Origin of the sequence: Skermanella aerolata KACC 11604 (assembly GCF_000936425.1) — a bacterium.
Taxonomy (GTDB): domain Bacteria; phylum Pseudomonadota; class Alphaproteobacteria; order Azospirillales; family Azospirillaceae; genus Skermanella; species Skermanella aerolata.
The window spans coordinates 1-54,690 of record NZ_AVFK01000002.1 but is presented as its reverse complement, the minus strand read 5'-3'; the positions used below and the strand labels follow the sequence as shown (position 1 = coordinate 54,690).

Below are 54,690 nucleotides of genomic sequence, written 5' to 3'. Positions count from 1 at the left end.
ACCGAGGATCCGCCCGCAGATGGCGGCAGACCTCGAACCCGTCCAGTCCCGGCATGACGATGTCCAGGATGACGAGGTCGGGCAACTCGTCGCCGATCTTCCGAAGCGCGTCGATACCGTCCACCGCATGCTGTATCCGCCGGAACCCGGCCTGCCGAAGCATCGCGGTGATGAGGGTGCGGTTGAAGTCGGTATCGTCCACGACCAGGATCAGGCAATCGTAGATGCCGATCTGGCGGGTTTCCGCTGAAGCCGGAGCACCGGTCATCGATCGAACCTCAGCCGGATGCGGCGTCCGTCATCCAGCAGTTCCCAACCCGACACGAGCGTCTCGATCAGCGAAATGCCGCGCCCGCTCGCAACGCTCGACTTGCGCGTCCCCGGTACGAATCCGGGTCCCTGGTCGATCACGTCGATCGCGATCCCGCCATCTCCCAGCAGGGCCGCCACCTTCAGCCGCTGGCAGGCAAGCTCCGGATCGGCGAGCCGGCCCTCGACTTCGTTGGAAAACCGCTCCAGGGCGGTAAGCGACGGGTTTTCAAGACTGTGAACGGAGAGGTTGCCATGAATGACGGCATTGCTGATCGCTTCCTGCAATGCCAGCTCCATGTCGTAGCACCGCTCCTCCCCCACCGGCTGCCGTCGGTCGAGGGCCTGGACGATGCGGTGGGCAAGCTGGAACCGATAGGCCGAAACCGTCGTCAGGGACACGAAGATCGAGCTGGTCCGGGCGAGACGCAGCGACTCCGCGACGTCCGCTACTGCCAGTCCGCCGATTTCGATGCATGTGCGGGCGCCACGGCTGAGAATTTCACCAAAACTCTCGTCATCGAGGTTTGCCGCCAGCACGGCGGCGCCGTCAAGCTCCCAGTCGGCGGGCAAGCCGGTTGCGGCCCGACCGCATCCGATGGCGGATGCCGAGGCAAACTCCTCAAGACGCTCGGCGGATAGGCCGACGCCGTACAGTGTGTTCGCCTGCATTCTTGATCACCGATCCCTGACGTCAGTCTTCGATGTCGATGACTTTGCCGAGTTGAGCGACGGTCAAGACGCGCTTGACCTGTCCCTGAGCCCCTCGCAGAGTCAGGTTCTTGTTTAGCTGACTGACTTCTTCACGGGCGACGAGGATCATGCCGAGCCCTGAGCTGTCGACGAATTCCAGGCCGCTGATCACGAGGATCTGCCGGTTGGCGCTGCTCTGGACCATCTCCTGGATCATGGCCCGTACCTTGCCGTGATCGTTGAAGGTCAGTCGGCCGGACAGGGAGATCTTGAGTTCGGCGCCATTCTGTTCAATTCGATAATCCATAAATCACCCTACCCCTTCACTACCGGCATACTCACCGGCGATTGTAATACTATGTATCATTTAAAACAATTCGATATTATCGTCATTGTCGCCACCGCCATAGGGCGCCTCCACTTCCGGATATGCCGCATCGAGATCGAGCGCGCCGTTGGCATCGAGCGCCGTCCCGTCCATCAGCATGCGCCGCACGAAACGCTGACGCAGTTCGCTCAGCGTCATCCCGGAGAGCAGGCGGTCCAGCCATTCCTGGGGGAACGAAGCCTCGGTCCCGACAGGCAGCGCGGAACGGGTCCTTCCTCCCAGATCGTCGAGCCCGGCGGCGATCACGGTCATGCCGTCGATCACATGATCCAGGCGCTGCTTCGCCAGATCCTGGAACTGCATGCGGGTGATGACCTGGTTGATGTGGGCGGAAATTTCCGTCGAAACCCGCGCCGCATCCTGGAGGACGCTCTGGAAATGATGGCTCTGCGAGACGAGGCTCATCATCGTCATGTCGATGCGGTCCTTGGCGAGCATCTGCGGCGACAGGTCGGTATTGGCGATGTCGCGCAGGATCTCGTGCCCTCTCCGCACGCCGATCACGACAGCGCCGACCTTGTCGCGCATCCGCCCGGCCAGATCGCCGGTCGCCTTGGAAAGCTGGCGCACCTCGTTCGCCACGACGGCGAAGGTCCGTCCTGCCTCCCCCGCACGGCTGGCCTCGATCGTGGCGTTGAGCGCCAGGAAGTTGGTCTGGCGGTTGATCTCGTCGATGTCGGCGATGCTCTTCTCGACCTCGCCGACATCGCGGACGACATCGTCCAGCACATAGACCATCGTCATCGCCTGCTTCGACAGGTTGACGATGTTGTTGACCATCTCGACCAGGATCTCCTGCATGGTCGCGACTACATGGTCCAGCGCTATCGGCTCCCCGTCTATCGTGACGGAGTTGGCGACCGAGATGATGTCCTCGACCCTCTGCGTCTGCTCCTTCGCGGAGGCCGCGAGGTCGCGGAAGCGGGAGCTGATCTCGATCGTGCTGGTTTCGACCAGCTCACTGGTCCGCCGCACCTCGTTGGCCAAGGCGTCCAGGCACTGGTGCTGCATGTCGGAGAAGCCAAGCCAGCGGGCCAGCAATTCGTCATAGCCGGCAAGGGACGTATCGGCGCCGGAGCCGGCTCCCCCGTCCTGAGGGCGCAGGTCGGCAGGCAGGGCCACGCCGGGCGCCGCGGCCTTGCCACCGGTGATCTTCAACAATCCGAATGCCATCGGTCACCCCCTCCAGCGCATCATCGCAAGCCGCGTCATTTCAGGCGGTCGCCGGGAGCGGCGGCGGCACGCAGCATTTCGGCCGGGATCTGGTTCAGCGGCATCTCGACGGCGATGCCGCCGGCCAGCTTGGCCATCCTGGGCATGCCGTAGACGACGCAGCTCTGTTCGTTTTCGCCGATGGTCCAGGCGCCTGCGGCCCGCATCGCGGCCATGCCGGAAGCTCCGTCGCGTCCCATGCCGGAGAGGATGACGCCGACGGCGCCGGCTCCCGCCACTTCGGCGACCGAATTGAACAGGACATCGACGGACGCCCGGTGACCGCTGACCGGCGGTCCGTCGGAGATCTCGCAGCTATAGCCGAATGCGTCCTTCCGCAACGCCAAGTGCCGATCGCCCGGCGCTATCAGCACCTCGCCGACGTTCACCCGCGCACCATGCTCCGCCACCCTGACGGTCAGCGCCGACTGGCGATCCAGACGGGCGGCGAAGCTGGGAACGTAGAAAGCGCCCATGTGCTGGACGATCAGGATCGGCGGCGATCCTTCCGGCAAAGCTTCCAGGATGTCCCTGATACGCTCAACCCCGCCGGTCGATGCTCCCAGCGCTATCAGCCGGCTGCCGCCGACGCGTCCCGCCACCTTGGCGCGGACCGGCTTGGGACGCGGCGCACCCAGGCGGGCACTGGCGGCGATCTTAAGCTTGCCGATCAACTCGTCGCGAAAATCGGCGAAGCGCTCGCCCTCCGCGCCGTTCGGCTTGCCGATGCAGTCGATCGCACCAAGCTCGAGAGCCTTGACGGTGGCGTCGGCGCCTTCCCGCGTCAGCGTCGAGACCATGACGACCGGCATCGGACGCAGCGTCATGATCTTGTCGAGAAAGGTCAACCCATCCATCTTTGGCATTTCGACGTCCAGCGTCAGGACATCCGGATTGGTCGCCTTGATCATTTCCCTGGCTTCGAAGGGATCGGCCGCGTGGCCGACCACCTCGAACCCCGGCTCCGCCGACAGCGCCTCGGTCAGCATCCGCCGCATCAGCGCGCTGTCGTCGACGATCGCAACACGGATCGGCTTGGCCATCATCAATCCCCGAACAACTCGATATCGCCTTCGACCGGCTTGGTCTTCAGATCGGACATGAAACGCATTTCGCTCTGGATCATGTCCGGAACCGCTTCCTTCCGAAGCAGCCGCCGCATCACCCGTCCGGTATTGGGGAAGTAGTGGACCCGGCGGGCCAGCATGCCGCCCAGGTCCTGTCCCACCAGCGTCAATCCTTCCGCCCTGATGAACTCGAGAACGAACTCCGCATTGTGCTTGCCGATCGGATTGCTGCAGGCGATCACCTTGGCCCCGCCGAAGACCTTCACTTCCAGCCGGTCGCGCCGGCCGCCGCGCCGCAGGATCTCGTTGATCAGCCTTTCCATCGCGACACCGCCATACCGGGCCGCCGCGGCGGCGCCCTCGTCGTGGCCGCGCGGCGCCTGCGGCAGCAGGAAATGGTTCATCCCTCCGAGTTGCAGGATGGGATCGCGGATGCAGGCGGCTATGCACGATCCGAGCGTCGTCACCAGCATCTCGTCCGGCCGCTGGGAGATCTTGTGCTCTCCGAGCAGGACCTTGACGGCATGTGCGCTGAAGCCGGGATGATAATAGCCTTCGCTCCGCTCTTCCTGATGGTTGTGCGCTCCGCGATGGCCATGATGGTTGGCGGCCGGCTTCATGATATCGCCTGATAGCTGGTCGGCCCGACCTGCTCGAACTGGTCGGAGACGCCATAGAGGCTTTCCGAATGTCCAAGGTAGAGGTGACCGCCGGCAGCCAGGAGCTGATGGAATTTCCCGATCACTTGGCTCCTGCCGTGACGATCGAAATAAATCAGGACGTTACGACAGAAGATCGCATCGAAGGGACCGCGCATCGGCCAGTCCTCCAGCAGGTTCAGCGGCTTGAATGTGATCAGCCGGCGCAGTCCGTCGCTCATCGCGAGCATCGTGCGCGATCCCTGCTGCTGAACCGAGGTATGGCGGTCTCGGATGGCGGCCGGTATGGCGGTCGCATTGTCGGCGGCATAAATGCCGCGCCGCGCCGTTTCGACCATGTGGGTATCGATGTCGGTCGCCAGAATCCTGGCATCCCATCGGTTTATTTCCGGCAGCGTCGACAGGACCGTCATCGCGATGGTGTACGGCTCCTCGCCCGACGAGCATCCCGCCGACCAGATGCGCAGGCGCGGCTTGGTCGTGACCTTGGCCTGACACTCCCTGACATGGGGAAGGACGACTTTGGCTAGATGCTCGAAGTGGTGAGGTTCGCGGTAGAACCGGGTCAGGTTGGTGGTCAGGGCATTGACGAGCAGGCCGATCTCGTTCTCACCCTGCTGGCTGGATAGGAAGGCGCAGTAGGCGTCGAAATCCGGCAGGTTCAGGTCGCGCAGACGGCGGGCCAGCCGTGAATAGACCATTTCGACCTTGTGCGAGGCCAGCGTTATGCCGGTAAGCTGCTGGAGGAGCGCCGCGATCTGATCGAAGTGGCCGCGGGTGAAATGGAATTCCCGCTCGCCGCTGGATCGCGGCAACGTGCCTTCACGCTGCCGCCCCCCGCTCGCCGACCCGTTCGCTCCTGCCGATCTGTCCGTCACGTCGTTTTTCCGATTCCGTTTCCATCCGGGGACTGCGCCCCTGGGATGCCGACACCCCGGTCCTGACCGCAAATGTCATCAAAAGGCCGCAAGTACGGTTTTCCGACCGCTGGTCAGAACTCCTTCCAGTCGGGATCGTCGGCGGTTTCGACGCGGCGCAGCGTGGACGCATGGGCAGCCGGCCGCTTGACGTCGGGCGCACGGGGCGGTGCCCCGACGCGCGCCGGGGCACCACGCCCCTGAACGACACCCTTGCGGACGGTCAGCGGCGCCGGACGGGACGACCCGCCGTGACCGCCATGTCCCGCCTGCGCGAATCCTGCATCCTGCTGGGCAAGCCCGCCGGCCACGCTGAAGAAGGAAATCAGCGACCCGAGGTCGTGCGCCTGCCCTTCCATCGAACGGGCCGCCGCCGAGCTTTCCTCGACCAGCGCCGCGTTCTTCTGGGTCATTTCGTCCATCTGGGCGACGGCGCCATTGATCTCGTCCAGGCCGTTCGCCTGTTCGGCGGTGGCGCGTGCGATCTCCGCGACCAGATCGGCGACGCGGCTGACGCCCGCGACGATATCCGACAAAGCTCCCCCGGCGGCACCGACCAGTTCGACACCGTCCCTGACCTGGGTATTGCTGTCGATGATCAGCGCCTTGATCTCCTTCGAAGCCTGGGCCGAGCGCTGCGCCAGCGTCCGGACTTCCTGGGCGACCACGGCGAAGCCGCGACCGGCATCGCCGGCACGCGCCGCCTCGACCGCCGCGTTGAGCGCCAGGAGGTTGGTCTGGAAGGCGATCTCGTCGATCACCCCGATGATGTCGCTGATCTTCTGGCTGGAAGCGTCGATCCGGCGCATGGCGTCGACGGCGTCGCCGGCGACCTTGCTGCCACGGTCGGCTGCGGTCCGGGCCGTCGAGGCGACCTCGTTGACCTGCTTGGCATTGTCGGCGTTGCTGCGCACCGTCGCCGCCAGCTCTTCCATGCTGGCCGCGGTTTCCTCGAGGCTGGAGGCCTGCTGTTCGGTCCGTTCCGAAAGGTCCAGGCTACCGGCCGAGACTTCGCGGGCGGCTTCCGAGATTGCGGCGGTGGACTGGCTGATCCGGCTGACGATGTCGGAGAGCTTCTCGGCGGTGGAGTTGAAGTCGCTCTTGAGGCGCTGGAACACGCCCTCGTAGTCTTTTTCGATCCTGCATGTCAGATCGCCGTGCGACAGCGACTGGAGCACGACCGCCAGATCCTCGGCCACGGCAGAAACGTTGGCAGCCAGCTTGTTGATGCCCTCGCTGACCGTCAGGAAGAACCCTGACTTGCCGGCAAGGTCCACGCGGCTGGAGAAATCGCCGCGAACCGCGCCGGCGACGATACTGCTGATCTCGTCCTCGATCTGAATCTCGTCGGTCAGGTCGCGCCACTCGATGATTGTGCCGAGGCGCTCGCCGCGTTGGCCGAAGACCGGATGGGCATTGACTTGGAACGTATGCCCGCCAGCCTTGGCGATGCCCTTGTGGCTCGTCGTCAAGCCGCCCAGCAGGCGGCGCTGGTGCGACGGGTCCTTGTGGAATACGTCGATATTGGTGCCGATAAGCGACTTGACGTCGAAATTCGGCAGGCTCTTCCGCAAGTCGGTCTCGCAGGTCGAGAACATCGCCAGGATGGCCTTGTTCATATAGACGATTATGCCCTGCGAATCGGCCATCATGATGTTGGCGCTGACGTTGTCGAGGCCGATCCGGGTGCGCACCGCCGCCACCGAAACCGTCTTGAGAGCATCCACGGCACGGGCCATGTCGCCGAGTTCGTCGGCGTTGCCGATATAGGGAACGGTAACCGCCAGATCGCCTTCGGTCAGGTCCGCCATGACCTTGCGGAGGGAGCCGATGGGGTTCGTGATGCTTCTGGCAACAACCTGCGCCGCGATGACACCGATCATTATGGAGGCGGCGCAGAGAATCAGGGTGATGATGATGGCGGTCTTGACGGCCTTGACCGTAGCCGCTTCGAGAGCCAGTTCGCTTTGCTGCGCGGAGACGGCGATCTCGGTCGTCTTGCGGCCAATCTGTTCCGCCAGCGCCACCAGGATGTCGTCGCGCAGCCGGACAGCTTCCTGGGTGAAGGCCAGCACCTCCTGGAAATCGGTGAAATAGGCCCGGATATCCTCGCTCAAGGCGGTCATCGACCTGCGGAGCTGTGGGTCCTTCAGGACACCGTCCAGCTCTTCCAGGTGGGTCCGCAACTCCGCCACGTTGGCATCGACCTGCGCCCTTGCGGCGCCGTCTCCACTGGTGATGAAGCGGGAAACGATCAGCCGCGCCAGCAACCAGTGCTCTTGCGCCTCGCTGGCCGTGAACGATGCGGAAGCGACGCCATCGGCCGCCGACTGGTCCTTGATCTCCGTGAAGTGACTGGATATCCGCTGCGCCTGCGGTTCCATCCGGTCGCGCAGCAGATTGTCCTGCCGTGTCCGCAGGTCGACGATCTTGTCCAGGTTCGTGAAGTAGGTGGCGACGAGTCCGTCGATATCCGCCACCATGCGCTGGCGGACGGGATCGGCGATCCCGGTCCGGGCGACGGCGATGCGGTCGTTCAGTTCACGCCTGCGCTCCTGAAGCAGCGGCAGGACCTTGGGATCCCCGGTGAAGACGTAGTGCCGCGAATAGACCCGGAAATTGAATATCGCGCCTTCGACCTCCTTCGCCAGCCGGGTATCGTTCGCGATGACGGCGAGATCGGCGACATTGGCTTCCGTCGAGAGGAGACTGTATCCCCCGAAGCCGAATCCTGCGACGAGCAGCACGACCAGCAGGCCGAAGGCCAACCATAGGCGCTTGATGATGCTGAGCCGGGCCAGAAAGGAATTGCTGTTGGTCGCGGACATGTCGGGAATTTCCTCGCGGCGCACTGATCAGGCCTGGGCCTGATGCGGGATCTGGATAGAAGAGGATGAGAGTTCTTCGCCGGCCTCGCCGGCAAACAATCGGGTCACGTCGAGCAGGGTCACCATCCGGTTTTCGGCGGTCACTAGTCCGCTCAGGTATTGCTGGTCGATCAATCCGCTGTCGACGTCAGGCGGCGGCTTCACGTCGTCTCGGGCAACCGTAAGGATGTCGGAGATCGCATCGACAAGGATGCCTCGCGTGCGGTCGCCGACCTGAAGCACGACCACCACGTGACGCCGCGTCACCTCGGTCGAACCGCCGCCGAAGCGGGCGCGCAGATCGAATATCGGGATGATGATGCCGCGCAGGTTGACCACCCCCCGGACGAAGTCGGGCATGTTGGGCAGCTTGGTTTCCGGCGTCCATCCCCGGATCTCGCGGACCGACAGGATGTTGACGCCATACTCTTCCGTGCCGACCGTGAAGGTGACGTACTGTTCCTGGGCGGCGATCGGCCCGCTGGCGATTGAACCGATCTGGCCCCGCGTGGCGTTCGGCAGGGCGACTGAAGTGCCTGTTTCCATGGTCTCGAGTTCCCTAGCAGGCAAGCGCCGCGGCGGGCGGCGGCGGGCGGCGGGCACCGCGGTTTATGGTCTGCCGGCTCATTGTCTGGAGCCCGGCGACATCCAGGATCAGCGCCACCCGTCCATCGCCCAGGATGGTTGCCGCCGACACGCCGTCCAGACGCTGAAAGTTGCTCTCCAGGCTCTTGATGACGACCTGCTGCTGGCCGAGAACCTCGTCCACGACCAACCCCAGGCGACCGCCCTCCTCCGTCTCCACCAGCACGACCAGTCCGCGCGTCGGATCGCCGATGGCCTTGTCGATCCTGAAGAGGCGGTCGACGTAGACGAGGCGCACATACTCGCCGCGTGCCATGATGACGTCGTACTGGTTGGCGACGCTCTGAAGGTCGGCGCTCTTGGGACGCAGGCTTTCGATGATGTTGGTCAGAGGCAGCACGAAGCGCTGCTCGCCGACCGAGATGACCATGCCGTCGAGCACCGCGAGGGTGAGCGGCAGCGACAGGACGAACCTCGTCCCCTCGCCCGGCGTCGAATGGACGCCGATCCGGCCGCCCAGGCTTGCGATGTTGCGGCGGACGACGTCCATCCCGACGCCGCGCCCGGAAATAGCGGAAACCGTATCGACCGTCGAAAACCCCGGCAGGAAAATCAGGTTGTCGATCTCCTCGTCCGACATGCTGACGCCGGCGGCGACCAGACCCCGCTCCACGGCTTTTTCGAGGACGCGAGGGCGGTTGATACCCCGTCCGTCGTCCTCCACCTCGATCACGATGCGGCCGGACCGGTGCCGCGCGGAGAGGTGGACGGTGCCGCTGCGCGGCTTGCCGATCCGTTCCCGCTCGTCAGGGGATTCAAGTCCGTGGTCGATCGAGTTGCGGATCATGTGGGTCAGCGGATCGACCAGGTTCTCCACGACGGTCTTGTCGACTTCCGTCGTCTCGCCGGAGGTCGCGAGCTGGACTTCCTTGCCGGTCTGAGCCGCCACTTCACGGACGAGGCGCGGCATGCGGGAGAACACCGACCGCACCTGCTGCGCCCGGATCGCCATGACGCTTTCCTGAAGCTCGCGAGTATGCCGGCTCAATTCCTCCAGCCCTTCCACGAGCTGCTGGAGCGTGCCCGGCGGAACGTCCCGCAACTGTTCAGAGATCATCGCCTGGGTGATGACCATTTCACCGACGAGGTTTACCAGCCGGTCCACCTTGTCGAGATCGACGCGGATCGTATGGCCGCCGAGGCCGGAGCCGCCGCTTCCCCCCGCTTCGCCGGCCGGCCGGGCGGCGGACGGGGCAGCCGGCTGCTCGCCGCCGGCGCCCGGGATCGCGCAGCCGTCATAGACGGTGAGCTGGCCGGGTGGCACATAGGGCATGTTCTCGGAGAAGAGGCCGAAGGCCTCGTCCTCGCCGCCGTCGGCGGGGCCGGTCGTCTCGACGATATCGACCTGACAGTCGTCGACCACGAACTCAAACACGTCGCGGATCGCCGCTTCGTCTGTCGCTCCCGTCAGGGAAACCTGCCAGTACAGATAGAGGCTTTCGCCCTCCATGTCGTACAGCGACGGCACAAGGCCGGCGTCGCAGACGATTTCGGTTTCACCCAGACGCCTCAGCGCCCGTAACAGGAATGCGGGCTCGTTGCCGCTCAGCAGAAGGTCCTGCTTTGGCCGGAAATAGATGACGAAGCTGCGTAGTGATTCCCGCCGAACGGCCCGCTGCGGAGGGGGAGCGTCCTCCGCGACGGGCTCGTCCTTTTCGGCCTTCTTCGCGACCGCTGCCAGAAACCGCTTCAGATCGGCGGCGGCGGCATCCGTCAGTCCTGGAGGGGTGGCACGGTTGTCGCGGGCACAGGTCAGGAGCTGGGCCATCACGTCGTTGGCGCGGATAAGGACGTCGACGAGTTCGATGGTGACGCCGATCTGCTGCGACCGCAGCCGGTCCATGACGGCTTCGAACTCGTGCGTGAACGCGACAAGATCGGAAAAACCGAAGGTGCCGCCTCCGCCCTTGATGGAGTGGACGGCGCGGAAAACAGCGTTGATCTCGTCGAGGTCGATATTCTGCGGCGACAGCCGCAGCAATCCGGCTTCGGCGACGGCGAGCAGTTCGCCGCATTCATCGAAATAGGTTTGCTTGAAGCGGCTGAGGTCGTCGGAATAACCGCCGGTCATCGCAACTCAGCCCATGACCTTTTGGACGACCTGGATCAGCTTTTCCGGGTTGAACGGCTTCACGATCCAGCCGGTAGCTCCGGCGGCGCGCCCTTCCTGCTTCTTGGCGTCGTCCGATTCGGTGGTCAGCATCAGGATCGGAACCGTACGGTGCCCGCCGCTGGCGCGGACCTGCCTGATCAGCGTGATGCCGTCCATATTGGGCATGTTGAGGTCGGCCAGGATCAGGTCGACCTTATGGCTGGCCAGTACGACGAGCGCCTGCTGCCCGTCGATCGCCTCCACGACGTCGAAACCGGCACCGCGCAAGGTGAAGGACACCATCTCGCGCATGGTCCGCGAATCGTCGACCGTCAGCACTTTCTTCTTCATTTCAGGCTCCATTCCTCAAGCCAGCCGGCCAACCCCAGGTCATTGCAGACATCCGTCAGCACATCCGACGGCGCCGCGATCGCGAAACGTTGTCCGGAAAAGTCCGCATGGCGCGTCGCGGCCACCAGCACCTGCACCGCCGCGGTGCTCGCACGCTCGACCGTGGCCGCGATCACCACGATGTCGGAATATTCATTGAATGCCGCCCGTAGGCTTTCGACCAGCGGCACCGCGACTGGCAGATCCAGATCGTCGGGCAGACTCAGCGTCACTTTGCCGGCATCGTCTTCCGAATGGATCAGGGGCAGCAGATCGGCCAACTTCCTGTTTTCCCACAAGTCAATTACGACAACTCGATGCTGACGCGGAGTTCGGTGAGCCGAAACCCGGCCGGATGAAAACGTATCCGGGCATCCGATCAATAGGCCAAGGTCAACCCGTCCTCCCCGGTCTGTTATCAGATCGCAAGAGGTAGGTCTACCGGCAAAATATGACTAAAGATGTAATACGACGCCGTAACCCAAGCTTTCGAGCGCCGAAGTTTCAGGAGCGGCGCAGCTCACGCCGCCGGCGAACGAAATCGCCCAGTTCCATCCAGGGCGCCGTGTCCCAGTAGCCGCTCGCCCGTCCGGACGGGGACGGAACGATGAAGAGTTCGGCTCCGAACAGGGTTTCCGGCTGCCGGCCATAGTTGACCGACGCCCGGCGGAAGAAGTTCTTGCCGGCATGCTTGCTGTCGAAAGCCACGGCCGCGGGCCGGTAGCGCTCGATCTTGGCGATGAAGCCGGAAATGTCGAAACAGTACTTCGTCAGCTCCTGGTCGCTTCCCCATTCCGTCTTGCACAGGTCGGTGAGACCAAGGCCGTAGTCGAGCACTTGGCGGTAGTCGGCCGGTTTCAGCAGGCGGGGGGTCAATCCCGTGAGGTGAAGCGTCGGCCAGAACCGGTTTCCCGGTCTGGCGTAATAGGCCTGCTCCTCTTTCGACGTGCGGCTTGGCGCGGTGCCGCAAAGGACGAGATCGAGACCGGGTGCCAGGACGTCGGGAAGGATCATGGTGGGGAAGATGCCGCTTGGAGGGGTGGGTTGGTTGCGCAATGTCCCTGCCGTCAACCGCGCGCGGATGCAAACGGCCCGATACGGCGGTACAGGTCGCGACCTGAACTTTCGTATGGAAAGTCGCGCAACTGGGTAAGGTTTGAATAACTTTTTATGATATAGCTCGGGGTGACTCGTACCTCGGGATTGCTTCGCATGCGTATTCTGCTCGCCGACGACCACAACATGGTTCGGGATGCGCTGAAAAGCTATATCGAGCGCTTGGAACCCGACGCCCGGATCGTTTCAGCCGAAAGCTTCGGCGCGGCATACGACGAGGTTCAGCGGGACGGCGAATTCGCCCTGATCATTTTGGATCTCCGGATGCCGGGGATGGACGGGCTCGACGGCTTGCGGCGGATGCGGGAACGTCTGCCCAAGGTACCGATCGTCATCATGTCCGGCGGCGCCAGCCACGAGGACGTTCGGAACGCAATCGATATGGGCGCCCAGGGCTTTCTGCCCAAAACGCTTACCGGCCCGGCACTGGTCTCGGCGATCCGGCTCATCATGGCGGGTGAAAAATTTGTGCCTTTCGGCGCGGTGGACGCTCCGGCGGGCGATGCCGGCGATGCCGACAGCCATGCACCGCTGACCCAGCGCGAACGCGAAGTGCTTCAGTATCTCGAGAAGGGCTGGTCCAACAAGGAGATCGCCCGGGCCCTGGAACTTCAGGAGGTTACGATCAAGCTGCATATTCGCGGCATCTGTCGCAAGCTGGGGGCCAAGAACCGTACGCAGGCCGCCCTGCGGGCGCAGGAAGCGCGGCTGGCGCACTGAGCGGCCTAACGATCGCCAGATGAACAGCGTCACATGAGCAGCGCCGACCCGACCGTTCTGACCACCGTGCTTGCGGCTGTCCTGGGCCTGCTCGCTGCCTTGGCCGTCCGGCTGTGGCGCAGGGCCTTGCTGGCGGAGCGACTTTACCGCACGGCCCGGCAGGCGGAAGCGGCGGCATCCGAGGAATGCGAAAGGCTCCGGCACGCCATCGACTCGGTCCCCGGCGGGCTGGTGCTGTTCGACCGCGAGGAACGGGTCGTCCTTGCCAGTGCCGGCTATGGCGAAACCTATCCGGGTCTGGCCGGCGCGGTGACGCCGGGGATGCGTCTTTCCGAGCTGACACGCGATCTCGACACCACCGTCAAGCGGCTGCGGACCGCCGGCGGTCCGTGGGAAGAAACCCTGGTGGACGGCAGGGTGCTGCTGGTCGACGAACGGCGGACCGCCGACGGCGGCAAGGTCAGCCTCTTCACCGATATCACGCCCCAGAAGCAGGCCGAGCATCTGCTGCGCCACAGGCTGACCGCCCTGGAAGCGTCGATCGACGGCGTCGCCATCCTGGACCAGGCAGGCACCTTCACCTATCTCAACGACAGCCATGCGCGTCTTCACGGGTTCGAGGACGCGCGGGACCTACTGGGCCGAAGCTGGCTGTCGCTCTATGCGGCGGACGAGCGGGTCCGTCTCCAGTCGGATGTGCTTCCGGGCCTGGACGGTGCCGGGCGGTGGCAGGGCGAACTGGTCGGCCGAAGGCGCGACGGCACGACCTTCAACCAGGAACTGACGCTGACCTCGCTCGACGATGGCGGCATGGTGCAGATCGTCCGCGACATCAGCGAGCGCCGTAAGACCGAGGACGAGCGCACGCGCCTCAAGGAGCAGTTCCATCAAGCCCAGAAGCTGGAGGCGATCGGCCGGCTTGCCGGCGGGATCGCTCACGACTTCAACAATATCCTGGCGGCCATGATGGGCTATGCGTCCTTCCTGGTCGAGGACCTGGACGAGGCGGCGCCGGAACACGAGTTCGCCGTCCAGCTGATGGTCGCGGGCGAGCGCGCCAAGCGGTTGGTCCAGCAGATCCTTGCTTTCAGCCGGTCCGAAGGGGTCGAGCGCGAAACCGTCAATATGATCGCGGCGACCGACGAGACCCTGGCGCTGCTGCGGGCCACGTTGCCCAAGTCGATCAACGTCGTGACGCGCGTCGATGCCGTCTCGGCGCTGGTTCACGCAAACCCGACGCAGATGAGCCAGATCCTGATGAATCTCTGCGTCAACGGCGCGGACGCCATCGGCGCGGCGCCGGGCGAACTGACGATCGCCATAGACATGCCCTATCTGGACGGCGGCTGCGCGGAAGGGCTCAGGGTGACCCAGATCCAGGGCAGCGACCTGATACCGGCACGGATGGGACCGGGAAGACGGCCCGGTTCCAGCCGGATGTGGGTGGGCGTCCTGCCGATCGACCGCAGCCGGCGTGTCCGCTATGTCCGGATCTCGGTGATCGACACCGGTTCCGGCATGCCGGCCGAAGTCATGGAGCGGATGCTTGAGCCGTTCTTCACCACCAAGGGAATCGGCAAGGGTACGGGACTGGGGCTTGCGGCCGTGCATGGCATCATCAGCGCCCATCGGGGTGCCATGATGATCGAAAGCATGCCCGGCGAGGGCACCAACTTCAGTGTCTACCTGCCGACGATCGAAGGAGCGGTGAGCGAGCAGGCGCAACTGGCCGCCAACGCACCGCGTGGCTGCGAGCGTATCCTGATCGTCGACGACGAGGACATGGTGTCGTCGGTCCTGGCCCGGGGACTGGAACGGCTGGGCTACGAGGTCGCCTGCTGCATCAGCGCGGACGAGGCGCTCGAGGTGCTGCGGGAAGCGCCGGAGATCTGGGACATGGTCATCACCGACCAGATGATGCCCGGCATGTCCGGACTGGAACTGGCCGCGCGGCTGCGGTCGGAGTTCCCGTCCCTTCCGGTGATCCTGTGCAGCGGTTGCAGCGATTCCGCGGCCGATCTGGGACTTGGCGAGCATGTCGACCATGTCCTGGTCAAGCCGATCGACGCCGCCCATCTCGCGGAAACCGTGCGGCGCGTGCTGGACGCCCGCTGATCTCACGGCTATCGAGCGAGCCCGTGTCGCGGGCAGAGTGCCAAGCAAGGGCTTGCGTTGTTCATGGATTATCCTGGACAGTCGCTTCCGCGACCCACAGGTCTCCTCCGCACAACAGAAACGACCGCACGCCATGACACAGCAGACTTCCCAGCCGGACGTGACCGCAGCATTGCTCATCATCGGCAACGAGATCCTGTCCGGGAGGACGAAGGACGCCAACCTGCCCTTCCTGGCGGAAAAGCTGAACGGGATCGGCGTGCGCCTGCGCGAGGCGCGCGTGGTGCCCGACATCGAGGCGGAAATCATCGACGCGGTCAACGCGCTTCGCGCCCGCTACGATTATGTCTTCACGACCGGAGGCATCGGGCCGACCCATGACGACATCACGTCGGAATGCATCGCCAAGGCGTTCGGCGTCCCGCTGGAACGCCACCCGGAAGCCGTCCGCCGGCTTCAGGAGCATTACCAGACGGACCAGATCAACGAGGCGCGCCTGCGGATGGCCAATGTCCCCGCGGGCGGCATCCTGGTGGACAATCCGATCAGCAAGGCTCCCGGTTACCAGATCGGCAATGTCTTCGTGCTTGCCGGTGTGCCGATGATCATGCAGGGCATGGTCGACAACCTGCTGCCCCGACTGAAGGGCGGAGCACCGATGCTGTCGCGGACGGTGAGTTGCGCGCTGGCTGAAGGCACCCTGGCGGAGGGGCTCGAGGCCGTCCAGAACCGCTATCCCGCCATCGAGATCGGCAGCTATCCCTATCTCCGGCAGAGGCAGTACGGTGTCAGCCTGGTGCTTCGCGGCACTGTCGAGACCCTGCTCGACGAGGCCACCGACGCCGTCGCGGCGCTGGTGCGCGACCTGGGCGGCGAGCCGGAAGTGACGGTCGGAACGACCTGACGGGTACCTCTGACGGACAGGAAGGACGGATTTGTTTGAGCGACCAATTGTCGCAGTTCGTAAGCAGCCTACTTACGGACTCATGCAGGCCTTCGAGAAGCCATTGCTGTTCTTCCTCCTGAAGCACGTGACGAGCGGCGCCGTGGGAGGGCTGGCGCTTGGCGCCGGCCTTCTGGCACTGGACATCGCGGGGCTGAGGACGCTGATGGGCCAAAGCGAGGACGGCATAATCGCCATCCTCCTGCTTTTCTTCGGGCTGATGGTCACCTTCGGCGCGATCGCGATGGCAGTCGGCATCATGACCATGAACGGCCTGATCGACCACGACTGAGGTCCGCGAAACCGCTCGTGACGCGTCCGGAAGATCCGGCGGGAACCGCCCGGTTGGAATGAACCGATCAGAATGGGCCGAACGTCTGGTAGACGAAGACCAGACCGACGAGCACCGCAAGCCAAACGGCGGCCTTAGGCAGCCATTGCCCACCCCGGTTCATGCGGATGGCGGCCGGCGCCACGAGCAGCGCTACCAGCAGAAGCGAGACGAGTCCCAGCCAATTGATATCGAAGCTTTCCATGGCCTCCCAGATGTGCGCCAGGGTGCCCTTCTGCAAGGCGCTTGCGAGGGCGATGCGGGCAGTCTAGTTTAGCAGTATCTTCCCTGTGCCCGCTTGGCGGAATCGGTAGACGCAAGGGACTTAAAATCCCTCGACCTTTGGTTGTGCCGGTTCGACTCCGGCAGCGGGCACCATCGGGATGGCGGTGCCCAACGGCTCATGTCGCTTCCAAGCGACGCTCCCTTCCCCTTACTCAGATCAACTTGCCGCGCAGGTGGTCGGCCAGACGGACGGCCAGTGCCACGATGTTGACGGTGAGCATGGTGGCGCCGGATGTCGGGAAGACGGAACCGCCTGCGACATAAAGGTTCTCGATGCCGTGGACACGGCAGTTCTCGTCCACCACGCCGCGCCGCGGATCGCGGCTCATGCGGGTGGAACCCATGAAATGGGCCGAGGAATCGACACCCCTGGGCCAAGGCTCGTCCTCGGACTGGAAATCGATGCGCAGGCGGCCGATGCCGAGCGCTCCGAACTGCTCGGCCAGCAGTTTCTGCGTGCGCAGGATCGTGCGCTTGTCCAGGTCGCCCAGGCGCCAGTCCAGCGTCAGCTTCCGTTGGCCCAGCGCGTCGAGATCCGTCCCCAGCATGACCCGGCTGTCGCGGTTGGGGGCCTGTTCGGAGAAGAAGCGGGTCTGGAGGATCTTATAGGATTTGTCGCCGAAGCTGCGGGCGTAGAGCGCCTTGATCACCTGGTCCAGGTCTCCGATCACCGTACCGAGGTCGTGGGCCAGATTGTCCGGCACACGTCCATAGACGATCTGCTTGGCGATCCGACGCATGGCGATGAAGCCAGGCGTGCGCTCCCCTTCGTATGATTCCTCGAAGAAGACGACGGTGTTCAGGATGCCCTCGCGCTCCTGGGCTTCCCTGCTCGGCTGGAGGGCGTCGATGAAGGGGTTGACCTCGCTCTGGAAGCGCTGCTCCCAGCCCAGCGTCGCATAGTAGCTGGCGGTACCCTCCGGGATCGACAGCATGGCGAGGCCGGTGCGGAGCGTCGTGTGGGCCATGAAGTAGCGTCCGACGGTGTCGTGATCGTTGCCCAGCCCCTGGGGGCGCACCCGGTCCGACAGCAGCAGCAGGCGCGCGTTTTCCAGTCCGGCGGCCAGGACGAAGATCCGGGCGCGGAAACGATGGGTCTTTCCGTCGATCCCGCCGGTCCTGAGCGATAAGGCCTGCTTCGCTTCGGCGTCTGCCTCGATCTCCACCACATTGGCGTTCAGGTAGACCTGGCACAGGTTGCCGGCCGTCACCAGACCGGCGCGGTAAACCTCGCCGAACCGCGTCGGCGGGCTTTTCAGGAAGATCTTTTCGCTGATCGGATCGCCTTTCAGGGACAGCCGGCGGTTCCTGAAGGATTCGGATTGCTCAGCCCAGTAATCGGCTGAAAAGTTCGGAACCGGCAATTCGCAGTACCGGTATGCCCGCGGATAATACGGTTCCATCTCTGCGATGCCGAACGGCCATCCGCTGTCCGGAATCCAGGGCCGCTCCTCGAAATCCTGCGGATCGAGCGGTGCGCAGTTGCCGCCCCAGTGGCCGGTGGTGCCGCCGAAATAGCGCAGCCGGCTCCAAAGGAGGTCAATCTTCTGTTCGCTGATACAGTCGCCATCGTTCAGAGCCTGCACATCGTCATCGAAGTCCAGTCCGCCGCTTTCCAGCAGGCATGTCCGATGGCCCTGCCCCAGCAGTTCCATCGCCAGGGTTATGCCGGCCGCCCCTCCCCCGACGATACACACATCCGTATCGATGACAGTCTCATCCGGGACACTGCGCAGATCGATGAACATATGACGGGCAGTCCAGTCCGTGAAATCAGCAACAGGAAGATTGAGCTGAGCCTCCGCCTAAAGTATTCGGTTCCAGACTACGGCCAATCTCTCTTTCGAGTTAGCCATGGTCATCGGCACTCATTCATTCGGCACTGGCTGCCTTTGGCGAGAACAACGCAGCCTACACTCTTTCAAGAATACCGATGCAATAACAAATCTGGCCATCAAATATCACAGAGAATAACCCTTTAAGTCACCGCTTTATATCAAGAAACAACGTTTCGTTGATCCAAGTCAAAACCACTATTTTATGAAATGGATAAAAGTATATTAAATTTAAATCTGCTGAGTACCGTTGTATCATTGGTGATGATTTTGGAATTCGTTTGGCTTAGAACAGCTTGCCATTTGACCGCGACACCGATCGGCGCGACAGTATATTCGCCTGGAAAAAAGATCAGAGCTCATGATCAGCATCGTCATGCCGTCCTACAATTCGGCCGCATTCATTCATGAAGCGGTCGGCAGCCTAATTTCGCAGACCTATCCGCATTTCGAGCTGCTGGTATGCGACGACGGATCGTCGGATGCCACACAGAAAATCGTGAGGGACCTAGCGCGCCGGGACGGCAGGATCCGTCTCATCGTGAACCAGCATGGTGGCGTCAGCAGGAACTGCAACGTCGGCCTCAGGGCAGCGAAGTTCCCCTGGATCGCACGGCTCGATGCCGACGACGTGGCGGCTCCCGACCGGCTGGAGACTCAGATCAAGGCGGCCGAACGCCATCCGGAAGTAATCTGCTGGGGCGGGCGGGCGCACCTGATCAACCGGCAGGGCCGTATGCTGCGCGGCGCCCAGCTGGGACCGGTGAACGAAGCCGAATACCGGGAACTGCGCCGCTCCGGAAAAGTGATCTACATCCTCGGCCCTACCGTGATGTACCGGCGCGACGATGCGCTGGCGGTCGGAGGATACGATCCCCGGTTCGACGGCGCCGAGGACATCGAACTGCTGAGCCGGCTCGCCTGTCGGGGCTCGCTCCGGACATTGCCGGACGTGCTCACGCTCTACCGTATCCATGGCCAGAGCGTCACAGCGCATCGGTCCGCCCAGCAGCGCCACCTGTTCTCCTTCATCGAGGCGCGCAACCACGCTTGGCAGTCCGGCGGCGATCTGGAACTGGAGCAGTATCTTGCGGAACTTGCGGCGCGTCCCGCTTTCGAACGGCTGCGCGACAGCATCGCAGGCCGGGGAAGCCAGTATTATCGCAACACCAGCATCCACTTCGCCGAGCGACGCCTGATCAGCGCGCTGGGCACCGGCGCCCTCGCGGCACTTCTCCAGCCGTTGGCGACGTCCCATCGCTTCGGCCGCAGGGTACTGCGCGCCATAATACGACGCATATCCAGCCTTCGGAAGTCGGCCGCCGATCCCATCGGACTGGCAGCCGGAAGCGAAGGCGACCAGCACACCGGCTGACAAGACGCCGCCCGCCGGGCAGAAACGCAAACGGCCCGCTCCGGAACGGGAGCGGGCCGTCGGCTTTCAGGGCCGGCGCGTCGAAAACCGCGTCAGAACGCCTGAACCATCAGCATGTAGGCCAGACAAAGCGCGCCGATCCCTGCCGAATAAAGCGAGAGGTTCCGTGCGATCTCCTGAAGGTCGGACATGTTTTCCTCCGTATCTCGCGATTTGTCAGCTCAGCAGAGGCCGGGCGGGCGGCTCACCGGTGCGGCGCAGAAGAACGTCGCGGGCTGCGCGTTCGGCGTGGGCCGGGCTCCGGAAAGTCTTGCGGTCGAGAGTGCCGAAGGCCCAGTCGGCCGCATAGAAGATGAAGTGGTTTGCGTTGGCGACTACGATGCCAGCGGAATTCCCCTGGACTTCAATGGCATAGGCATGTGCTGAAGACATGGTGCGTACTTTCGCTTCGACGGATACCGCAAGCAGGTGCGTATCCAGATCGTGATTTCAGGCGGGGACGGTCGTCGCGATCAGCGACAACACATCCGCATGAAGCCCGAATCCTTGAAGCGGGAGAAACAATCGGCGTCTTTGGCCAGAATATTCGATGCCATGATCAGGTTCCTTGAAGTTCGACCGCAATGTTCATTGCGGTGCTTTAGCGTTTGTTGACGCGGCGCAAGCTGAACCAATCAAATGCCCGCGGGTCCGTCGGAACCAAGGCGATCATCCCGCGCATTCTCTATCGAGTCAATAGATAATGTGAATGCCGTCGTTGAATAGGTTTATTGTACAAATTTTTTAGTTTAAACTCGGCTAGCGGACGTATGGGTCTATCTACGCTTTTGCATATCTATCGCGAGGACGGAAGACGGGACTATGCTCTTCGTAAATCGAAAATACGCCGAACGGCATATCCGCTTCGGTGTTTCAATCAGCCGGGAATGCACTTCTCGAGCGAACGTCCCAGGATGAAACGCCATGACCAAGCTGCCTGTCATCGACAACGCATCACCCGAACCGACACGCCGCGCCTGCCTCAAGGGCGTCGCCGGGTTCGCTCTCGCGGCATTGGGCGGCCTGAATCAGGCGGCGCGGGCCGCTGCCATCCCCGAGCAGTCCATGCCGGAGGAGGAAGCGACGGTCCCGGCACCGGGTGTCGAGCCGGGAGCGCTGCTCGCCTATGTCGGTTCCCGCACGACCAAGGAGCGCAATGCCCGGGGCGAAGGGATCAACGTTTACCGGGTGGACCCGGCCACGGGCGGATGGACCCATATCCAGCTGCTGAAGGACCTTGTCAATCCGTCTTATCTCGCGTTCGATACCAAGCAGCGCTACCTGTACTCGGTTCACGGCGACGGCAACGAAGTCAGCGCCTTCAGCACCGATGAGTATTCCGGCGAGATCACCTTCCTGAACCGGCAATCCTGCGGCGGGAAGAACCCGGTCCACCTGACCGTGGACCCGACCAACAGCTACCTGATGGTCGCCAATTACGCCACGGGGTCGCTGGCGACGCTGCCGATCGACAGCGACGGCAGGCTGAGTGAAATCAGCGGTCTCGTGCAACTGCCCGGGACACCCGGCCCCCACAAGGTCGAACAGGCGTCGTCCCATCCCCATAACATTCCCTACGATCCGGAACAGAGTCATCTGGTGGTGCCGGACAAGGGACTGGACCGGGTCTTCGTCTTCAAGCTCGATCCCGATCAGGGCACGCTGGTTCCCAACGACCCGCCGTCGATCGCGACCAGATCCGGTTCGGGACCGCGTCACGTGGTCTTCCATCCGACCGCCGGGTTCGCCTATGTCATCAACGAACTGGACTCGACTGTCACGGCCTACGACTACGACCGTGTCACCGGCTCGCTCGAGCCCAAGCAGATCATGACGACCCTGCCGGCCTCCTTCACCGGAGAGAACCGAGCGGCGGGCATCGGGATCACCCCGGCCGGCAAGTTCCTCTATGCTTCCAACCGCGGCCATAACCAGATCGCCATCTTCGCGATCGACCAGACGACCGGCCTGCTGAGTTCGGTCGGCTGGGAGTCGACACGCGGAAAGATGCCCCGCTTCTTCACGCTCGATCCGTCAGGCAAGTTCCTGTATGCCGCCAACGAGGCCACGGACACGATCGTGGGATTCCGGATCGACGAGAACAGCGGCAAGCTGGCGCCGTTCGGCACCGTCGCCCATACCGGAAGCCCCGTCTGCATCGTCTTCCGGAACTCGCTCACGGTCTGACCCCGCGACACGGGGAAACGGAAGGAGTGACGGCAGCGCCGCCGTCACTCCTCGACCTTCGTCAATGCCGAATTGACCAAGCCGATCAGCCTGTCGATCTCGCTTCGCAATGCCGATACCTGGTCGATGACGGCTGTTATATCCGGTCCGTTGGTTACCACGTCCGCGGGCGTGGAAATGCCGTCGCCGGTATCGACCGGAAGAACGTCCGCGCTGCCGGCACTCTCATCACCCATGTCCACGATCCCTAAACCTGGCAGTCCACAACCTTGGCAGTCCTTGACTCTGGAATTCCCGCTCGACGGTTCCGGAGTGGGTTCGAGGTAGAAAAGCACACTTCCGTCTGAAGCGTCCAATACCACCTTACGGCCTTGCGGCAGATGGGTCCGACAATCCGCTTAAGCTGAACATTGCCGCTTGATTTCGGATCGCTATCCTGCCCCGACACCAGCAGCCATGCCGTTTTCACCCCTAAAGGGGGGCAGAGGTGGTGCAGGCTTGTGACAACTCCGCCTGAAGAGTGAAGATCTGCGGGAAAGCGCTGGACAGAAGCTCTTGTTCACTACCTCTTAGTGTTCGTGGCCTATAGACGCCCAGCGTTTTGCAAGATCCGAAACCAGTGATTATCGAGGAGCACCATGAATCGAGCCGAACTCGTGGCCGCCGTGGCCGACCAGACCGGGCAGACGAAGGCAGATGCCGGCAAGGCGGTAGATGCCGCATTCACCGTCATCGCCCAGGCTTTGGCGGCTGGCGACGAGGTCAAGGTCCCGAACTTTGGCAGCTTCAGCGTGGCTGATCGTGCAGCCCGTGAGGGACGCAATCCCCAGAGCGGTGAGAAGATCACCATCGCCGCGTCGAAGCAGGCGAAGTTTTCGGCGGCCAAAGGCCTGAAGGACACGCTCAACGGCTGACCGCCGCCAAGCGCTTTCAGGAACGCCCCTGTTTCGCGCCGGAGGGCAGTCTCCGGCGCGGGCGTCGGATTGGCGCCGCCCTATGAACGCGGCGCCGGTTCTCTTCCCGGCCCTTTAGTCCCGCTCCTTCCAGAAGGGGAGAGGATGATCGGGAAACGAAGGCCAACCGAATAGCAGATCCATCGAACGGCCCGGAGAAGCGGAAGCTTCTCCGGGCCGTTCGCATTCATATACCTGACGGAAGTGTCCGGCAGTCATTACCCGATCTATCGGTAGCAAAAGTCTCCATTAAGTCTCCGTGATGTTTTGAGATACGGCCTGTTGTGTTTGCACGATATGTCGGACAATCACGAGAGGATCGCCCCTGTGACGAATACAAACGATACCTCGTCACGTGGTAGCAACCCGGACAAGATCGGTGTTTATTCAACCGACGGGGATACCACGACCGCTTCCACCACATCGTCAACAAGCGCCTCGCCAGTCGGCGCCTCGCCGTTGAAGACCGGGACCACCACGGCTGGAGATGCTAACCGTACGGCAAGCGCCGCCACCGCGGCATCGCCGGCGCGCTGGATCATTCCCGCCGTCGTCGTGGTGCTGATAATCCTTGCCCTGCTTTATCTGTTCTGATCGGACCCGCACCATGGCCGGCATACCGGAAGACCAGATCGAAAATATTAGCGTTCCGGTTATCGAAGAAGAAATCGAAGTCGGCAAACGGCGTGTGGAAGGTGATCGCGTCAGTGTTCGTACGATAGCGCGCGAGCGGACCGAACTGATCGAGCAGCCGCTAGAATCGATAGAAGTCGAGGTCGAGCGAATCGCTGTCGGCAAAGCAATCGATACGGCACCGGATGTCCGGAACGATGGCGATACGATGATCATACCGGTCGTCGAGGAACGGCTGGTTGTCGAAAAGCGGCTGTTCCTGGTCGAGGAAATCCATGTGCATCGCCGCAGGGTCGTCACCCAGTTCCGCCAGAACGTAACACTTCGGTCGCAGGAGGTCGTCGTCGAGCGGCGTGATGCCGCTTCGGACCTCGACCGGACAGAAACTCCCCAAGAAGGATGATAGAAGATATGACTAAGACAGTTGTCGCCCTTTACGACAGTGCTTCGGACGCCGAAACCGTCAACACCGAATTGTCGTCCGCCGGTTTCACCGATACTGAAATCGTCGACAACAGTTCCATCGGCACCGACCGCACCGCCTGGAGCGGAACGGAAGTGACGGACTCGTCGTTGGCGGCAGGTGCTCCCGGCGTGGTCGGAACTCCGCTGGGCGCCATCCCCGAGACAGGCACTGCCACCTCTTCTTCGGCGGTGTCCGACGGCATCATGGGCCGGCTTCGCCGCGCCGGCGTTCCGGAAGACGACTCGCATGTTTATGCCGAAGGCGTGCGCCGCGGCGGCAGCTTGGTGATCGCCCGCTTGGCCGACGACAACGTCGACCGCGGTCTGGAAATCATGAGCAACTACCGCCCGGTCGACATCGACGAGCGCGGTTCGCAGTGGCGGACCGAAGGCTGGAGCAAGTACGACGAGTCGGCCGGCCCCTACGCAGGAACCGGTCTGACGGAAGCCGCGGGCTCTATGCGCAGCACCAACGAAACCTCGACGATGCGCACCGACCGAACCGATGTCGATACCTCCGCGACCTTGACCGGCGGTACGGGCATCGGCACCGGCCACACCCACGGTGGCGACGAAACGGTGATCCCGATCGTCGAAGAGCAGCTTTCCGTCGGTAAGCGCGAAGTCGAGCGCGGCGGCGTGCGGGTACGTAGCTACGTCGTCGAGACCCCGGTCGAGGAGAGCGTGCGCCTTCGTGACGAAACCATCACCGTCGAACGCCGTGCGGTGAACCGGGACGCCGACGTCACCGGGGATGCTTTCCGGGAGCGGACGATCGAACTGACCGAGACGGATGAAGAGGCCGTCGTCGCTAAGACAGCCCGGGTCGTCGAGGAAGTGGTGGTCAGCAAGGACGTCACCGAGCGGACCGAGAATATCTCGGACACCGTCCGCCGTACCGAAGTCGATGTCGAGAACACCACCGGGACCCAGCGGGCAGGTGCCGCGCGCACCGGTGTCGACCGCACGGTCGACCGCGACCTCGACGGCGACGCCACGGTGACGCCGAAGCGCGACATCTGAAACGACGCTTGAAGCCTGACGCTTGAAGAACAACGCCTGATCGATTCCCCCGGAGACGACTTACCTCGTCTCCGGGGACTTTTTCGTGGCTGATCCGTTGCAAACATCTGATTCACCATATGCAACGAGGCTGGACATGCCGTTTGCCAAGGTATGGCGGATCCTAGTGACCGCTTTCAACGGATGGCTGGATGACAGGGCCGCCAGCATGGGCGCCGCCATCGCCTTCTACACCCTGTTCTCGATGGCGCCGATGCTGCTCCTGATCATCGCGGTCGCGGGTCTGGTGTTCGGCGCGGAAGCCGCACAGGGCGCGCTGATGGGCCAGCTGGAAGGAATGATGGGGCGCGAAGGCGCCGCGGCTCTTCAAGCGATGATCGCCAGCGCGGGCCAGCCGGTTTCCGGCACGATCGCGACCGTGGTCGCCGTCGTCACCCTGATCGTCGGCGCGACCACCGTCTTCGCCGAACTGCAGGCATCGCTCAACGTGATCTGGAAGACCGAGCCTCCCAAGGAGCCCGGCATCGTCTGGCTCGTCCGGGTAAGGCTGCTCAGCCTGTCGCTGATCGGCGCGATCGGTTTCCTGCTCCTGGTGTCGCTGGTCGTCAGTGCCGGCCTGACGGCGCTCAGCGGCTATCTTGCGGGGATCATGCCCGGCCTGGACGTCATCATGCAGATCGTCAACCTGCTGATCTCGCTTGCGGTTATCACGACCCTGTTCGCCATCATCTATAAGCTCCTGCCCGATGTCAGCATTCCATGGCGGGACGTCTGGTTCGGATCTTTCATCACCGCCGTGATGTTCTCGATCGGCAAGCTGCTAATCAGCCTCTATCTCGGCAGCAGCAACGTCGCTTCCGCCTATGGCGCCGCCGGCGCCCTGGTGATCGTGCTGATGTGGGTCTACTATTCGTCCCAGATCTTCCTGTTCGGCGCCGAGATCACGCGGGCTTTTTCGGTTACCCACGGCAGCCGCGCGCGGCGCGGGATCAAGCGGGCGGCCGAGGTGGCGGCAAGATGAAGGGCTGCCGTCGAGGGGCAGATAGATCGGAAGACCGTAAAGAACTTGCAGCGGTCCGATGGCGGGTGCATCAATCCGCCCCATGCTCTTCAAGACACTGCTGATCCTGGCCGTATTGGCGATCCTGTTCCCCGCCGTCCGGCGCCGGTTGACGCGTGTCGGCTGGATGGTCTTCGGCGCCGTGATCGTGTTCCTGATGGTCGCGTCGATCGGCCAGCATCACTGACGGAGATGAGGGATCGGACCTTCACAGCTCGGCCAGGCACAAATCCACGTCGGCCGGATCGACCCGGAAGTTCCAGTTGTATTCCAGCGATGGAAACAGGGATTGCGTGATCGTTCCGGGGATCGCCCTGTGCCTCTGCCCCATCAGGCCGGTCAGGTGACGATAGAAGACCGGAAGATGCCCGGCGGGGTGCAGTTCGATCAGGAGCGCTTCCGGCGGAGCGAACAGCATGTTGGTGAAACCCGCACCATGAACGCCCATGACGATCTCCGCTCCGCCGAAGAGTTCGGCTTGAGCGTCGAATGAAAGCTCTTCGAGCCTGACCGGAACGAAGCCGTGGCGCGCCGCTATCGCGGCAACTGCGGCCTCGTTCTCGCAACGGCGGAACAGCGATCCCTGCCGGGAGATCAGGATGCGGCGCGGTCCGCCGCCCCGATTCCGCGGCAGGCCGCGGGTCAAGCGCTCCCGCACCGTCCTAGCCGCATCGGCACTCACCGATGGGAGCATCCAGTCCATCTGCCCATCCGGCCGCCGTGAACGCGGCACCAGACCGGAGATCCTCAGCTTGGCGAACCGCACCAGGGCCGGAGTGCCGGCCGACGTCATAAGCCGGGGGGGATCGACGCCCATCAGGTCCAATGTGCGGTGATGAAACGCCGACAGGTCACGGTTGACCAGCAGCGGCAGCCGCTCCCCATCGTCGATGGCGACCAGCCGAGGCAGCGTATCGAGCATCCAGTGATAATAGTTGCCGGTTCCGCCCAGGAACTCGACCGGCCGGTCGACCCGGCGGCGCGGCAGGTCGTCCCGAACCAGCGCCACGCCCTTGCCCGGCACCAAGACGAAGTTGTCCTTGCCGAGCGGAGGCGTGAAGACGAGGTCTAGCGCCATCCTGTCGCCGTCGATCAAGTGCCACTGATCGACGCAGAGATCGACCTCCGCCAGTTCGATCGCTCGGCCGCCTTCCGGCAGCGAACCGGTCAGCGGGAACAGCCGGCGGATCGCCTCGCCCGGTCCGGGTGCCCCGGCGCGCAGCCGGATCCTGGCTCCCGCTTCGGCATGCCCCTGCCGGGCGAGCCGATCCCAGCGTACGGTCGCCTCCTCCGTCCGGCCGGCATCGTCGAGCGCGGTTGCCAGATTGGACAGCACGTTCGGATTGTCCGGTTCCAGAAGTTCCGCCTCCAGGAAGGCGGCGACCGCGTCCCCACACTGTCGCCGCCGTGCCGCCGCCGTGCCGATCACCGTCCAGGCATGCACCGGTTCCCGGTCCTGGCCGATCAAGGTCCGGGCGATCTCCAGCGCCTCGTCGGGGAAACCCCGTGTCGCCAGCACTCCCGCCAGCGCCGCGAGCGACGCACAGGCTGCGGGAGAGCCGGCCGGCTGGCGGTCCAGCGCCCGCCGCAGCATCTTCTCCGCCCGTTCCAGGCTGCCCAGGCGGGCACAGGCGACTCCCATGTTATGGAGGGTGCCGGGATCGTCGGGCGCCAGAGCCAGCGCCTGCTCGAGCAGGGATGCCGCAGCCGGTTCGTCCCCTTGCTCCAGCAGGTCGGCCGCCACTTCGTTCAGCAGGCCGGGGGACCCGGCATGGCGCCGGATCAGGTCGGCGACGACCCGCGCCGCATCGGCCGGTCTACCTGACTGGCGTAGGGCGCGGCCGAGCAGAAGGGCGGTACCGCCGTTGCCCGGATCGAGCCGGAGCGATGTTTCGAATGCCTCTGCCGCATCGGCCGGAGCGCCTGCCATGGTATGGCAAAGGCCATGCAGATACGCCATGGCCGGATCGTTCGGCACCTGAAGGCGGGCTTGGCGGATCAGCCGGTCCGCCGCCGCCGTGTCGCGCTCCAGCAGATAGGCCTTGGCGCGCTCGAAGAGTTCGGCTGCGCCGATGCCGCCCGACCCGGTCACCCCGTCGTGATTTCCAGCGGCCACCCTGTACCTTTCAGTCTGAATATCGGGATGACGGATGGCGAAAAGCTAAGCGGCATCGTATCAAAAACTACAATATTCCCTTCGTTATACATCAGTTGGCAATATGCGGCGCTCTAAACTGTCGCCGCGGCGTCCCGGCCGCCCCGGATGCACCATCCTCCCTGCGAGCAAATCGAAGAAGATCAACGAGAAAGATGCTGGCGACCTGTTCCCAGGACGATCTGTTGAGGATAATCCAGACCATCGGCGTTCCAACGTTCGCGATGGACGTACTCGGCGACGACCTGTTCCATTACGTGGCCATCAACGGCCGTCTGGAAGAAATCACCGGGCTGTTCACATCGGCGGTGCTCGGCAGGACTCCGGCGGAAGTCCTGAGTCCGGCGCAGGCGGCGGCGCTGGAACAGCGGTGCAGGAACTGCGTCCGGCTGCGTGGAACGCTGGAATACGAGCACGAACTGGACCTGCGGGATACTCACCGCTGGCTGCGCGTGGCTCTGGTGCCGCTGTTCGACACCATGGGCCGGATCGTCCGCCTGATGGGAACCGTCACCGATGTGACGGAGCAAAAGCGGGCGGAACAGGATCTGCTGCGCACCCATGAACTCTACCGCGGCGTGCTGGACCAGCAGCAGGACCTGATCTCACGGTTCCTGCCTGATACCACCCTGACCTATGTCAACGTCGCCTATGCGCGCGCCATGGGCCGGCCCGCCCATGAGCTGATCGGCACCCGCTTCGCCCAGTCGCTGCCGGATCTGGACCGGGACAGGGTCCTGAGGCTGTTCCAGCGGAACCGGACTCAGGATGGATCGAATCCGACCGGGTTCTCCAACGAGAACGCTTTGATCAACAATGCCGGAGAACTGCGCTGGATTCGCTGGCGCAACGTCGCACTGTCGGACCCTGCCGGCAGGATTATCGGTTACCAGAGCGTCGGCACCGACATAACGGATCAGCGCCGGGCCGAAGAAGGACTGCGGACCGCGCGGCAAAGCCTTCGCGAAGCCATCGACAGCATATCCGAAGGCTTCGCGCTTTATGACCCGGAAGACAGGTTGTCGCTCTACAACCAGAACTTCGTCGTCGATACGCCACAGCTGGCGTCCTTCGCATCGCCGCTTGGCGTGACGTTCGAGCAGATCCTGCGAGCCGGCGTGGCAAGCCGCCAGATTGTCGATGCCGACGCCGCCAGGGATCCGGAACGATGGATCTCGGACCGGATGAACAGCCACCGTCATCCACCCGAGAACCCCATCGAACTGCGTCTTGCCAATGGAAGACATCTGAGCGTCGCCGAGCGCCGGACGAAAGACGGCAGTATCGTCTGTATCCAGACCGACATAACCCGCCTGCGCGAACAGGAAGCGAAGATCCGAGAAAGCGAGCGCCGCCTGAAGGTGATCCTGGATACCGCGGCCGATGCGATCCTGACGATCGACGAAGCCGGCCTGATCCGCGACTTCAACAAGGCGGCCGAAAGGATCTTCGGTTATGCCGCTCGTGACGTGATCGGGCGGAGCATCGAGATGCTGATGCCCGAAGACATGGCGAAACGTCACCAGGGTTTCATCGATACCAATAGAAGGACTGGCATCAACCGGATCATCGGCATCGGCCGGGAAGTTTGCGGCAAACGTGCCGACGGCACTCTGGTCGACCTGGACCTTGCCATCAGCAAGGTGAGCGGCGGCGAAACGCTGTTCACCGGCATCTTGCGCGACATCACCGACCGTAAACAGACGGAACGGGAATTGCGCGACAGCGAACAGCGGTTTCGCCTGCTGGCGGACAACGCGACCGACATCATTTCATTGCATGCTCCCGACACTGCCATCCTCTATATCTCGCCGTCCTGCATGTCGCAGCTTGGGCATGCACCCGGCGAGCTGACGGGCCGCCGGCTGACCGACTTCGTCCACCCGGACGACCGCGCGACGCTGGAAGCGCGGCGCAACGAGGTACTGGAGGGACATCCCCGTCTCGCGAAATTCCGGCTTCGCCACCGGGACGGCCGCTGGCTGTGGTTCGAGAGCATGGCGGCCCGGATCGAAGCGACGACCGGCGGAAGCACCGGCACCGGCGCCAGCATTCTAGCGTCGTCGCGTGAGATCACCGAGCGGGTGCGGTACGAACAGGACCTGCGGGAAGCCAGCGACCGCCTGACCGCACAGGCGGCGGAACTGCGCACGCTGGCGGTCGACCTGGACGCGGCACGCCGCGTCGCGGAGCAGGCCAGCCGCGGCAAGTCCCAGTTCCTGGCGATGATGAGCCACGAGCTGCGAACCCCCATGACCGGCGTGCTCGGGATGGTCGATCTGCTGGTCGGCACGCCGCTTTCGGATGAGCAGCGCCACTATGTCCGGACGCTGGGCAGCTCGGCCAAGACCTTGCTGACGCTGCTTAACGACGTTCTCGACTTCTCGAAGATCGAGGCCGGACAGCTTCAGATCGAAACGATCGACTTCGATCTGCGGCGGGTCGTCGAAGATGTCGTACAGTTGTTCCTGGGACATGCGGCCGACAAGGGAATAGCGCTGACGGCCACCATCCCGGCTGACGCGCCGGAAGTCCTGTGCGGCGACCCGACGCGATTGCGGCAAGTTCTGTTCAACCTCGTCAGCAACGCGATCAAGTTCACGCAGAACGGCGAGGTCGAAGTCCGGCTGACGACGGTCGAGCCCTCGCCGGACTCTACCCAGTACCTGCTCCGGTTCGAAGTGACCGATACCGGGTTGGGTCTCAAGGACGAGGAGTGCGCACGGCTGTTCGAACCGTTCGTGCAAGCCGATACCACGACGACTCGGCGCTTCGGCGGAACCGGGCTTGGACTGGCGATCTGCCGGCAACTGGTCGAGGCGATGGGCGGGTCGATCGACGTGCGCAGCGAATGGGGATGCGGTTCGATTTTCTTCTTCAGCGTTCTGCTGGAACGCGGACGGACCGACTCCCTGCCGCCGCCAGCCGACTGGACCGCACCGGATGCCGCCCCTCGTTCCGCGCAGGGGGCAAAAATCCTTCTGGCCGAAGACAACGAGGTCAACCGCATGCTGGTCATGAAGATGCTTGAACGTCTTGGCCACGTGACGGAACCGGTACACAACGGCAAGGAAGCCGTCGAAGCCGCGAAAGGCGGCGGTTTCGACCTGATCCTGATGGACATGCAGATGCCCGTCATGGACGGGGCCACGGCAACCCGGGAGATAAGGCGCCTGCCGGGGGTGGCGGGACGGGTTCCCATATTGGCCTTGACCGCCGACGCCATCTCCAACCATCGCGAGCGGCATCTGGAAGCCGGCTTGGACGGGTACTTCACCAAGCCCATCGACTGGAAAATGCTGGCCGAAGCGATCACGCGGCTGACCGGTGCGGAAACCTTGCCGGAAGACACGCCCGCAGAGGAGAGCGCCTGCCGGAAATCATCCGAGGAAGGCATGGATGGCGAGCGCGACGGGGACTTGCTGATCCAGCTGCCCCTGCTCGATACCGACCGGCTTGACGAGCTGCACGCCGCCGTGGGCGACAGCTACGACATGATGATCGACATGTTTCCCGAAAGTGCGAGGGAGGAACTAGGCGCCCTGCGCGCCGCGCTCGATGCCGGCGACGCTGCGACGGCACGGCGCGCCGCGCATACGCTGAAAGGCATCGCAGCCAGCTTCGGCGCCACCAGGGTCCAGGCCATCGCACATATGCTGGAAGACACCACCCTGCCCCGCGACCGGTCGAATGCCTTGATCGCATCGCTGGAGACGACGCTAAGTGCCACCCTAGCGGCGCTGGAGCCGATCGATTAGCACGGCAGTACCGGGACACCCGCCTGTAGTCACAGCATCGCGAAACGGCGGCGCAGGATCTCCCGGCCGCCATGGGGAAGGAATTGCCGCCGGTCCGACAAGGTGGTCAGCGACAGCGTCTTGCAATCGTCCGGATTGTCGATCCGCACCAGCCGCGCATGGACTGGAAAGCCCGGAGGCTGGACTATGCTGACGACCTGCCAGATATCGGGGTAAGAGGCCCCCGCCTTGACGAAGCACTGCCCAACCGTGACCGGCATGCCAAACCTCCAAACGCACTCCGCCGGATCTTGGCGGTTCGGAATTACGTTAAGGTTAATTATAACAGCTTTGCCGGTAATGTCGTTCGATCGGGCCGGAAATCCAGTAACGGAAAGCCCAGACCGGAATATCTTGGACCGGAATATCTTGCTTCCTGTTCGCCCGATTATTCTTCCAGAAGTGCTGCAAGCTTCAAGGCGGAGCCCATCGAGCCTTGGACCTTGAGTTTCCCGGTCGCGAAGGCCAGCGTCGGGTTGAGCACGCCTTCGAGCATCTTGTCGAAATTGTCCAGGCTCATGCGGATGGTGCAGACTGCTTCGCCATCGTCGCGCGACAAGCTGGCCGGGCTTCTCGTGGCGTCCAGCCGCAAGAGCCCGTCCTTGCCGAAGTCGAATCTGGCCACCGCATTGAACGCACGGAATTGGGCAAGCCGCCCCCGCATTTTGGCTTCAATCTGATCGAGTGTCATCGCCGCCGTGGATATAGGGAAGAGGAACCGATCGGACTGGATACCATTCAACCCCGGACGAGGTCCAGATATCGGCCGGTCGCCTGGATATCCGCCCTGAGAACGGCGCGGCGCGCAGTCGCCTCCGCGTCCTCGCCCCATTGCTCGATCTGGAACGTCTCGTCCACCTGCGACGCGGCGAAAGCTTCCTCGGCGGAGATTCGCTTTTCCAGCAGCGCGAGCGCCAGGACGAGGGAGCCGAGTTCCGACGTGGCGTTCTGAACGCCGGCCAGCGTCAGGTTGTCCAGCGACTCGACCACCTCGGCGAGACGCGCGATGGCCTCCGGCGGCTGCGGTTTCGGCATGATGCCGATATGCACTTCCAGAGCGGCGCCATAGCGAATTTCCGCCCAATCCAACAGCGGCTGCCACACCCGTCGCTGCCGCTCGGCCAACTCGACCGGATGGTCGGTGCGGTAGCACAGCAGGTCCGTTTCGGCATAGGCGGCGACGGCACGGACGATTTCTTCGCGCTGGGCAGGGATCCGGTCGATCGCCGTGCTGGCAAGCTGGGTGACCGGCATGGCATGCGGCCGGATGTCTTCTACCTGCGCATCCCATTCCTCGGCAACCGCCTCCATCAGGGCGCGGTTGCGCATGACGAAATGCGCCTTGGCGGGGGTCCTGACCGGCTTGCCGTCCAAGTGGACGACATGGCCGTCATCGACTTCAGCCACCGTGACCAGTTTGTAGAACCTCTTCATCTTTCACACATCATCCGTTACGGTTCGCGGCGTCCTGCAACTTCGTCCCGGCAGCTCCGGGTACCGGCAATTCAAGCCAACAGTTCCAACACGGCACCCGGCACCTGGTCCGTCGTCAGGCAAATGCGCTGTGCGCCCGCGCCCGTCAACTCCTCCACCTCATGGTAGCCCCAGGCGACGCCGACCGCACCCGTCCGGGCACTGCCTGCCATCAGCATATCGAAGCTGGTGTCGCCGATGACGACGGTGCCGGACGCGTCCGCCCCGGTTTCCGCCAGCGCGCGAAAAACCATGTCCGGGTGCGGCTTGCCCGGCCCGGTATCCGATGTCTGCAAGGTACAGAAGCGGTCGAGCAATCCATGGGCGTCCAGCGTAGCGACCAGCCCGCGCCGCGACTTGCCGGTGGCGACGCCGAGCAGCAGGCCGGCATCCTCCAGCGCTTCCAGCGCCTCGCGCATGCCGGGGAACAGCGGTTCCTCGTTGACGCCCCGGTTTCGGGCATCGGCGAAGGCCAGCCGGTACTTGTCGGCGACGGCGGCATGCAGGCGCCCCGGATCGTCCGGCAGCAGCATGGCCACCGCCCGCACCAGCGGCAAGCCTACGACGCGGCGTACTGCCGCAGGGTTCGGCATCGGCAATCCGAGGCCGACGAATGCCGTGTTCATGGCGGCGACGATCGCGTACTGGCTGTCAACCAGGGTGCCATCACAGTCGAATAGAGCCAGTCTCAGGGGTTTGGTCATGGCAACCCTGCTTTTTGCGCCTGTTTTTCGGCGGCCGGGGTTCGGCCCCGGCCTCTTGAGCGGGCGTTTCATAGCAGACGGCGGCGATTATGGGCAGTGGAAAGCCCGGCGCCCGGGTAGTTCCCCGCTCCCCTTACTCGACAGCGGCGAACGGGTCGCCGTCGTTCTCCTTGTCGAAGCTGAAGTAGGTCCAGGTCGTGACCATGTGCGGCGGCAGTGGTGCCGTCACGTCGATCCGGCCGCCGCGCGGATGGGGCATGATCAGCCGGCGGGCATGAAGGTGAAGCTGGTTGGGGAGTCCCGTGCCCGCCAGGAAAGCCTCCGGCCCGCCATACTTGCCGTCACCCAGGATCGGCGTGCCGATCGCTTCCATATGGACGCGAAGCTGGTGGGTCCGGCCGGTCAGCGGCCACAGCGCCACGAAGGCGACCTTCTTGTTGGCGTGCTCGACCACCTGATAAAGGCTGACCGCGCGCTTGCCATCCTCGTCGTCCACGGCGACCCGCTCGCCCCGTCCGGTCGGCTCCTTGGCGAGGGCCGCATCGACCTTGCCCTGGAACGGCCGGGGCACGCCCACGGTAACCGCCCAGTAGTATTTCCGCGCATCCTTGCCCCGGAAGGCTGCCGCCAGCTTGGTCGCGGCGAAGGCCGTGCGGGCGAGCACCAGCACGCCGCTGGTATCCTTGTCCAGCCGGTGGACCAGCTTCGGCCGCTCGTCCTTTTCGAACATCAGCGCGTCGAGCATCGCGTCCAGATGCTTCGGCGTCGCGGTGCCGCCCTGTACGGCCAGACCGGCGGGCTTGTCGATCACCAGGACGTCGCCGTCCTTGTAGAGCACGCGGGCCTGGATCTCGGCGGCGTCCTTGCGGCTGACCTTGGGTTTCGGCGGACCGCCGGATGCCGGAACCGCCTCCTGGTCGCCCAGCGGCGGGATGCGGACGGTTTGGCCGGTTTCAAGCCTGACGTTGGCCTTGACGCGCTTGCCGTCCACGCGGATCTGCCCGGTCCGCAGCAGCTTTTCCAGCCAGCCATGATTGACCTGCGGAAAATGGCGCTTGAACCAGCGGTCCAGCCGGATTTCCGACTCCTCCGCCATGATCGTCCTCGTTTCGACCTCGCTCACCCGACAATGCCCCTGACCAGAAAAAGGCCGGCGAACAACGCGCCGACCGAAAAAACAACGGAAACCACCATATAGAGCGCCGCCGATACCATTTCGCCCCGCTGCATCAGGACGACGAGGTCCAGCGAGAAGGTGGAAAAGGTCGTGAAGCCGCCGAGCACGCCGACCGCCAGAAGCGCCCTGACCTCCGGCGCGGGCGTCCATGCGAGCATCCACCACTCGACCAATATTCCCATCGCCAGCGAGCCGATCACGTTGACCGCCAGCGTACCATAGGGGAATGCCGTTCCGAACCACTGACCGACGACGGCCATCGTGACGAAACGCGCAACGGATCCGGCAGCACCGCCAGCGGCGACCGCGAGCAGCATGGCGGGGGAGAAAGTCATGGCGACCGGGAAATTCCATGGATCGAGAAACGGTACCGTAGCCGGGCGGGTCGTCGAGGGCAAGACGCCGTGCTCACAGGCGTGCTTATCGAGGAGCCCCCACGCCGAAGATCCAGCCTTCCTGGCTTCGGGCACGTTCATCCAATCCGTCCGGTGACCAGACGGGGGGATCTGCGCACAACCGGCGCAGACCGGCCGCCGACACCAACGCGTCGGTATCGTGGTCGGTCGGGACCGGAAGCGAGATGTCTACCGGATCGCTGCCGAGCAGAGCGAGACAGTCGTTGAGATCGGCCCAAGTCCTGACCTTGCGCAAGCCCCAGCCCGTGCACATCAGGAACAGACGGGGATAGATTTCCACCAGGACGCTGCGCCCATCGATCCGCTCGAACGGCCAGACGGCGACATCGTCGCGCCTGAGTCGGAGAGCGCGTAGCAGCCGCATGCCCGCCAGAGCGCCCTTCCCAACCTGCTTGGCGCCAATCAGCTTGTAGGGGCTTTCCGGCGATCCAAGCCCGTCCGCCCGGCAGGCGTCCTCCGTCCTCCGGCGTCCGAGCGTCAGGTTTTCCGGCTTCGGTCCGCCGATCCAGTAGCCCGAAGCGTGGGCGGGATGGCGCGGGAAGGCGCCGCCGAACAGGTCAGGGTCGGCTTCGCAGACCTTCTCGACAAGCTCCCACAGATCGAAGACCGTGCCGGCGCCGTGTTGGAAGTATGAGGCGGCCGTGTCGAACGGCAACGAGAAAGCGCAATCGATGCCGACCAGCAGGCGGCTGCCTTGGCCGATCCGCCAGTCGAGCCAATCGAGCACCTGGGTACGGGTCCACGGGTGGCGGGCATCCGGCGGCTGGATCAGGTTGGGGGCACCGGTGCCGGGTGCGCACTCGGCGACCGCTATACCGCGATAGCTCTTGCCGGCCGCTCCCGACCAGTCGATCGCGACGAAGCCGTCGAAACTATCGATCATTCCGGATCGTGTGACTTCTGGGCACGCAGCTTGCTCCAGTAGTCCAGGCGCTTGCGGATCTCCCGCTCGAATCCCCGCTCCGGCGGACGATAGAACTGCTGGCGCGGCATGCCGTCGGGAAAGTAGTTCTGGCCGCTGAAACCCTCGGCGGTGTCGTGGTCGTACTCGTAGCCTGTGCCGTAGCCGAGGCCTTTCATCATCTTGGTTGGCGCGTTCAGGATATGCTTGGGCGGCATCAGCGAACCGGTTTCCCGCGCGGTGCGGACGGCCGATTTGTAGGCGGTATAGGCGGCGTTGGATTTGGGCGCGGTCGCCATGTAGATCGTGCACTGCGCGATCGCCAGCTCGCCTTCCGGAGAGCCCAGGCGCTCGTAAGTTTCCCAGGCGGCAAGCGCCTGCGGAAGAGCCTGCGGATCGGCCAGACCGATGTCCTCGACCGCCATCCGAACCAGCCGGCGCGCGATATAGCGCGGGTCCTCGCCGCCATCGAGCATGCGGGTAAGCCAGTACAGCGCCGCATCGCAATCGGAGCCGCGCACCGATTTGTGGAGAGCGCTGATCAGGTTGTAATGGCCTTCCTGCGACTTGTCGTACAGGGGCGCCCGGCGCTGCACCGTGCCGACCAGCGCCGTCGTATCCAGCGGCGTTGCCGGCGCAAGCGCGAACAGCTCCTCGCACAGGTTCAGCAGGAAGCGGCCGTCGCCGTCGGCCATGGCCTTGACCGCCTGCCGGGCGTCCGGGTCGAGCGGCAGCGGCTTGCCCATCTCGGCCTCGGCCCGCGTCAGCAGCAGTTCCAGCGCCGCATCGTCGAGACGGTTGAGGACGAAGACCTGTGCCCGGGACAGAAGCGCCGCGTTCAGCTCGAAAGACGGGTTCTCGGTCGTGGCGCCGACCAGCGTCACGGTCCCGTCCTCGACATAAGGGAGGAATCCGTCCTGCTGGCTGCGGTTGAAGCGATGGATCTCGTCGATGAACAGGAGGGTGCCCCGGCCCGCGTTGCGCCGGAGCTTGGCCGATTCGAAGACCTTGCGCAGGTCGGCGACGCCGGAGAAAACGGCGGAAAGAGGCTCGAAATGGAGTTCCGTCTGATCGGCGAGCAGACGCGCGATGGTGGTCTTGCCGCAGCCGGGAGGACCCCACAGGATCATGGACGCAAGGCGATGGGTGGAGATCATCCGTCCGACCGGGCCGGACGGCGTCAGCAGGTGATCCTGCCCGACGACCTCGCCCAGGGTCTTCGGCCGCAGCCTGTCCGCCAGCGGGCGCGGGGCGGACGCGGAGAAAAGGGTCATCGCCGCTTCGCCCTCAGCCCGCGACCGTCGAGGTCAGGACCTGATCGCCCCGGCGGACCGTCACCTTCCAGGCGCTCTGCGTCCTTGAAAGCAGCCTGGTAAGCTGCGACGTACTGCCGACCTCGCGCTCATCGATCCGCAGCACGACATCGCCGCTCTGCACCCCGACACGGGCGGCGGGGCTGTTGCGGGCGACTTCGAGGATGACGACACCCTGCCCGGGACCGGTAAAGCCGATCTCCTCGGCGAGCGCCGGCGACAGGTTGGCGACGGTGGCGCCGGCCAGGGGCTGCCGTCCGCTGAGCTGGGTGACGTCGCGCGGCGGGTCTTCCGGCGGCGGCGTGACCTGGAATGTAATCTGGCGCGGCTTGCCGCCACGGATCACGGACAGCGCGGCATTCCCGCCCAGCGGCATCGTGGCGACGCGGAACTTGAGCGCTTCGGGGTCGTCCACCGCGCGCTCGTTGATCGAGGTGATGACGTCGCCGACCCGCAAGCCGGCGATGGCCGCCGGACTCTTGGGGTCCACCGCGTTGACCAGGACACCGGCGGGACGGCTCAATCCAAGCGAACTGGCGATATCCGCCGTGACCGTCTGCCCGTCGACGCCGAGCCAGGGCCGCACCAGCTTGCCGCCGCCGGCCACCGCATCGATCACCGTCCGCACCATGTTCGACGGAATCGCGAAGCCGATCCCCAGCGAGCCGCCGCTGCGCGAATATATGGCGGAGTTGATCCCGACCAGCCGGCCGTCCATCGACACCAGCGCGCCACCCGAATTGCCGGGATTGATCGCCGCATCGGTCTGGATGAAGAAGTTGAAGTCGCTTACCCCGACCGCCGTCCGGGCCAGAGCCGAGACGATCCCGCTGGTCACCGTCTGGCCGACTCCGAAGGGGTTGCCGATCGCCAGAACCAAGTCGCCCACTTCCAGTTCGTCGCTGTCGTGCAGCGCCAGGAAGGGCAGCTTTTCTCCCCGTGGCGGCGTGATCCGGAGGATGGCGAGGTCGGTTTTGGAGTCGGTAGAAACGACCTTCGCCTCGAACTCGCGCCGGTCGGCCAGGACGACCGTTATCTGATCGCTGTCCTTGACGACATGATCGTTGGTGACGATCAGCCCGTCGGCGGCGACGAGGACGCCGGAGCCAAGCGAGCGCTCGACCCGCTCGCGCGGCATGCCCAAGGGATTGGACTGCCCGAAGAAGCGCTGGAAGAAAGGGTCGTCGAACAGCGGCGAGACCCGCTGCTGGACGACACGCCTGGTGTAGATGTTGACCACGGCGGGCGCCGTCTGCTTGACCAGCGGGGCGAACGACAGGCTGATCTGCTGGCGGGAGTCGGGCAGCGTCCGCTGCTGGGCAAGCCCGGTTCCCGCGAACCCCAGGAGGGCCGCGACGACGAGGATCAGGCGAAGGGGATGGAGCGGCGACATCATGGAAGGCATTTAGGCATTCGGCTTCGAAGGAGGAAGGGGCGCCGGCGTCTCATGGCGTCTGAAAGCCTAATTGCAGCGCGTGAAGCACATGTTCAACTGACGCTCGCAGGTGCTTGCCGAATAGGATCTGGTCCGGCCGGTATCGTCGCGCCGGGCGGCTGCGGTGTCCGAGCAGACGGAATAGTCCCGATTGCAGGATCGGCGGCATGAGTACCGGTCGTCCTGGGTCGAATTCCCACGTAACTCCTCACTGGGAGGATTGATTGGCGATCCATCGCGGTGACCGAGACTCTCACCGGCTGCCGACGGCGGATTGGGAATGTCGCGGGGCGAGGTCTTGCCTGTCGGCGCGCATGCAGCCAGCAATAAACAGCATGCTGCCAGTGCCGAGCGTATACTTGCCATGGCGTTTCCCCCGGGGCCGAACTGGATACTTATGAAGATGGTGAAAGCTGAATAACAAAAAAGGCGGCTCCAGGGGAGCCGCCTTCCTTTGTGTCATCCAAGGGATGGACAGATCAACCCTCGGATTCGTCGTCCATGACCTGGACCGGACCGCTGTCCAAGCCCTTGGCCGCGACGTCGCGATCGACCAGCTCGATGAACGCCAGCGGCGCGGCGTCGCCGTAGCGGAAGCCGGCCTTCAGGACGCGGGTGTAGCCGCCGGGACGCTGGTTGTAGCGCTCGGCGATCGGGCCGAACAGCTTGGCAACGACGACATCGTCACGCAGCTGGGCATAAGCCAGACGACGGTTGTGCAGGCCGCCCTTCTTGCCGAGCGTGATCAGCTTCTCGACGATCGGACGCAGGTCCTTCGCCTTCGGAAGGGTGGTCTTGATCTGCTCGTGCTTGATCAGCGCTGCGGCCATGTTGCTGAACATGGCTTTGCGATGGCTGGAGGTGCGATTGAATTTCCGGCCGCTCATACCGTGACGCATGACTGCGTGCTCCTTCCTCTGGCGTGGCTTCGCTCACGAAACCGATGGTGAAATCCACCGCCCGGCCCGCTGAAATGCGGGTGCCGGTACGACGGACGGGATGTGATGGGTAGTCAGGCGGTGCTTAGTACGGCTCTTCGAGACGCTTGGCCAGCTCTTCGATGTTCTCGGGCGGCCAATTCGGGATTTCCATGCCCAGATGCAGACCCATCTGCGACAGGACTTCCTTGATCTCGTTCAGCGACTTGCGGCCGAAGTTCGGGGTGCGGAGCATTTCCGCTTCCGTCTTCTGCACCAGATCGCCGATATAGACGATGTTGTCGTTCTTCAGGCAGTTGGCCGACCGGACCGACAGTTCCAGCTCGTCCACCTTGCGCAGAAGGTTCTTGTTGAACGGCGGCTCTTCGCCCCGCTCCTCGGCGACCGCATGGGTCGGCTCTTCGAAGTTGATGAAGAGCTGGAGCTGGTCCTGGAGAATTCGCGCGGCCAAGGCCACCGCGTCTTCCGGCGAAACGGCGCCGTTGGTCTCGACCTGCATCGACAGCCGGTCGTAGTCGGTGACCTGCCCGACGCGGGTGTTGTCGACCTTGTAGGAGACCTTGCGGATCGGCGCGAACAGCGCATCGACCGGGATCAGGCCGATCGGTGCGTCTTCCGGACGGTTCTGGCTGGCCGGGACGTAGCCCTTGCCGTTCTCGACCGTCAGCTCCATCACGAGGCGGGCGCTGTTGTCGAGCGTGCAGATCACCAGCTCCGGGTCCATCACTTCGATGTCCGCGCCGGTTTCGATCATGCCGGCCGTAACTTCACCGGGGCCTTCCGCGCGCAGGCGCATCCGCTTCGGACCGTCGCCGTGGAGGCGCAGACCCATTGTCTTGATGTTAAGGACGATGTCGGTAACATCCTCCCGAACACCGGGGATCGACGAGAACTCGTGCAGGACACCTTCGATCTGGATCGACGTGACGGCGGCACCCTGAAGCGACGACAGCAGCACGCGGCGCAGCGCATTGCCGAGAGTGAGACCAAAACCGCGCTCAAGCGGCTCGGCAACCACGGTCGCGACCCGTTGCGGATCGTCGCCCGGCTGGATGTCGAGCTTGTTCGGCTTAATCAGCTCCTGCCAATTCTTCTGGATCACGTCTTGTAACCTCATGCCATCGGGTTGACGCGCCACCCCGGTTTACCAACGCAGAAAAGCCGATACCCCTCCCGAATCAGGAAGGATCTCGGCAATTTCGGCCGCCATTCCCATGCTGGACCGACCGTGATGGCTCTACGGTCGGCTTTCCCGGAACGACGGGCAACCGGAGGCGCGGTAGTTTACGCCTCCTGGACGACCCTCTGGAAGGTTTACCCTTCGAAAAGGCTGCCCGGAAAGAATGCCGTCCTGATAAATCAGACGCGGCGCTTCTTCGGCGGGCGAACGCCGTTGTGCGGGATCGGAGTGACGTCGCGGATCGAGGTGATCGCGAAACCGACCGACTGCAAAGCGCGCAGAGCCGACTCACGCCCCGAACCGGGACCCTTGACCTCGACCTCGAGGGTCTTCATGCCGTGTTCCTGAGCCTTGCGGCCGGCGTCCTCGGCGGCGATCTGAGCAGCGTACGGCGTCGACTTACGCGAGCCCTTGAAGCCCTGCGAACCCGACGACGACCAGGCAATCGTGTTGCCCTGCGCGTCCGTGATCGTGATCATGGTATTGTTGAACGACGCATTGACGTGTGCGACGCCCGAAGTGATGTTCTTGCGCTCGCGACGACGAAGGCGTGCTGAAGCGGCAGAAGGCTTGGCCATGGGTCCTGTCCGTCCTATCTCTTACTTCTTCTTACCGGCGATCGGCTTGGCCGGACCCTTGCGGGTGCGCGCATTGGTGTGCGTGCGCTGGCCACGGACCGGAAGGCCCTTACGATGCCGAAGACCCCGGTAGCAGCCCAGGTCCATCAGACGCTTGATGTTCATCGCCACCTGACGGCGGAGGTCGCCCTCGACCCGGTAGTCACTGTCGATGACTTCACGGATGCGGAGGATCTCGTCGTCGGTCAGCTCGTTGACCCGGCGCTCGGCGGGGATCGAAACCTTGCCACAGATTTCCTTGGCCTTGGAAGGCCCGATACCATGGATGTAGGTAAGTCCAATCTCCACGCGCTTCTGCGCCGGGATATTGACGCCAGCAATACGCGCCACGCTCGTCTCCTTGCTTCTGATCTGTGGCCCGTAAGGGGCCGTCCATCTCGGTCACGGTCCTGTCCAGCCGTGCCGAATCAGGACGAGAATATGGTTTTGGTTCCCGGAAGAACCAAGGAGCGCGGAGTATACTCGGCGCGCCCCTTGAGTCAACCGAAGTCTGTCTTGGAACCGTCACCGACGGTTCCTTTACTTACGCTTACAGCAGCGCTTCGATCTGGTCGGTCACCACGTCGATATCGGCCATGCCGTCCACCGTCTCAAGCACGCCTCGCTCCTTGTAGTAGGGAAGGATCGGCGCTGTCTGCTTGTGATAGGCGGCAAGCCGGGTCGTTACCGTTTCGGCATTGTCGTCGGCCCGCCGGGTGAACTCGGTCGAACCGCAGACATCGCAGACTCCATCCGCCTTCGGCGTCTGGAACTTGTCGTGGTAGCCCTGGCCGCACTTGGCGCAGGTGTAGCGGCCGGTGATCCGCTCCACCAGCGCCGCATCGTCCACCTTCATCTCGATGACGTGGTCGAGCTTCAGGCCTTTCTCTTCCAGCATGCGGTCCAGAGCCTCGGCCTGGGGAACCGTACGCGGGAAACCGTCGAGAATGAAACCGGTGGCGCAGTCCGGCTTCGAAATGCGGTCAGCGATCATCTCGATCATCAGCTCGTCCGGCATCAGCTTGCCGGCAGCCATGATCTCCTTGGCCTGCTGGCCCAGCGGCACGCCGCTGGCTACGACCGCCCTCAGCATGTCTCCGGTCGACAACTGCACGAGGCCGTGCCGATCTTCGAGACGCTTTGCCTGGGTTCCCTTACCGGCCCCCGGCGGTCCCAGCAGAATTAAGTTCATCCTCTCCTCCCCCGCAGCTTAGCCTTCTTGATCAGGCCTTCGTATTGGTGCGCCAGCAGATGCGAATGTATCTGCGCGACGGTGTCCATCGTGACGGTGACCACGATCAGCAGGCTGGTGCCGCCAAAATAGAACGGGACGGCATACTGCGAAATCAGGATTTCGGGCAGGAGGCAGACCACGGACAAATATGCCGCACCCACGACGGTCAGGCGAGTCAGCACGTAGTCCAAATAATCGGCCGTGTTCTTGCCCGGGCGAATGCCGGGGATGAAGCCGCCATACTTCTTCAGATTGTCCGCAGTCTCCGCGGGATTGAAGACGATTGCGGTGTAGAAAAAGCAGAAGAACACAATCAACGCCACGTACAGAGCGATGTACAGCGGCTGGCCGTGCCCCAGGTAGGTCGTGACCATCGTCAGCCATTCCGGCCCCTGCCCGCCCGAAAAGCCAGCTAGAGTCAATGGCAGCAGCAGCAGGGAGCTGGCGAAGATCGGCGGGATGACGCCCGACGTGTTCAACTTGAGCGGCAGGTGGGAGCTTTCGCCGCCGAACATCCGGTTGCCGACCTGACGCTTCGGATACTGCACGATGATCCGACGCTGCGCCCGCTCCATGAACACGATGAAGAAGATTACGCCGACCGCCATCAGCAGCAGGAAGATGATGAAGAAGGTCGAAAGCGCGCCGGTACGGCCCAGCTCGAGAGTGCCGGCCAGAGCCCGCGGAAGCTCCGCCACGATGCCGGCGAAGATGATCAGCGAGATTCCGTTGCCGACTCCGCGAGCCGTGATCTGCTCGCCCAGCCACATCAGGAAGATGGTGCCGCCGACCAGCGTGATCACCGTGGTCGCCAGGAAATAGATGCCGGGGTTATGAACCGCCGGCCCCATCGAACCGGTCATTCCCTGAAGCCCGACCGCCATGCCATAGGCTTGGACCGTCGCCAGGACGACCGTCAGGTAACGGGTGTATTGGTTTAGCTTCTTGCGTCCGCTCTCCCCCTCCTTCTTCATCTGCTCGAGCGTCGGTGAAACCGCCGTCATGAGCTGGATGATGATCGATGCCGAGATGTACGGCATGATGTTGAGGGCGAAGATGGTCATCCGATGCAACGCGCCGCCCGAGAACATGTTGAACATGTCCAGGATGCCGCCGGAGCTTTGCCGGAAGATGTCCGCCAGGATGTTGGGATCGATGCCCGGCAGCGGGATATAGGTGCCAAGCCTATAGATGATCAGGGCCCCGAGGGTGAACCAGATCCGCTTCTTCAGCTCGGTAGCCTTCGCAAAGGCGCCAAAGTTGATATTGGCGGCGAGCTGTTCGGCCGCTGATGCCATATTCTAGTCCTCGACGCTCACGTGCGAAGTATTGTTCTTAATAAAGGACGGCCGGCGCCTGAGATCAAGCGCCGGCCAATTCCTCATCTTCCGATCACTCGGCAGCTTCGGACTTTTCAGCCTTCGGCGGCACGGTGACCGTAACGGTCCCGCCCAGAGCCTCGACCGCCGCGATCGCCGACGCCGAAGCGCCCGCGACGACGAAGCTGGCCTTGGTGGTCAGGGCGCCCTTGCCGAGCAGACGAACGCCGTCGCGGCTGTTCTGGGCGACGCCGGCCGCCACCAGGATTTCCCCGGTGATCGGCTGGGAAGCGTCCAGCTTGCCGGACTCGATCGCCTGCTGGACCTTGCCCAGGTTGGCGACCGCATAGTCCTTGGCGAAGATGTTCGTGAAGCCGCGCTTCGGAAGCCGGCGATGCAGGGGCATCTGACCGCCTTCGAAGCCCTTGATCGCGACACCGGTACGTGAGGTCTGACCCTTCACGCCGCGGCCGGAGGTCTTGCCCTTGCCCGAACCGATACCGCGACCCACGCGCATACGGTTCTTGCGGGCGCCGGCATTATCCCGGATTTCGTTGAGTTTCATGGCTTTTGTAATCCCCTCGCCCGTTCTCAGCCCTGGCTCTCGACGCGAACCAGATGCTGAACCTTGGCGATCATGCCGCGGACGGAAGGGGTGTCCTCCAGCTCCCGCGTGCGGTGCAGCTTGTTCAGCCCCAGACCCACGAGGGTCTGGCGCTGGTCCTTCTTGCGACCGATCGGGCTGCCGACCTGGGTCACGATCACGGTTGCCTTGGTGTCGTCAGCCATGCTCAGGCCTCCTTCACTTCGGTACCGGTCGCATCGCGGCGACCGAGGATGTCGCTGACGCGACGGCCACGGCGAGCCGCGACGGCGCGCGGGCTGACGACCTGAGCCAAGGCGTCGAACGTCGCCTTGATCATGTTGTGCGGGTTCGAGGTGCCGATCGACTTCGTCACCACGTCCTGCACGCCCAGCGCCTCGAAGATCGCGCGCATCGGACCGCCGGCGATGATGCCGGTACCGGTCGGAGCCGCCCGCAGAACCACCCGGCCGGCACCGAAGTGACCGTGCACGTCGTGGTGCAGCGTCCGGCCCTCGCGCAGGGGAACGCGGATCATGGTGCGCTTGGCCTGGTCGGTCGCCTTGCGGATCGCTTCCGGCACTTCACGGGCCTTGCCCGATCCGACGCCGACGCGGCCCTTGGCATCGCCCACGACCACGAGGGCCGCGAAGCCGAACCGACGGCCACCCTTGACCACCTTGGCGACACGGTTGATGCCGACCAGCTTTTCTACCAGATCGCTTTCTTCGCGGTCACCACCGCCACCCCGGTTCTGCCCCCGGTTATCGCCGCCGCGCTGATCGCGCTCGCCGCCTCTTTCATTGCGTGCCATATTCGGGTTCCCTTAGAACGACAGGCCGGCTTCACGCGCGGCGTCGGCAAGCGCCTTGACGCGCCCGTGGAAGAGATAGCCGCCGCGATCGAAGACGACCTCCGTCACGCCAGCCGCCGTCGCCCGCTCGGCGATCAGTTTGCCGACCAGCTTGGCTGCTTCGATGTCCGCACCGGTCTTCAGCGACTCGCGCAGATCCTTGTCGATGGTAGACGCGGCCGCGAGGGTCTTGCCCTCGCTGTCGTCGATCACCTGGACATAGATATGCTTGCTGGACCGGAAAACCGACAATCTGGGCCGGCCGCCCGCCTTCTTCCTGATCTGCGTACGCACCCGCATCTTGCGGCGTGCGTTCAGTTCCTTTGACGTTTTCATCGGCCGTGCCCCTACTTCTTCTTGCCTTCCTTGCGCAGCAGAGTCTCCGTCGAGTACTTGATGCCCTTGCCCTTGTAGGGCTCCGGCTTCCGGAACTGACGGATTTCCGCTGCGACTTGGCCGACCTTCTGGCGGTCGGCCCCGGAAACGGAGATCGCGGTCGGACGCTCGGTCTTGATCGCGATCCCGGCGGGGATCGGGTAGACGACGTCGTGCGAGTAGCCGAGCTGGAGAACCAGATCGCTGCCCTGCACGGCGGCGCGATAACCGACGCCGTTGATTTCGAGGTTGACCGTGAAGCCCTCGCTGACGCCCTTGACCATGTTGGCCACGAGTGTCCGCGAAGTCGCCCACATCACCTTGCCGCGCTTGCTGTCGGCATGGCGCGGCTTGACGACGACCTTGCCGTCATCGAGCGACGCCGCGATGTCATCGATAAGGGTCATGCTGAGCTGGCCCAGCTTGCCCTTGGCCGTCAGGGTCTGGCCGTTGACTGCGACGTCAACGCCAGCCGGGACCGGCACGGGGTGTTTACCAATTCGTGACATGGCTGCCTCTTAGAACACGCGGCAAAGCACTTCGCCGCCAACATTGGCAGCGCGGGCTTCGTTGTCGGACATCACACCGCGCGGCGTCGACAGGATCGAAATCCCGAGGCCGTTATACACGCGGGGCAGATCCTTGATCTTCGAGTAGACGCGACGGCCGGGCTTGGACACGCGGCTGATGGTCTTGATGACCGGCTCACCCTCGTGATACTTCAGCTCGATACGGAGCTGAGCAATGCCGGGACGCAGCTCTTCCTGGAAGTAGCCGCGGATGTAACCTTCACGCTTCAACACTTCCAGCACGCTCGACCGCAGCTTGGACGCCGGGCTGTCGACACTGGTCATGTGGGCACGCTGACCGTTACGGATACGGGTCAGCATATCGCCCAAAGGATCGCTCAAAGACATCTTTCCGATCCCCCTTACCAGCTCGACTTCGTCATGCCCGGGATCTGACCGTTGGAGGCCAGATCGCGAAGCGCGATACGCGAAAGCTTGAACTTACGATAGAAAGCGCGCGGACGACCGGACATCTCGCAACGATTGCGGACGCGGGTACGGCTCGAGTTGCGCGGCATCTCGGCCAGCTTGAGCCGGGCGGCGAACTGATCTTCCGGCGTCAACGACGGGTCCTTGGAAATCGCCTTCAGCTCAGCGCGCTTGTTGGCGTATTTCTTGACCAGGCGCTCGCGGCGCTTGTTCTTCTGGATGGCGCTTGTCTTGGCCATGGCTGTAACCTCCTGCCGCTCAGGCGACGAACGGCATGTCGAAGCCCTTAAGGAGCGCCTTGGCTTCCTTGTCGGTCTTCGCAGTCGTCACGATGATGATGTCCATGCCCCGGATCTCGTCGATCTTGTCGTAATCGATTTCCGGGAAGATGATCTGCTCTTTCAAGCCCATGGCGTAGTTGCCACGACCGTCGAAGCTGGTGCCCGAGACGCCGCGGAAGTCGCGAACGCGCGGCAGGGCGATCGTCACCAGACGGTCGAGGAACTCATACATGCGCTCGCGACGCAGGGTCACCTTGCAGCCGATCGACATGCCTTCACGCAGCTTGAACTGGGCGATCGACTTGCGGGCCTTGGTCACCACCGGCCGCTGGCCAGCGATAGCGGTCAGTTCGGCGACAGCCGAGTTGACCTTCTTGCCGTCGGAGGTTGCTTCACCAACACCCATGTTGATGACGATCTTCTCGATCCGCGGCACTTCCATGTCGTTGGCGTAGTTGAACTCAGCCTTCAACTTGGCGCGTACGACGTCGTCGTATTGCTTTTTCAGCCTGGTCGTCATGGTGGCGCTCACAGATCGATGACTTCGCCGGACCGCTTGGCGACGCGCACCTTGCGGCCATCCTCGAGGGTCTTGAATCCCACTCGGGTCGGCTTGTTATCTTTGGGGTCGATATGGGCAACGTTGGAGACGTGCAGGAAAGCCTCCACTTCCAGGATGCCGCCGGCGGACGTCTGGGTTTGGCGCTGGTGCTTCTTGACGATGTTCACACCGCGAACCTTGACCCGGTTCTCCTTGGGAAGAACCTCGATGACCTCACCGGTCTTGCCCTTGTCCTTGCCAGCGATAACGACGACCTTGTCGCTTTTCTTGATCTTAGCGGCGGACATCACAGCACCTCCGGCGCGAGCGAGATGATCTTCATGAACTTCTTGCCGCGCAGCTCACGGGTCACCGGCCCGAAGATACGGGTACCGATGGGCTCGCCCTGCTTGTTGATCAGCACGGCGGCATTGCGGTCGAAGCGGATGGAGCTGCCGTCGGTGCGCCGGATCTCCTTGGACGTGCGGACGATCACCGCACGATGCACATCGCCCTTCTTGACGCGTCCGCGCGGGATGGCTTCCTTGACGGAGACGACGATCACGTCGCCCACGCCAGCCACCTTGCGCTTGGACCCGCCAAGCACCTTGATGCACTGCACCCGGCGCGCGCCGCTATTGTCGGCGACCTCCAGGTTGGTTTGCATCTGGATCATATGTCAGACCTCTTCAATCAGCCGGCGGAAGAGCCGGACTCTGCCGCAGCTGCGGCATCGGTGAGAACAACCCAGCGCTTGCGCTTCGAGATCGGACGACTTTCCTCGATGAAGACGTTGTCGCCGGTCTTGAACTGGTTGTTCTCGTCATGGGCAGCGTAACGCTTCGACTGCCGGATGAACTTCTTGTACACGGGATGCATCACGCGACGCTCGACGAGGACGATAATTGTCTTATCGCCCTTATCGCTAACGACCGTGCCCTGCATGATACGCCGGGGCATGGGTAAACTCCTACGACGCGGACGAGCGCACGCGCTCGCCCAGGATGGTCTTGATGCGCGCGATGTCGCGGCGCACCTGGCCGACGCGCGCGGTGTTCTCAAGCTGGCCCGAGGCCCGGCGGAAGCGCAGGTTGAACTGCTCCTTCTTCAGGGCCAGGAGCTGGTCATTGAGCTCATCTGCGGTCTTGGAGCGCAGATCGGCGGGCTTCGTCATTGATCCAACTCCTCGCCCAGACGGGTGATGAACCGGGTCTTGATCGGCAGCTTGGCGGCCGCGAGCTCGAAAGCCCGCTTGGCCAAGTCACCGGGGACGCCGTCCAGTTCAAACATGATGCGGCCGGGATGCACCCTGGCCGCCCAAAACTCGGGCGACCCCTTGCCGGAGCCCATGCGGACTTCGGCAGGCTTGGTGGAAACCGGGACATCCGGGAAGATCCGGATCCAGACGCGGCCCTGACGCTTCATGTGGCGGGTGATCGCGCGGCGAGCCGCCTCGATCTGGCGCGCGGTGATGCGCGCCGGTTCAACCGCCTTCAGGCCGTAGGCGCCGAAGTTCAGAGTCGTCCCGCCCTTGGCGGTGCCGTGGATACGGCCCTTATGTGCCTTGCGGTACTTCGTACGCTTAGGACTTAGCATGGCATGTGCCCTCTACTAGTATCCTGCCGTTCAGCGATTGCCGTGATCGCCACGATCGCCGCGGTCACCACGATGGTGATCGCCACGTTCGCCACGCTCGGGCCGTCCGCTGGGACCGGCCTGTTGTTCACTTGCGCGTTTATCCTGCGCCATCGGGTCGTGCGCAAGGATTTCGCCCTTGAACACCCATACTTTTACGCCGCACGTGCCATACGTGGTCTTTGCGGTTGCAACACCGTAGTCCACGTCAGCGCGAAGCGTGTGCAGAGGCACACGGCCTTCCCGATACCACTCCATACGCGCGATTTCCGCACCGCCGAGACGGCCGGAGCAGTTGATCCGGATGCCCTGGGCTCCCAGGCGCATCGCGGACTGCACGGCACGCTTCATGGCGCGGCGGAAAGCAACGCGGCGCTCGAGCTGGTTGGAGATGTTTTCGGCAATCAACTTGGCATCGATTTCCGGCTTGCGGATCTCGACGATGTTCAGGTTGACGTCCGAACCGGTCATCTTGGCCAGCTCGACGCGGAGCTTCTCGATATCGGCGCCCTTCTTGCCGATAACAACCCCCGGACGGGCGGAATGAATGGTCACCCGCGCCTTTTTCGCCGGACGCTCGATAACCACCCGGGAAACGCCCGCCTGCTGGAGGCGGCCGTGCAGGAAGCTCCGGAGCTTCAGGTCGCTGTGGAGCAGATCGGCGTAGTCCCGATTTGCGTACCAGCGGCTGTCCCAGGTGCGGTTGATGCCGAGCCGAAGCCCGACCGGATTGATCTTCTGACCCATATTACTCGGCCTCCACCGCTTCGGCGCGCTCGCGCACGATCACGGTCAGATTGCTGAACGGCTTCTCGACCCGCGCACCGCGGCCGCGGGCGCGGGCGTGGAACCGCTTCATGACCAGAGCGCGACCGACCGTCGCCTCGGCGACGAACAGGCGGTCGACGTCGAGCTGGTGGTTGTTCTCCGCATTGGCGATCGCCGACTGCAGGACCTTCTTGACCTCCTCGGCGACACGCCGCTTGGAGAAGGTCAGGTCGGCCACTGCCGCCTGCGCGCCCTTGCCCCGGATCAGCTCGGCGACGAGGTTGAGCTTACGGGCCGAAGACCGGATCATCTTACCGAATGCCATCGCTTCGTTTTCGGCGATGCGAGGCGCATTGGCTGTCTTGCCCATGACTACTTCCTCTTCGACTTCTTATCGGCCGCGTGGCCGTAATAGGTCCGGGTCGGAGCGAACTCGCCGAACTTATGACCGATCATGTTTTCGGTCACGATCACGGGCAGGAACTTCTGACCATTGTGAACGCCGAAGGTCAAACCGACGAACTGGGGCAGGACGGTGGAGCGACGCGACCAGATCTTGATGATCTCGTTACGACCGCTTGCCCGCGCCTTATCGGCTTTCTTCAGCAGGTAACCGTCAATGAACGGTCCCTTCCAGACGCTGCGCGCCACGGCGTAACTCCTCTACTTCGCATGACGGCGGCGCAGGATCTGGCCATCCGTCTTCTTGTTGTTCCGCGTCTTCTTGCCCTTGGTCGGCTTGCCCCACGGGGTCACCGGATGGCGGCCACCGGAGGTCCGGCCTTCACCACCGCCGTGCGGGTGGTCGATCGGGTTCATGGCGACGCCACGGACCGACGGACGCTTGCCCAGCCAGCGATTGCGGCCGGCCTTGCCCAGATTGATGTTGGACTGGTCCGGGTTGGACACCGCGCCGATCGTGGCGAGGCATTCGCCCCGCACGACGCGCAGCTCGCCCGAAGCCAGCTTCAACTGGGCATAGCCCTGGTCGCGGCCGACGAGCTGAACGTAGGTACCGGCCGAACGGGCCAGCTGGCCGCCCTTGCCCGCCTTCAGTTCAACGTTGTGGACGATCGTGCCCACCGGGATGTTCTTCAGCGGCATCGCGTTGCCGGGCTTCACGTCGACGCGCTCGCCGGCGATCACGGTGTCGCCGACCTTCAAGCGCTGAGGCGCCAGAATATAGGCCTGCTCACCGTCCTCGTAACGGACCAGCGCGATGAACGCGGTACGGTTCGGATCGTACTCCAGCCGCTCGATGACGGCCGGGACGTCGAACTTGCGACGCTTGAAGTCCACCAGACGGTAGCGGCGCTTGTGGCCGCCACCGATCCGGCGCGCGGTGATGCGACCGGTGTTGTTACGACCGCCGCTCTTGGTCAGACCCTCGGTGAGGGACTTGACCGGCTTGCCCTTCCACAGCTCCGAACGATCCACCAGCACGAGCTGGCGGAGCGACGGCGTGATCGGGCGGAAGTTTTTCAATGCCATCGGTCAGTTCCAGACTTAAACGCCAGTGGTCACGTCGATCGTGTGGCCTTCCGCCAGCGTCACGACCGCTTTCTTGTAGTCGGAGCGACGGCCCAGGATACCCTTGAAGCGCTTGACCTTGCCCTTGGTGATCAGCGTGTTGACCGCCGTCACCTTGACCTTGAACAGCCCTTCCACCGCAGCCTTGATCTCAGGCTTGGTAGCGTCCATGGGCACCTCGAAGGTGACCTGGCGGTGTTCGGAACCCAACGTCGACTTCTCGGTGATGATCGGGGCGGTGATCAGATCGTACATCCGCTCCTTGCTCACCGAAGGTTTCGAGATCTTGCTCATTTCAGGCGAGCCTCCAGCTGCTCGACCGCGTTGCGCGTCAGAACCAGCGTGTCGCGGCGCAGGATGTCGTAAACATTGGCACCCTGTTCCGGCAGCACGTCGATCAGCGGCACATTCCTCGACGCACGCACGAAGTTCTCATCCAGATTGGCGCCGTCGATGATCAGCGCCGAAGTCAGGCCGAGCAGCTTGAAGCGCTGGACCATTTCCTTCGTCTTATGGCTGTCGACGGCAACCGCGTCCAGCACCACCAGCTTGCCTTCGGCCAGCTTGGTCGAGAGAGCGGTCTTCAGCGCCAGCTTGCGGACCTTCTTGTTCAGATCGTGCGCATGGCTGCGAACGATCGGACCGAAGATCGCGGCGCCGCCCCGGAACTGCGGAGACCGCAGCGAACCCTGACGGGCGCGGCCGGTGCCCTTCTGGCGGTGCGGCTTCTTGGTGGTGCCGCTGATTTCCGAGACGCCCTTGGTCTTGTGGTTACCGGAACGCCGCTTGGCGAGCTGGTAATTGACCATGCGGGCCAGCAGATCGGTACGCAACGGCACGCCGAACACGGCCTCGTCGAGTTCGATCTCACCGACTTCTTCGTTCTTCAGATTCTTGACGGTCGTCTTCATCTCATTCACTCCGTCGGCTCGGCGCCGGCTTCGGCGGCAGGGGCCTCGGGGGCAGCAGCAGCCGGAGCAGCGTCAGGCTTGGAGCGAAGAGCCGCCGGGAACGGCAGGCCTTCCGGAGCCTTGCGCTTGACAGCGTCGCGAACCAGCACCCAACCACCTTCGGAGCCGGGGACGGCACCCTTGACCAGGATCAGGCCGCGGTCTTCGTCGACCGAGACGATCTTCAGGTTCTGGGTGGTGACCCGCTCGGCACCGAGATGACCGGCCATCTTCTTGTTGGCGAAGGTCTTGCCGGGATCCTGACGGTTACCGGTCGAACCATGCGAGCGGTGCGAGACCGATACGCCGTGGGTCGCGCGCAGACCGCCGAAGTTCCACCGCTTCATGCCGCCGGCGAAGCCCTTGCCGATCGTCGTTCCGGTGACGTCCACGAGTTGACCCGGAACGAAATGGGCAGCCGAAAGCTCGGCGCCGACCTCGATCAGGGCATCGGCATCGACACGGAACTCCACCAGCTTGCGCTTGGGCTCGACCTTCGCCTTGGCGAAGTGGCCGCGCTGGGGCTTCGTGACGTTCTTGACCTTGGCGGTACCGGCGCCGAGCTGGACGGCGGTATACCCGTCGCTTTCCTCGGTACGCACGGCGACAACCTGTACGTTGTCAACCTTCAGCACAGTGACCGGAACATGTTCGCCCTCGTCGGTGAAGACGCGGGTCATGCCGAGTTTCTGCGCGATCAAACCGGATCGCATGGTTTATTTCTCCTCACTAGGGACATCCTCAGGGGGAGAGGTCCCTTACCCTTGTACTTAGAGCTTGATCTCGACGTCGACACCGGCGGCGAGGTCGAGCTTCATCAGCGCGTCCACGGTCTGCGGGGTCGGATCGACGATATCGATCAGGCGCTTGTGAGTACGGATCTCGAACTGCTCGCGCGACTTTTTGTCGATGTGCGGCGAACGGTTGACCGTAAACTTCTCGATCTGCGTCGGCAGGGGGATCGGACCCCGAACCCGTGCGCCGGTCCGCTTGGCGGTGTTGACGATCTCGCTGGTCGACTGGTCGAGCACGCGATGGTCGAACGCCCGCAGGCGGATCCGGATATTCTGACTGTCCATCGTCTTCAAAACCCGTTTCTCTGCCGCTGAAGGGGCCGCTCCATTAGGAGAGCGGCCCCTCTTCGCCGGCTAACTCGTTGCACCCCGGACCTTATGGTCCGGGGCGACCCCGAACCGAT

67 protein-coding genes and 1 tRNA gene (1 of these 68 only partly in view) are annotated in these 54,690 nt (G+C 63.7%); 13 read left to right on the top strand and 55 right to left on the bottom strand.

Annotated features, from left to right (window positions below; all coding sequences use genetic code 11):
- The 13 genes from N826_RS03270 to N826_RS03210 all read right to left on the bottom strand — a co-directional run.
- A protein-coding gene (locus tag N826_RS03270; RefSeq protein WP_044425973.1) for a fused response regulator/phosphatase crosses the window boundary here: on the bottom strand, positions 1-268 show its beginning. It extends 959 nt beyond the left edge of the window; only the first 268 of its 1,227 coding nucleotides appear in the window; it begins with the start codon at positions 266-268; its stop codon lies off the left edge, out of view.
- Positions 265-981, bottom strand: coding sequence for an ATP-binding protein (locus N826_RS39635; RefSeq protein ID WP_052830794.1), 717 nt, complete (start codon positions 979-981; stop codon positions 265-267). The genes N826_RS03270 and N826_RS39635 overlap by 4 nt, the downstream gene beginning before the upstream one ends.
- A 22-nt stretch (positions 982-1,003) precedes the next feature.
- Positions 1,004-1,309: an STAS domain-containing protein gene (locus N826_RS03260; RefSeq protein WP_044425971.1), complete on the bottom strand. Its 306-nt coding sequence runs from the start codon at positions 1,307-1,309 to the stop codon at positions 1,004-1,006.
- Positions 1,310-1,369: 60 nt separating this feature from the next.
- On the bottom strand, positions 1,370-2,563 hold the full coding sequence (locus N826_RS03255; protein ID WP_052830793.1) for a methyl-accepting chemotaxis protein: 1,194 nt from the start codon (positions 2,561-2,563) through the stop codon (positions 1,370-1,372).
- Between the two features lie 35 nt (positions 2,564-2,598).
- Positions 2,599-3,645 carry a protein-glutamate methylesterase/protein-glutamine glutaminase gene (locus N826_RS03250; protein WP_044425969.1) on the bottom strand — a complete coding sequence of 349 codons (1,047 nt, stop codon included), beginning with the start codon at positions 3,643-3,645 and terminating at the stop codon, positions 2,599-2,601.
- A gap of 2 nt (positions 3,646-3,647) precedes the next feature.
- Entirely contained in the window at positions 3,648-4,289 is a 642-nt protein-coding gene (locus N826_RS03245) for a chemotaxis protein (protein WP_044425968.1), read from the bottom strand.
- Positions 4,286-5,206, bottom strand: a complete 921-nt coding sequence (locus N826_RS03240; RefSeq protein ID WP_084720451.1) for a CheR family methyltransferase — start codon at positions 5,204-5,206, stop codon at positions 4,286-4,288. Before N826_RS03240 ends, N826_RS03245 begins: the two co-directional genes overlap by 4 nt.
- A 113-nt stretch (positions 5,207-5,319) precedes the next feature.
- Positions 5,320-8,073, bottom strand: a complete 2,754-nt coding sequence (locus N826_RS03235; RefSeq protein ID WP_063772186.1) for a methyl-accepting chemotaxis protein — start codon at positions 8,071-8,073, stop codon at positions 5,320-5,322.
- Between the two features lie 27 nt (positions 8,074-8,100).
- Positions 8,101-8,658, bottom strand: a complete 558-nt coding sequence (locus tag N826_RS03230; RefSeq protein ID WP_052830792.1) for a chemotaxis protein CheW — start codon at positions 8,656-8,658, stop codon at positions 8,101-8,103.
- Between the two features lie 13 nt (positions 8,659-8,671).
- Positions 8,672-10,828 (bottom strand): chemotaxis protein CheA, encoded by a 2,157-nt coding sequence (locus N826_RS03225; protein ID WP_044425966.1) that lies wholly within the window; start codon positions 10,826-10,828, stop codon positions 8,672-8,674.
- A gap of 6 nt (positions 10,829-10,834) precedes the next feature.
- Positions 10,835-11,200, bottom strand: a complete 366-nt coding sequence (locus N826_RS03220; protein WP_044425965.1) for a response regulator — start codon at positions 11,198-11,200, stop codon at positions 10,835-10,837.
- The gene (locus N826_RS03215) at positions 11,197-11,520 is read right to left on the bottom strand and encodes an STAS domain-containing protein (protein WP_244619435.1); all 324 of its coding nucleotides are present in this window, start codon (positions 11,518-11,520) and stop codon (positions 11,197-11,199) included. The genes N826_RS03220 and N826_RS03215 overlap by 4 nt, the downstream gene beginning before the upstream one ends.
- Before the next feature lie 223 nt (positions 11,521-11,743).
- Complete coding sequence (locus tag N826_RS03210) at positions 11,744-12,253, bottom strand: mismatch-specific DNA-glycosylase (RefSeq protein ID WP_044425963.1); 510 nt, start codon at positions 12,251-12,253, stop codon at positions 11,744-11,746.
- 198 nt (positions 12,254-12,451) lie between these two features.
- Here N826_RS03210 and N826_RS03205 point away from each other — a divergent pair, with 198 nt between their 5' ends.
- The 4 genes from N826_RS03205 (at position 12,452) to N826_RS03190 (ending at position 16,425) form a co-directional block, all read left to right on the top strand.
- On the top strand, positions 12,452-13,075 hold the full coding sequence (locus N826_RS03205; protein WP_044425962.1) for a response regulator: 624 nt from the start codon (positions 12,452-12,454) through the stop codon (positions 13,073-13,075).
- A 33-nt stretch (positions 13,076-13,108) separates the two neighbouring features.
- Positions 13,109-15,190 (top strand): hybrid sensor histidine kinase/response regulator, encoded by a 2,082-nt coding sequence (locus N826_RS03200; protein WP_044425961.1) that lies wholly within the window; start codon positions 13,109-13,111, stop codon positions 15,188-15,190.
- A gap of 133 nt (positions 15,191-15,323) precedes the next feature.
- On the top strand, positions 15,324-16,094 hold the full coding sequence (locus N826_RS03195; RefSeq protein WP_044425960.1) for a competence/damage-inducible protein A: 771 nt from the start codon (positions 15,324-15,326) through the stop codon (positions 16,092-16,094).
- Positions 16,095-16,176: 82 nt separating this feature from the next.
- On the top strand, positions 16,177-16,425 hold the full coding sequence (locus tag N826_RS03190) for a hypothetical protein (RefSeq protein WP_044425959.1): 249 nt from the start codon (positions 16,177-16,179) through the stop codon (positions 16,423-16,425).
- Between the two features lie 67 nt (positions 16,426-16,492).
- Here the strand turns inward: N826_RS03190 and N826_RS44130 are convergent, their stop codons facing one another.
- Entirely contained in the window at positions 16,493-16,669 is a 177-nt protein-coding gene (locus tag N826_RS44130) for a hypothetical protein (protein WP_169789280.1), read from the bottom strand.
- A gap of 87 nt (positions 16,670-16,756) precedes the next feature.
- Between N826_RS44130 and N826_RS03180 the strand changes: the two genes are divergently transcribed.
- Positions 16,757-16,842, top strand: a tRNA-Leu gene (locus tag N826_RS03180).
- A gap of 59 nt (positions 16,843-16,901) precedes the next feature.
- Here N826_RS03180 and N826_RS03175 read toward each other — a convergent pair.
- Positions 16,902-18,497 carry a GMC oxidoreductase gene (locus N826_RS03175; protein ID WP_044425956.1) on the bottom strand — a complete coding sequence of 532 codons (1,596 nt, stop codon included), beginning with the start codon at positions 18,495-18,497 and terminating at the stop codon, positions 16,902-16,904.
- A 448-nt stretch (positions 18,498-18,945) separates the two neighbouring features.
- Here N826_RS03175 and N826_RS39630 point away from each other — a divergent pair, with 448 nt between their 5' ends.
- Complete coding sequence (locus tag N826_RS39630) at positions 18,946-19,959, top strand: glycosyltransferase family 2 protein (protein ID WP_052830791.1); 1,014 nt, start codon at positions 18,946-18,948, stop codon at positions 19,957-19,959.
- 216 nt (positions 19,960-20,175) lie between these two features.
- Here N826_RS39630 and N826_RS03165 read toward each other — a convergent pair whose 3' ends face one another.
- On the bottom strand, positions 20,176-20,391 hold the full coding sequence (locus N826_RS03165; protein WP_044425955.1) for a hypothetical protein: 216 nt from the start codon (positions 20,389-20,391) through the stop codon (positions 20,176-20,178).
- Between the two features lie 531 nt (positions 20,392-20,922).
- Between N826_RS03165 and N826_RS03160 the strand changes: the two genes are divergently transcribed.
- Complete coding sequence (locus N826_RS03160) at positions 20,923-22,185, top strand: lactonase family protein (RefSeq protein ID WP_244619436.1); 1,263 nt, start codon at positions 20,923-20,925, stop codon at positions 22,183-22,185.
- Positions 22,186-22,229: 44 nt separating this feature from the next.
- On the opposite strand, the gene N826_RS03155 is transcribed toward N826_RS03160, so the two are convergent.
- The gene (locus tag N826_RS03155) at positions 22,230-22,421 is read right to left on the bottom strand and encodes a hypothetical protein (protein ID WP_044425954.1); all 192 of its coding nucleotides are present in this window, start codon (positions 22,419-22,421) and stop codon (positions 22,230-22,232) included.
- A gap of 402 nt (positions 22,422-22,823) precedes the next feature.
- Here N826_RS03155 and N826_RS03150 point away from each other — a divergent pair, with 402 nt between their 5' ends.
- A complete protein-coding gene (locus N826_RS03150) occupies positions 22,824-23,099 on the top strand; it encodes an HU family DNA-binding protein (protein WP_044425953.1) in 276 nt (91 codons plus the stop codon).
- A gap of 422 nt (positions 23,100-23,521) precedes the next feature.
- On the opposite strand, the gene N826_RS42795 is transcribed toward N826_RS03150, so the two are convergent.
- Complete coding sequence (locus N826_RS42795) at positions 23,522-23,680, bottom strand: hypothetical protein (RefSeq protein WP_157599317.1); 159 nt, start codon at positions 23,678-23,680, stop codon at positions 23,522-23,524.
- 65 nt (positions 23,681-23,745) lie between these two features.
- Between N826_RS42795 and N826_RS03145 the strand changes: the two genes are divergently transcribed.
- From N826_RS03145 to N826_RS42790, 4 genes are all read left to right on the top strand, one after another.
- Positions 23,746-24,174 carry a YsnF/AvaK domain-containing protein gene (locus N826_RS03145; protein WP_044425952.1) on the top strand — a complete coding sequence of 143 codons (429 nt, stop codon included), beginning with the start codon at positions 23,746-23,748 and terminating at the stop codon, positions 24,172-24,174.
- Between the two features lie 8 nt (positions 24,175-24,182).
- Complete coding sequence (locus N826_RS03140) at positions 24,183-25,259, top strand: YsnF/AvaK domain-containing protein (protein WP_052830790.1); 1,077 nt, start codon at positions 24,183-24,185, stop codon at positions 25,257-25,259.
- Between the two features lie 136 nt (positions 25,260-25,395).
- Entirely contained in the window at positions 25,396-26,280 is an 885-nt protein-coding gene (locus N826_RS03135; protein ID WP_044425951.1) for a YihY/virulence factor BrkB family protein, read from the top strand.
- 58 nt (positions 26,281-26,338) lie between these two features.
- The gene (locus tag N826_RS42790; protein ID WP_157599316.1) at positions 26,339-26,506 is read left to right on the top strand and encodes a hypothetical protein; all 168 of its coding nucleotides are present in this window, start codon (positions 26,339-26,341) and stop codon (positions 26,504-26,506) included.
- Between the two features lie 21 nt (positions 26,507-26,527).
- On the opposite strand, the gene N826_RS03130 is transcribed toward N826_RS42790, so the two are convergent.
- Positions 26,528-28,435, bottom strand: coding sequence for a glycosyltransferase 61 family protein (locus N826_RS03130; protein ID WP_084720450.1), 1,908 nt, complete (start codon positions 28,433-28,435; stop codon positions 26,528-26,530).
- A 224-nt stretch (positions 28,436-28,659) separates the two neighbouring features.
- Between N826_RS03130 and N826_RS39625 the strand changes: the two genes are divergently transcribed.
- Positions 28,660-32,232 carry a PAS domain S-box protein gene (locus N826_RS39625; protein WP_169789279.1) on the top strand — a complete coding sequence of 1,191 codons (3,573 nt, stop codon included), beginning with the start codon at positions 28,660-28,662 and terminating at the stop codon, positions 32,230-32,232.
- Positions 32,233-32,261: 29 nt separating this feature from the next.
- On the opposite strand, the gene N826_RS03120 is transcribed toward N826_RS39625, so the two are convergent.
- The 36 genes from N826_RS03120 to rpsJ form a co-directional block, all read right to left on the bottom strand.
- Positions 32,262-32,492 (bottom strand): hypothetical protein, encoded by a 231-nt coding sequence (locus tag N826_RS03120; protein ID WP_044425949.1) that lies wholly within the window; start codon positions 32,490-32,492, stop codon positions 32,262-32,264.
- Between the two features lie 167 nt (positions 32,493-32,659).
- Positions 32,660-32,962, bottom strand: a complete 303-nt coding sequence (locus N826_RS03115) for an SCP2 sterol-binding domain-containing protein (protein ID WP_044425948.1) — start codon at positions 32,960-32,962, stop codon at positions 32,660-32,662.
- Between the two features lie 47 nt (positions 32,963-33,009).
- Complete coding sequence (locus N826_RS03110) at positions 33,010-33,705, bottom strand: ATP12 family chaperone protein (protein ID WP_044425947.1); 696 nt, start codon at positions 33,703-33,705, stop codon at positions 33,010-33,012.
- Positions 33,706-33,776: 71 nt separating this feature from the next.
- On the bottom strand, positions 33,777-34,448 hold the full coding sequence (locus N826_RS03105) for an HAD-IA family hydrolase (protein WP_044425946.1): 672 nt from the start codon (positions 34,446-34,448) through the stop codon (positions 33,777-33,779).
- Positions 34,449-34,581: 133 nt separating this feature from the next.
- Complete coding sequence (locus N826_RS03100; RefSeq protein ID WP_044425945.1) at positions 34,582-35,571, bottom strand: RluA family pseudouridine synthase; 990 nt, start codon at positions 35,569-35,571, stop codon at positions 34,582-34,584.
- Positions 35,568-35,960 (bottom strand): fluoride efflux transporter CrcB, encoded by a 393-nt coding sequence (gene crcB, locus N826_RS03095; RefSeq protein WP_044425944.1) that lies wholly within the window; start codon positions 35,958-35,960, stop codon positions 35,568-35,570. The genes N826_RS03100 and crcB overlap by 4 nt, the downstream gene beginning before the upstream one ends.
- Positions 35,961-36,045: 85 nt before the next feature.
- Entirely contained in the window at positions 36,046-36,924 is an 879-nt protein-coding gene (locus N826_RS03090; protein ID WP_044425943.1) for a hypothetical protein, read from the bottom strand.
- The gene (locus tag N826_RS03085) at positions 36,921-38,216 is read right to left on the bottom strand and encodes a replication-associated recombination protein A (RefSeq protein ID WP_044425942.1); all 1,296 of its coding nucleotides are present in this window, start codon (positions 38,214-38,216) and stop codon (positions 36,921-36,923) included. Before N826_RS03085 ends, N826_RS03090 begins: the two co-directional genes overlap by 4 nt.
- A 13-nt stretch (positions 38,217-38,229) precedes the next feature.
- Complete coding sequence (locus N826_RS03080) at positions 38,230-39,660, bottom strand: DegQ family serine endoprotease (protein ID WP_147040143.1); 1,431 nt, start codon at positions 39,658-39,660, stop codon at positions 38,230-38,232.
- A gap of 509 nt (positions 39,661-40,169) precedes the next feature.
- Positions 40,170-40,589 (bottom strand): 50S ribosomal protein L17, encoded by a 420-nt coding sequence (rplQ, locus tag N826_RS03075; RefSeq protein WP_044425941.1) that lies wholly within the window; start codon positions 40,587-40,589, stop codon positions 40,170-40,172.
- A 124-nt stretch (positions 40,590-40,713) separates the two neighbouring features.
- Positions 40,714-41,730 (bottom strand): DNA-directed RNA polymerase subunit alpha, encoded by a 1,017-nt coding sequence (locus N826_RS03070; RefSeq protein WP_044425940.1) that lies wholly within the window; start codon positions 41,728-41,730, stop codon positions 40,714-40,716.
- Between the two features lie 257 nt (positions 41,731-41,987).
- Entirely contained in the window at positions 41,988-42,386 is a 399-nt protein-coding gene (gene rpsK / locus N826_RS03065; RefSeq protein WP_044425939.1) for a 30S ribosomal protein S11, read from the bottom strand.
- 21 nt (positions 42,387-42,407) lie between these two features.
- Positions 42,408-42,776: a 30S ribosomal protein S13 gene (gene rpsM / locus N826_RS03060; protein ID WP_044425938.1), complete on the bottom strand. Its 369-nt coding sequence runs from the start codon at positions 42,774-42,776 to the stop codon at positions 42,408-42,410.
- A 199-nt stretch (positions 42,777-42,975) separates the two neighbouring features.
- Positions 42,976-43,617, bottom strand: a complete 642-nt coding sequence (locus N826_RS03055) for an adenylate kinase (protein ID WP_044425937.1) — start codon at positions 43,615-43,617, stop codon at positions 42,976-42,978.
- Positions 43,614-44,957, bottom strand: a complete 1,344-nt coding sequence (secY, locus tag N826_RS03050) for a preprotein translocase subunit SecY (RefSeq protein ID WP_044425936.1) — start codon at positions 44,955-44,957, stop codon at positions 43,614-43,616. Before secY ends, N826_RS03055 begins: the two co-directional genes overlap by 4 nt.
- A 94-nt stretch (positions 44,958-45,051) precedes the next feature.
- On the bottom strand, positions 45,052-45,543 hold the full coding sequence (gene rplO, locus N826_RS03045) for a 50S ribosomal protein L15 (RefSeq protein WP_044425935.1): 492 nt from the start codon (positions 45,541-45,543) through the stop codon (positions 45,052-45,054).
- A gap of 26 nt (positions 45,544-45,569) precedes the next feature.
- Positions 45,570-45,767 carry a 50S ribosomal protein L30 gene (gene rpmD, locus N826_RS03040; protein ID WP_044425934.1) on the bottom strand — a complete coding sequence of 66 codons (198 nt, stop codon included), beginning with the start codon at positions 45,765-45,767 and terminating at the stop codon, positions 45,570-45,572.
- Positions 45,768-45,769: 2 nt separating this feature from the next.
- On the bottom strand, positions 45,770-46,375 hold the full coding sequence (rpsE, locus tag N826_RS03035) for a 30S ribosomal protein S5 (protein ID WP_044425933.1): 606 nt from the start codon (positions 46,373-46,375) through the stop codon (positions 45,770-45,772).
- A 12-nt stretch (positions 46,376-46,387) separates the two neighbouring features.
- Positions 46,388-46,750 (bottom strand): 50S ribosomal protein L18, encoded by a 363-nt coding sequence (gene rplR / locus N826_RS03030; protein WP_044425932.1) that lies wholly within the window; start codon positions 46,748-46,750, stop codon positions 46,388-46,390.
- Positions 46,751-46,761: 11 nt separating this feature from the next.
- Positions 46,762-47,298, bottom strand: coding sequence for a 50S ribosomal protein L6 (gene rplF, locus N826_RS03025; protein ID WP_044425931.1), 537 nt, complete (start codon positions 47,296-47,298; stop codon positions 46,762-46,764).
- Positions 47,299-47,307: 9 nt separating this feature from the next.
- On the bottom strand, positions 47,308-47,706 hold the full coding sequence (gene rpsH, locus N826_RS03020; protein WP_044425930.1) for a 30S ribosomal protein S8: 399 nt from the start codon (positions 47,704-47,706) through the stop codon (positions 47,308-47,310).
- 14 nt (positions 47,707-47,720) lie between these two features.
- Positions 47,721-48,026 carry a 30S ribosomal protein S14 gene (gene rpsN / locus N826_RS03015; protein ID WP_044425929.1) on the bottom strand — a complete coding sequence of 102 codons (306 nt, stop codon included), beginning with the start codon at positions 48,024-48,026 and terminating at the stop codon, positions 47,721-47,723.
- Between the two features lie 19 nt (positions 48,027-48,045).
- Positions 48,046-48,588, bottom strand: coding sequence for a 50S ribosomal protein L5 (gene rplE, locus N826_RS03010; RefSeq protein ID WP_044425928.1), 543 nt, complete (start codon positions 48,586-48,588; stop codon positions 48,046-48,048).
- Positions 48,589-48,596: 8 nt separating this feature from the next.
- Positions 48,597-48,917, bottom strand: a complete 321-nt coding sequence (gene rplX / locus N826_RS03005) for a 50S ribosomal protein L24 (RefSeq protein WP_044425927.1) — start codon at positions 48,915-48,917, stop codon at positions 48,597-48,599.
- Positions 48,917-49,285 (bottom strand): 50S ribosomal protein L14, encoded by a 369-nt coding sequence (rplN, locus tag N826_RS03000; RefSeq protein ID WP_037453585.1) that lies wholly within the window; start codon positions 49,283-49,285, stop codon positions 48,917-48,919. Before rplN ends, rplX begins: the two co-directional genes overlap by 1 nt.
- A 17-nt stretch (positions 49,286-49,302) precedes the next feature.
- Entirely contained in the window at positions 49,303-49,569 is a 267-nt protein-coding gene (rpsQ, locus tag N826_RS02995; RefSeq protein ID WP_044425926.1) for a 30S ribosomal protein S17, read from the bottom strand.
- A gap of 10 nt (positions 49,570-49,579) precedes the next feature.
- Positions 49,580-49,783: a 50S ribosomal protein L29 gene (gene rpmC, locus N826_RS02990; RefSeq protein WP_044425924.1), complete on the bottom strand. Its 204-nt coding sequence runs from the start codon at positions 49,781-49,783 to the stop codon at positions 49,580-49,582.
- Positions 49,780-50,205: a 50S ribosomal protein L16 gene (gene rplP, locus N826_RS02985; protein WP_044425923.1), complete on the bottom strand. Its 426-nt coding sequence runs from the start codon at positions 50,203-50,205 to the stop codon at positions 49,780-49,782. The genes rpmC and rplP overlap by 4 nt, the downstream gene beginning before the upstream one ends.
- Positions 50,206-50,235: 30 nt before the next feature.
- Entirely contained in the window at positions 50,236-50,991 is a 756-nt protein-coding gene (gene rpsC, locus N826_RS02980) for a 30S ribosomal protein S3 (protein WP_044425922.1), read from the bottom strand.
- Between the two features lies 1 nt (position 50,992).
- Complete coding sequence (gene rplV / locus N826_RS02975; protein ID WP_044425921.1) at positions 50,993-51,382, bottom strand: 50S ribosomal protein L22; 390 nt, start codon at positions 51,380-51,382, stop codon at positions 50,993-50,995.
- A 2-nt stretch (positions 51,383-51,384) separates the two neighbouring features.
- Positions 51,385-51,663: a 30S ribosomal protein S19 gene (rpsS, locus tag N826_RS02970; protein WP_044425920.1), complete on the bottom strand. Its 279-nt coding sequence runs from the start codon at positions 51,661-51,663 to the stop codon at positions 51,385-51,387.
- A gap of 12 nt (positions 51,664-51,675) precedes the next feature.
- A complete protein-coding gene (gene rplB, locus N826_RS02965; RefSeq protein ID WP_044425919.1) occupies positions 51,676-52,503 on the bottom strand; it encodes a 50S ribosomal protein L2 in 828 nt (275 codons plus the stop codon).
- A 15-nt stretch (positions 52,504-52,518) separates the two neighbouring features.
- Positions 52,519-52,827 (bottom strand): 50S ribosomal protein L23, encoded by a 309-nt coding sequence (locus N826_RS02960; protein ID WP_147040171.1) that lies wholly within the window; start codon positions 52,825-52,827, stop codon positions 52,519-52,521.
- A gap of 5 nt (positions 52,828-52,832) precedes the next feature.
- Entirely contained in the window at positions 52,833-53,453 is a 621-nt protein-coding gene (gene rplD, locus N826_RS02955) for a 50S ribosomal protein L4 (protein ID WP_044425917.1), read from the bottom strand.
- Between the two features lie 5 nt (positions 53,454-53,458).
- Positions 53,459-54,205 (bottom strand): 50S ribosomal protein L3, encoded by a 747-nt coding sequence (rplC, locus tag N826_RS02950; RefSeq protein WP_044425916.1) that lies wholly within the window; start codon positions 54,203-54,205, stop codon positions 53,459-53,461.
- A 57-nt stretch (positions 54,206-54,262) separates the two neighbouring features.
- Positions 54,263-54,571, bottom strand: a complete 309-nt coding sequence (gene rpsJ / locus N826_RS02945; protein ID WP_037453618.1) for a 30S ribosomal protein S10 — start codon at positions 54,569-54,571, stop codon at positions 54,263-54,265.
- Positions 54,572-54,690 lie beyond the last annotated feature (119 nt).

Bases quoted from the DNA above. Each gene is read 5' to 3' on its own strand.
- N826_RS03150 (WP_044425953.1), top strand. From the start codon at position 22,824: ATGAATCGAGCCGAACTCGTGGCCGCCGTGGCCGACCAGACCGGGCAG.
- rplC (WP_044425916.1), bottom strand. From the start codon at position 54,205: ATGCGATCCGGTTTGATCGCGCAGAAACTCGGCATGACCCGCGTCTTC.
- N826_RS03090 (WP_044425943.1), bottom strand. From the start codon at position 36,924: ATGATCGATAGTTTCGACGGCTTCGTCGCGATCGACTGGTCGGGAGCG.
- N826_RS03135 (WP_044425951.1), top strand. From the start codon at position 25,396: ATGCCGTTTGCCAAGGTATGGCGGATCCTAGTGACCGCTTTCAACGGA.
- N826_RS39635 (WP_052830794.1), bottom strand. From the start codon at position 981: ATGCAGGCGAACACACTGTACGGCGTCGGCCTATCCGCCGAGCGTCTT.
- rplO (WP_044425935.1), bottom strand. From the start codon at position 45,543: ATGAAACTCAACGAAATCCGGGATAATGCCGGCGCCCGCAAGAACCGT.
- rplQ (WP_044425941.1), bottom strand. From the start codon at position 40,589: ATGCGTCACGGTATGAGCGGCCGGAAATTCAATCGCACCTCCAGCCAT.
- rpsN (WP_044425929.1), bottom strand. From the start codon at position 48,026: ATGGCCAAGACAAGCGCCATCCAGAAGAACAAGCGCCGCGAGCGCCTG.
- N826_RS03190 (WP_044425959.1), top strand. From the start codon at position 16,177: ATGCAGGCCTTCGAGAAGCCATTGCTGTTCTTCCTCCTGAAGCACGTG.
- rplF (WP_044425931.1), bottom strand. From the start codon at position 47,298: ATGTCACGAATTGGTAAACACCCCGTGCCGGTCCCGGCTGGCGTTGAC.
- rpsQ (WP_044425926.1), bottom strand. From the start codon at position 49,569: ATGCCCCGGCGTATCATGCAGGGCACGGTCGTTAGCGATAAGGGCGAT.
- rpmC (WP_044425924.1), bottom strand. From the start codon at position 49,783: ATGACGAAGCCCGCCGATCTGCGCTCCAAGACCGCAGATGAGCTCAAT.
- N826_RS03115 (WP_044425948.1), bottom strand. From the start codon at position 32,962: ATGACACTCGATCAGATTGAAGCCAAAATGCGGGGGCGGCTTGCCCAA.
- N826_RS03085 (WP_044425942.1), bottom strand. From the start codon at position 38,216: ATGACCCTTTTCTCCGCGTCCGCCCCGCGCCCGCTGGCGGACAGGCTG.
- rplP (WP_044425923.1), bottom strand. From the start codon at position 50,205: ATGCTAAGTCCTAAGCGTACGAAGTACCGCAAGGCACATAAGGGCCGT.
- N826_RS03210 (WP_044425963.1), bottom strand. From the start codon at position 12,253: ATGATCCTTCCCGACGTCCTGGCACCCGGTCTCGATCTCGTCCTTTGC.
- rpsE (WP_044425933.1), bottom strand. From the start codon at position 46,375: ATGGCACGCAATGAAAGAGGCGGCGAGCGCGATCAGCGCGGCGGCGAT.
- rpsK (WP_044425939.1), bottom strand. From the start codon at position 42,386: ATGGCCAAGCCTTCTGCCGCTTCAGCACGCCTTCGTCGTCGCGAGCGC.
- N826_RS42790 (WP_157599316.1), top strand. From the start codon at position 26,339: ATGGCGGGTGCATCAATCCGCCCCATGCTCTTCAAGACACTGCTGATC.
- rplX (WP_044425927.1), bottom strand. From the start codon at position 48,917: ATGTCCGCCGCTAAGATCAAGAAAAGCGACAAGGTCGTCGTTATCGCT.
- N826_RS03220 (WP_044425965.1), bottom strand. From the start codon at position 11,200: ATGAAGAAGAAAGTGCTGACGGTCGACGATTCGCGGACCATGCGCGAG.
- rplN (WP_037453585.1), bottom strand. From the start codon at position 49,285: ATGATCCAGATGCAAACCAACCTGGAGGTCGCCGACAATAGCGGCGCG.
- N826_RS03105 (WP_044425946.1), bottom strand. From the start codon at position 34,448: ATGACCAAACCCCTGAGACTGGCTCTATTCGACTGTGATGGCACCCTG.
- N826_RS03205 (WP_044425962.1), top strand. From the start codon at position 12,452: ATGCGTATTCTGCTCGCCGACGACCACAACATGGTTCGGGATGCGCTG.
- N826_RS39630 (WP_052830791.1), top strand. From the start codon at position 18,946: ATGATCAGCATCGTCATGCCGTCCTACAATTCGGCCGCATTCATTCAT.
- N826_RS44130 (WP_169789280.1), bottom strand. From the start codon at position 16,669: ATGGAAAGCTTCGATATCAATTGGCTGGGACTCGTCTCGCTTCTGCTG.
- rplV (WP_044425921.1), bottom strand. From the start codon at position 51,382: ATGGGCAAGACAGCCAATGCGCCTCGCATCGCCGAAAACGAAGCGATG.
- N826_RS03175 (WP_044425956.1), bottom strand. From the start codon at position 18,497: ATGTTCATCGATCTGCGCAGTGTCCCGGATGAGACTGTCATCGATACG.
- N826_RS03165 (WP_044425955.1), bottom strand. From the start codon at position 20,391: ATGTCTTCAGCACATGCCTATGCCATTGAAGTCCAGGGGAATTCCGCT.
- rplR (WP_044425932.1), bottom strand. From the start codon at position 46,750: ATGAAAACGTCAAAGGAACTGAACGCACGCCGCAAGATGCGGGTGCGT.
- N826_RS03120 (WP_044425949.1), bottom strand. From the start codon at position 32,492: ATGCCGGTCACGGTTGGGCAGTGCTTCGTCAAGGCGGGGGCCTCTTAC.
- N826_RS03080 (WP_147040143.1), bottom strand. From the start codon at position 39,660: ATGCCTTCCATGATGTCGCCGCTCCATCCCCTTCGCCTGATCCTCGTC.
- rpsJ (WP_037453618.1), bottom strand. From the start codon at position 54,571: ATGGACAGTCAGAATATCCGGATCCGCCTGCGGGCGTTCGACCATCGC.
- rpsH (WP_044425930.1), bottom strand. From the start codon at position 47,706: ATGTCTTTGAGCGATCCTTTGGGCGATATGCTGACCCGTATCCGTAAC.
- N826_RS03110 (WP_044425947.1), bottom strand. From the start codon at position 33,705: ATGAAGAGGTTCTACAAACTGGTCACGGTGGCTGAAGTCGATGACGGC.
- N826_RS03245 (WP_044425968.1), bottom strand. From the start codon at position 4,289: ATGAAGCCGGCCGCCAACCATCATGGCCATCGCGGAGCGCACAACCAT.
- N826_RS03225 (WP_044425966.1), bottom strand. From the start codon at position 10,828: ATGACCGGCGGTTATTCCGACGACCTCAGCCGCTTCAAGCAAACCTAT.
- N826_RS03255 (WP_052830793.1), bottom strand. From the start codon at position 2,563: ATGGCATTCGGATTGTTGAAGATCACCGGTGGCAAGGCCGCGGCGCCC.
- crcB (WP_044425944.1), bottom strand. From the start codon at position 35,960: ATGACTTTCTCCCCCGCCATGCTGCTCGCGGTCGCCGCTGGCGGTGCT.
- rpmD (WP_044425934.1), bottom strand. From the start codon at position 45,767: ATGGCTGACGACACCAAGGCAACCGTGATCGTGACCCAGGTCGGCAGC.
- N826_RS03195 (WP_044425960.1), top strand. From the start codon at position 15,324: ATGACACAGCAGACTTCCCAGCCGGACGTGACCGCAGCATTGCTCATC.
- N826_RS42795 (WP_157599317.1), bottom strand. From the start codon at position 23,680: ATGATCCAGCGCGCCGGCGATGCCGCGGTGGCGGCGCTTGCCGTACGG.
- N826_RS03160 (WP_244619436.1), top strand. From the start codon at position 20,923: ATGACCAAGCTGCCTGTCATCGACAACGCATCACCCGAACCGACACGC.
- rpsC (WP_044425922.1), bottom strand. From the start codon at position 50,991: ATGGGTCAGAAGATCAATCCGGTCGGGCTTCGGCTCGGCATCAACCGC.
- N826_RS03155 (WP_044425954.1), bottom strand. From the start codon at position 22,421: ATGGGTGATGAGAGTGCCGGCAGCGCGGACGTTCTTCCGGTCGATACC.
- N826_RS03250 (WP_044425969.1), bottom strand. From the start codon at position 3,645: ATGGCCAAGCCGATCCGTGTTGCGATCGTCGACGACAGCGCGCTGATG.
- rplE (WP_044425928.1), bottom strand. From the start codon at position 48,588: ATGACGACCAGGCTGAAAAAGCAATACGACGACGTCGTACGCGCCAAG.
- N826_RS03235 (WP_063772186.1), bottom strand. From the start codon at position 8,073: ATGTCCGCGACCAACAGCAATTCCTTTCTGGCCCGGCTCAGCATCATC.
- N826_RS03140 (WP_052830790.1), top strand. From the start codon at position 24,183: ATGACTAAGACAGTTGTCGCCCTTTACGACAGTGCTTCGGACGCCGAA.
- secY (WP_044425936.1), bottom strand. From the start codon at position 44,957: ATGGCATCAGCGGCCGAACAGCTCGCCGCCAATATCAACTTTGGCGCC.
- rplD (WP_044425917.1), bottom strand. From the start codon at position 53,453: ATGAAGACGACCGTCAAGAATCTGAAGAACGAAGAAGTCGGTGAGATC.
- N826_RS03260 (WP_044425971.1), bottom strand. From the start codon at position 1,309: ATGGATTATCGAATTGAACAGAATGGCGCCGAACTCAAGATCTCCCTG.
- N826_RS03230 (WP_052830792.1), bottom strand. From the start codon at position 8,658: ATGGAAACAGGCACTTCAGTCGCCCTGCCGAACGCCACGCGGGGCCAG.
- N826_RS03200 (WP_044425961.1), top strand. From the start codon at position 13,109: ATGAGCAGCGCCGACCCGACCGTTCTGACCACCGTGCTTGCGGCTGTC.
- N826_RS03055 (WP_044425937.1), bottom strand. From the start codon at position 43,617: ATGAACTTAATTCTGCTGGGACCGCCGGGGGCCGGTAAGGGAACCCAG.
- N826_RS03145 (WP_044425952.1), top strand. From the start codon at position 23,746: ATGGCCGGCATACCGGAAGACCAGATCGAAAATATTAGCGTTCCGGTT.
- rplB (WP_044425919.1), bottom strand. From the start codon at position 52,503: ATGGCATTGAAAAACTTCCGCCCGATCACGCCGTCGCTCCGCCAGCTC.